This is a genomic window from Vreelandella zhanjiangensis DSM 21076, from assembly GCF_000377665.1.
In the GTDB taxonomy this organism is placed as follows: Bacteria; Pseudomonadota; Gammaproteobacteria; order Pseudomonadales; family Halomonadaceae; genus Vreelandella; species Vreelandella zhanjiangensis.
Genome location: NZ_KB898652.1, coordinates 227,826 through 268,529, shown reverse-complemented (window position 1 = coordinate 268,529; position 40,704 = coordinate 227,826). Strand labels below are relative to the sequence as shown.

Below are 40,704 nucleotides of genomic sequence, written 5' to 3'. Positions count from 1 at the left end.
ACATTGACAGTTACGCCTGACGACCATAGCGAGCGTGAACCACCTGATCCCTTGCCGAACTCAGTAGTGAAACCGCTTAGCGCCGATGGTAGTGTGGGGTCTCCCCATGCGAGAGTAGGTCATCGTCAGGCACTTATTGTAAAAAATCCCCCGGGGCTCGCGCCTCGGGGGATTTTTTTTTTGCCTGGAACTTACTATTTACGCTTTTCGTTTGCAAGCAGCTACCCTGATATGGGTGGTGATACCGTGCTGTTGTCTTTAAAATGGTTCGGTACATTGATGGAAGAGCACTTCACGCGCTATCTCAGGAGGAGAAACAAGATGAATGGACAATTGGTTAAGAAGTTATCAGCTGCGGTATTGATGGCACTGCTCGCGGGCGGTCTGGCTGCCTGTGATAACCAGGGGCCTGCTGAAGAAGCAGGTGAGAGCATTGATAACAGCATGGAAAGCGCTGGCGAAAGCATTGAGAATGCGGGCGAGAGTATCGAAGATGCTGCTGAAAATTAATCCAACGCGTTGATTGTAAAATATTTAGCTAGGGTATTGCCTAGCAAGCAAAACGGCCGCTAATAGCGGCCGTTTTGCTTGGTCTTTTGTATCGTCTTATGTTGATTTTAAGCGCCTGGGTTTTGTTCAATACCCTGTACATACCAGGGAGCCTGGTCACGCATTGTGCGGGTCAAGTGCCAGGATTCGTTAAACTCAGTCTGCTGTCCGTTCTCTTCGATAATGCCGTGGAAGATTACGCTGGCCTCTGCATGGCCATCGTACTCATTGATATCCCCCAGCTCGGCAAACAGCCGTACGATCTCTGTACGATTATTGGCCGGATGCTGAGCACGCTCTGTACGTAACAGGTTATAGAGCTCGGGAGTAACATATTCCTGGATCTGGCTAAAGTCGTTATTGTCCCAGGCGCGCTGAAGGATCATAAAATGCTCTTTCGCGCCGTTTAAAAACTGCTCTTTATCAAACCAGGCGGGCGTACTTTGCAGGCTGCTCGCTAAACTACCCGGGGAGGCCCCAGCTGAGCCAGCGGCAGGTGTTGATGGCACGTGCTGCGTACGCTGATAGTTGGATTCGGAAGCGTGCGCCGGGCGGCGCTGGCGAATAAAGGCGCGGAAGGCGATCATCGCCAGCACGGCAATGCCCACCACCATGAGCAGATCCATCATTCTTAGCTCATCAAAGGCGCCGCCAAAAAACAGCGCAGCAATTAATCCACCGGCCAATAGGCCCCCCATTATGCCGCCCATTCCACCTCTACGTGCTGCCGCAGCACCTGCTTGGCCCTGTTGACCACCTTGAGCCTGTTGTGTACTGGGTGTGCTAGCTGGGCGATCCGCAGAGCGGGACATACTGCCCACATTGCCGCCTCCGCCCATACGGCGCGCTTCAGCATGCTCTACCGCAACGCTAAACCCCATAACGCTGACCAGCAGCATGACAAACAGTTGTCGTAACATGGCAATCTCCAATGATTAAAAGCCATCAAGAACCTAAGCTCAACGTACTGAGCGTGTAGAAAGTATTGAACGGCTAGTTTAGCGCCTGGGCGGTTAGAATGGGCTATCTTAATAGCACTAATAAACACAAAGAATAAGGGGGAAGCGTGCGCCTACAACGAGATCGTAGCCTATTACTAATGGTCGATTTTCAAGCAGGCTTACTGCCCGTTATTGATGATGGCGTAAAAGTAATTGAAGAAGCCGCCTGGCTTGCAAAAGTAGCCGAAGCGTTAGACGTGCCTGTATGGCTTACCGAACAGTATCCTGAAAAGTTGGGGGGGACGGCGTCTGGCTTATTAAGCGAGTTGGGTGAGCACCAGGTTTGGCAAAAGCACCATTTCAGCGCGATGGAAGAGCCCGAATTCGCCCAGACGTTAAAGGCCCAGTCAGTGCAGCAAGTAGTGATCTGTGGGACGGAAGCCCACATCTGCGTGCTTCAGAGCGCACTTGGACTGCTTGAGGCAGGCTATAACGTATATTGGCTAAGCGAAGCAACGGCCAGCCGCCGCCGTGATGAAGCGCGCCTTGCCCGCGAGCGTGCCTGTGCCCACGGTGCAATCGCTGTGACGTCGGATATGGTGGCCTACGAGTGGCTTCACCGCTGTGATAACGCACTGTTTAAGGACGTGCATCAGCGCCTTCTAAAGCCCCGTTCCTCGCGCGTCGTCACATTTTTTTAGCTAAAGGTCAGCTTTCGTTTAGCGATCGGCTTCTTTGCGGGTAAAGACGAGCGTATCGCCTTCAGAAGAGGCAGCATCAAAGCGATAGCCTGCAACGTTAAAGCCTTTAAGCTCGTCAGGGTCATTAATTTTCTGGTTAATGATCCAGGCGCTCATCAACCCGCGTGCTTTTTTGGCGTAAAAGCTGATGATTTTAAACGTGCCGTTTTTCTCATCTTTAAACACCGGTGTAATAATGCGCGCATCAAGCTGCTTGGCATCTACCGCTTTAAAGTATTCGTTGGAGGCCAGGTTGACCAAGGCCTTAGAGCCGCTTTGTGTAATAGCGTCATCAAGCGCTTTAGTGAGGGTAGGCTTCCAGTAGGCGTATAAATCCTTGCCTGCCTGGTTAGGCAGTTTGGTACCCATCTCCAATCGGTAAGCCTGGATCAGATCCAGCGGTCTCAGCAAGCCATACAGGCCTGAGAGAATGCGCAGATGCTGCTGAGCAAAACGGTTATCCGCATCGCTGAACGTTTCAGCTTCCAGCCCGGTGTAAACATCGCCCTGAAACGCCTGGGCGGCGGGTTTCGCATTCTCAAGCGAAAATGGCGGCTCCCACTCAGCAAAGCGGGCCGCATTGAGGCCAGCCAGCTTATCGCTGATACCCATCAGCGCGCTGATCTGCTGGGGTGAGTAATCACGCAGAATATCAATCAGCGATTGGCTTTCGTTGAGAAAGTCGGGCTGCGTAACGCGCTTAGTCGTAGAGGGCGTTTCAAAATCCAGCGTCTTGGCTGGCGAAATAACGCTTAGCAAGGTGAGCTCCTTCAGCCGATGCAAAAATCTAATAACAAATGTATGGCCACTAGTATATCAAGCCTCGGCGTTGGCCGAGGCTATCGCCTTCATAGCGTCACTATACTTATCCAAGGTTCAAGGACTTATCCAAGGCTCAAGGGCAGGGGTTGGGCATCCGGCGGTGGATATCGTCGATGGCATCCAGCACTTCGTCGTCAAGCTTGAGGCTCTCACTGGCCAGATTGCTTTCCAGCTGGTCAAGGGTAGTTGCACCAATGATATTACTGGTCAGGAAGCTGCGTGAGTTGATGAATGACAGCGCCATCTGGGCCGGGTCGAGATCGTGCTCGCGGGCCAAATCAACGTACGCTTGTGTGGCTGCTTCTGCTTCGGGCGAGGTATAGCGCTTAAAGCGCTCATAAAGCGTCAGGCGACCTTTTTCAGGCCAAGCACCGTTCAGGTACTTGCCGGAGAGCACGCCAAAGCCCAGCGGCGAGTAGGCCAATAAGCCAACATCTTCGCGGTGGGCGATTTCCGCCAAGCCGACTTCAAACGAACGGTTAAGCAGGTTGTAGGGGTTTTGTACTGATGCCACGCGTGGCAAATTCATTTTCTCAGCCAGATAAAGCGAGCGCATCACGCCCCACGGCGTATCGTTGGACAGGCCAATCGATCGTACCTTGCCAGCGTCGACCAGCTCTTTAAGCGCAGAAAGCGTCTCTTCAAGCGGTGTGGCATCTTCTTGGTCCTGATGGGTGTAGCCCAGCTTGCCGAAAAAATTGGTGTTGCGATCCGGCCAGTGCAGCTGATAAAGGTCGACATAGTCTGTCTGTAAACGCTTAAGGCTATCGTCGATTGCCTGATGAATATGCTCGCGCGTCATGCGCGGGCCGCCCCGGATATGCTCAGGGCCCGGGCCCACTGCCTTGGTCGCAATGATGACGTCATCGCGTGCACCACGCTGTTTCAGCCAGCTGCCGATATACGTTTCGGTTAAGCCCTGGGTCTCCGCCTTGGGTGGCACAGGGTACATTTCAGCGGTATCGATAAAGTTGATACCGAAAGCGACAGCGCGATCCAGCTGTTCGTGAGCCTCTGCTTCGCTGTTTTGCTCGCCAAACGTCATCGTACCTAGGCAGAGGCGACTGACCTCAATTCCCGTTCTGCCAAGTGGGCGCGTTTGCATTTTTATCTCCTCGCTAAGGCGAAAATTGCCGCCAAATAGGCGTTTATTATCATGATGAATGGTGATGTGTGACAGGCATGTTAGCGAGGCAATTTAAAAGCAGCAAATCAATGGGGTTGAGTCGTCGCAAAGGCAGGCGTATGCTTGCCAGCCCATCGACCGGCTAAAGGCCGGTTTCTCGTTTGGTTGGCAGTCAAATGATGTAGTGATCGCTAATCAAGGTCTCAACAAATTGGCAGGGTGGTTTGCCATGCCGCAGGCATCATCTTTGTTTACTCGATTAGAATTTCGCTTAGCCGAACGGCTTTTTCAAAACCGTTGGTTGCTTCCGCGTTCCAAGCGTACACAGCGCCTTACCATGCGACTGTTCAAGCGCTGCGCTGATGCAGGACATCCGGATGCGCTATCCGTTTACGGCCATATGCTGTTTCATAGCAGCCTTTCGCCGCAGGATAAAGCGCGGGGCGCGCGTTATGTCGTAGAAGCCGCTCAGTCTGGCGACGTAAAGTCGCAGTTTCAGGTAGCGCAAATCTACGAGCATGGCTGTGCGCAGTATCCGCGTCGTGAAGACTATGCGGTAACCTGGTATGCCCGCGCCGCCCAGGCGGGACATTACCTGGCCGCTGAGCGGTTAGCCTGTGCCTACCGGTTGGGTGAGCTAGGCTTAGCCGTAGACGCCGGGCAGGCCGCTTATTGGCAGCGCCTGGCGGATCGTCAGCCGCTTAACGATGCCGCCGTCGCGTAAGGGGCCGTTGAGCGATCACTATGCGTAATGATTGAATGAGGAAGTCAGTGTCCGAGACGCTACCTACCGTACTAGATATTGAAGCGTCCGGATTCGGGCGTGGCAGTTATCCGATAGAAGTCGGTATCGCGCGTGCTGACGGAAGCTGCTGCGCGTTTCTTATTCAGCCGCTGGAAGAGTGGACCCACTGGGACCCAAAAGCTGAGCTTTTGCACGGGATCTCGCGTGATCGTCTGCTCGCAGAGGGGCATCCTGTACAGCAAGTCGCCCAATGGCTTAACGATGAGCTAAGCCGTTTGGGTAAGGCTTATAGCGACAGTTGGGGGTACGATAACACCTGGCTGTCGCTGCTTTTTCATCATGCCGGCATGCTGCCACGCTTTCGACTTGAAGCGCTGCGGATTTTGCTAAGCGAAGAGCAACAAGCCCTTTGGAGCCATACCAAAGAGAGCATGATTGCCGAGCGCGATATTAATCGCCATCGCGCCGGTGAAGACGCCCGCCTGTTACAGCTTACCTACCAGCGTACCCGCCTGCTGACAGAGCGCTAACGCTGTTTCAAGCAGGTTTATAAAAGCCTATAGGCGTATATCCAGTGCACTGAGTAGCGCTTGTGCGGTTTGCGCATCCTGCAGCATGTCACGCGTTGTCTGGGCTAAAAAGCCGTTGGCTACGGTGCTGTCCAAAAATGTTAAAAGCGGCCCATAAAAATCATCGATATTTAGCAGGCCCATGGGCTTTTCATGCAGGCCCAGATAGCCCCACGTCCAGATTTCAAACAGCTCTTCAAACGTTCCAATGCCGCCCGGCATGGCGATAAACGCATCGGCGTTAGCCGCCATGGTGGCTTTACGCTCATGCATATTGGCAACGCGGATAAGCTCGGTAAGCCCAAAGTGGGCCTGCTCACGCTCCACCAGATGATCCGGCATCACGCCGATAACGCTCCCCCCGGCTTCTAGCGCTGCATTGGCAAGCTCACCCATCAGGCCGATCCGCGCACCACCATAGACCAGCGTATGGCCTCGCTCGGCCAGTGCTGTCCCCAGTGCCTGGGCGGCTTGACGAAAAATCGGACGGCTGCCTTCACGCGAACCAAGATAAACGCAAATACGGGACATTAATCGGGTTCCTTAAACGAATATTGAATGGCGCTTTACAGGATAAAACGATCGATCTGATGGTGCTCGTCCATCCACTGGCCAATAACGTTGTCGCCACATAGATGATGGGCGTACTGGGTGTGCAGGCAGCGCACCTGCTGCCAGTTGCTGATACCGCCAATGCCGCGTTCGGTAAGCACGTCGGTGTAACCCAGCCGGGTAACCTCGGCACGCTGGGCGTCACTCATATAGTCCCAGCGGGCTTTGACGTAGTCGCGGTGGCTTTGCTGGTAGCTTTCCAGAAAGGCAGGCTCATCCTGCAAGCGCTGTTCGAGTGATTTGATAACCCCTACGGCTTCAATGCGGGAAATCTCCACTTTCAGCACGTCAGAACATAGCCAGTACAGCGTAGGAAAGGGCTTGTCATCCACGATAGGCGCCATACGCAGCACCAGCGGTGTTCCTTGGCTATCGGTCGCGGCGACGGCTTCGATACCGCGCGGTGCGCGGCCTAGCTGCTGGGTAATAATAGCTAGCTGGCGCTCATCGGGCGCTAGGTTGGTGCGAATCACCATCAGGTTGGTCTCTCAGGAACGGTCGTCTTGAACAAATTTATTGGAGCGGCCAACAGCACGGAAAAAGCAGCGATTCAGCTGCTCAGGGGACGCTACATAGCACCATGTCCGCTCGCAATACTCGGCGGCTCGTGCCATCAGCACGTCATAAAGGCGATTAAACGGGGCATCATAATCGTAAGGGTCAGCCCCGAACAAGCGGATATGCGGATAGTCCGCAAAGCGTTCCATGAAATAGTGTTCAAGATCCGCTTCGACAGCGCGATGCTGCGCGGTATTGTCCGGGTCTAGCCAGAGATTATAGCGAATGGCCATGCTGTGCTCCTGGTAGCCCCGTCCAGCGGGGCAGTGCGTCAGGCGGGCGCATCTTGTAAATGGGCTGACAAGGCGTCGCGCAGCTTGCCTTCAATAGGCACGGCGCACTTAGCCTGATGATCGTACTGTACCATCACGGTATGGCCGAGATTAGTCAACGTACCGTGCTGGCGAGCTTCCTGAGTTACCGTGAATGAGCTATTACCCAAACGCGTCAAGTAGGTGCGTAATTCGATGTCATGACCGTAAAACAGTTCAGCACGGTAGTCGATTTCCATGCGCGCCATAATCAAGCGCCACTGTTTAGGATCCAGATCCGGCGTAAAAAGCTTGAACAGATCATTGCGGGCCAGCTCAAACCAGGCGGGCAGGCGCGTATTATTAATATGGCCTAGCGCATCGGTATCATAAAAAGCAGGCTCAATCGTGCGGGTGAACATAGTGGTCGCCTTGTTATTGGTCAGCCTTCAGGATTGCCCCTAGCAAGCGCTTGGTCAAGTGGCTTGGCCCTGTGTCTCACGCCTAGATGCCCACCAGCGCTGCCCCTGCATCCAGCCAATAAGCCATAGCGTCGCTACGCTAAAGCCTGCCAGCGTACCCAGGGCAAGTCCCCAGCTTTCATAGGTGAAGGATACGCATAGGGCGTAGCACAGCAGCGAGCCGAGACCCATAGGGTAGTGCTTGATGACCGTGGCAGTCGGTGCAGGCCCTTGGCTCAAATGTAGAATCAGCAGGAAAGGCAGCATGGTGATCGGAAAGGCCGCCAGCGTTCCCGCCCAGGCGGACGGCACCCAGTGAGCAAGCGTGGTGATCGCGAACACGATAAGCGTGGCCAGCAGGGCACGTACACACAGCGCACCCCACGAGAAAGGCGCCCGCGTGGTGGCGACGCTGTCCGGTATACGTCGGAAGAGCCAACTGAACAGCACAATGGCGCAAAGCGTTACCAGCGTACCCGTCAGCCGTGTGAAATCGAACTGAGCCAGTACCAGGCTGACGCAAAACCAGGCGATAAAGCCACCAGTGGTGCCGGCCAAAAGCCCCCGTAACCCGGGCTTGCGCCCGCATAGCCAGTAGCCCGCCCCCAGCGCCATGGTGGCGGTAAAACCGGCCAGCGTATGCACAGCGCTTTCGGCGGCGAACAGCGGCGAGATCTCCAGGCCGATAAAGAAAAGCGCCAGTGCCGTGCCCAGCGGATAGCCCGCCAAAAGCCCCGCCACCCGTGGGCTTACCCGTACTGCCACTACTCCCAGGCCCAGCACCATAGCGACAGAAACCATGCCCTTGGCAAGCTGCCAGCTAATCGGAACTTCCAGCATAAATGACTATCCTTATAATTGATTAAATACTGTTTGAGTTATTTTGCAGCCACCCAACCCAGGAGAGCAGAGTCGTCGTGGATGTTGCTTCCCCACCAGGACATACGCTTTCGCCCCCGCCAAGGCCCGAGCGGTGCGAGCTTTGCACGCGCGCTGCATCGTTGACCAAGCACCACCTGATTCCACGAGCGCTGCACAACAAACCGCGCTACCGAAAGCGCTACTCGCGCGAAGAGCGGCTGACCGCCATTTTATGGCTCTGCCACGCCTGCCATCGGCATATTCACAGACTCTATAGCGAGCGCGAGCTGGCCGATCAGTTTGCCAGCCGCGAGGCGCTGCTGGCGAGTGAAGAGGTACGCCATTTCGTCGAATGGCTTTCCAACAAGCCAGCAGGCTTCAAGCCCAAATCCCGTCGGCCCAAGCGCTGATGTTTCCATTTTTATACTAGGCGCAGCCCCTGCTGGTCGCGCCAGGCAGCTTCCAAAGCGCTTTTTAGCGGCTCTTGAAGGTGAGCGGGAAGCGCAGTATGAGCGTCCTCTAAAGTGCTGAACGTACGGTTGCGCAGCCAGCAATACGCCCAGGCGCAGGCTTCTGCATCACTTTGAGGCATGGGTTTGGCAGGCATTTGATTGAGTAAAAATACCGCGGTACGCGGTGCCCAAAGCGGAATGTCGCCCTCCAGAGTCTGGCTCCAGTATTTAAGCATCGCCCCATCGGGCGTCGTGTCCGGCGTGCCCAGTTTGGCAACCCGAGCGGTTTCCGCCAGGATGAGCGCTAACTGATCAGCATCGGCTTGACCAAGCGCTTGCCACTGCCGCAATAGTGCCGGTAATCCTGCGCGCACCTTGGTATAAAAGTCATCTTGCGGCATGCTCGTTACCAATCCTTTATCAATGAGTGAGACCTGTATGGCCTTTGATTTTGCCACGCCAATCGAGCGACGCCACCCCGAAGGCGGCTTCTCGTCACAAAAATGGCACCGTTACAGTGGTGAGGTGCTGCCGCTGTGGGTCGCCGATATGGATTTTCGCTCGCCGCCGGCGGTTATTGAAGCACTCCAGAACCGGGTTGCCCACGGTGTTTATGGCTATGGTGAAGTGCCCGCTACGTTAACAGAAACGCTGTGTCAGTGGAGTGCTTCGCACTACGACTGGACTATCCAACCTGAGTGGCAGAAGTGGCTGCCGGGGGTGGTGCCGGCGCTACATTTCGCGACGCTCGCGTTAACCCAGCCAGGCGATGGCGTATTGACGATGACGCCTATTTACCCACCTTTCCTGGCGGTAGCCGAGCGCACTGGCCGGCTACCCCAGCAAGCAATGTTGACCGAACCTAAAGGCCCTGGCGAGTCGTGGCAGTTGGATATGGCCGCTATAGAAGCGGCCATTACGCCCAAGACGCGCCTGTTGCTCTGGTGCCATCCGCATAACCCGACAGGGCGTGTCTGGCGCCATGAAGAGCTGGCGCCGCTGGCAAAGCTGGTTGAACAGCACGATTTGTGGGTGGTCTCGGACGAGCTTCACTGTGACTTGCTGCTGGACAAAGATGCCCGGCATCGCCCGCTGGCGGCCATGTTTCCTGAGCTCGCCAAGCGTACGATTACCCTATGGGCGCCATCTAAAACCTTTAACTTGGCAGGTTTAACCAGCGCCTGTGCGGTGATCCCTGACCCTGAAGTGCGCAAGCGGTTTGCCGCTGCCTGCAAAGGGCTACTGCCTGATGTGAACGTTTTGGGACTGGTGGCGGCTGAGGCGGCTTATCGCGAAGGAGAGCCCTGGCGCCAAGCGCTGCTGGAAGTGCTGCGTCAGCATCGCGCGACGCTTGAAGCACACGTTGCAGGCTGGCCGGGGGTGACGTTAAGCAAACCGGAAGCCACCTATTTAGCCTGGTTGGATATGCGCGAGGCGGGGTTGGGCGACACGCCCTATCAAACGCTCAAGGAGCAGGCGGGGGTTGCGCTGTCTGACGGGGCAGCGTTTGGCTGCCCCGGCTTTTTGCGACTTAACTTTGGTACCACGGCGTCCCAGCTGGACGCCGCGTTAGTGCGGATGGATAAGCTGTTAAAGGCCTAGCGATTAATACAGCAGAGCAAACAGCTTGCGGCGGTAGGCGACGGTCAGCGGATGATCGGCGCCTAGCGCATCAAACACCTGCAGCAGCGTTTTACGCGCCGCGTCGTCGTTATACGCACGGTCACGCTTCATGAGCGTCAGCAGCGCTTCAAGGCCGGCGTCGTACTGGCCATCGGCCACCTGGCGCAGGGCGCGCTGAAATTGTGCTTCGCTATCGTCGCGCTCGCCTAAAGCGGCGATATCTTCTGCTGAAAGCGCTCGTTCGCTGAACTCAATGCTCGCACGGACGCCGCGGGCAGCAGGCGCATCACGCTCTTCGGGCGGCAGGTTATCCAGCACGCTGCGCGCTTCATCTCCACGCTTTTCAGCCACCAGGACGCGAGCAAAAGCTACCTGATAGGCATAGTGCTCGGGGTATTGGGTTACCAGGTTCTGGTAGATGTCGCGAGCAGTGGCCACATCGCCTTCCTGAAGCGCCGCTTCGGCTTCTTCTTCTGGACTAGGCGGGGCTTCCGCGGGGGCCGGGAAGTAGCGGCTGAGCCATGCACGAACTTCTTTCTCGGGCTGTGATCCCTGCAAGCTATCGACCAGCCCACCTTGGCTGATCAACTTAACATCGGGTACCGAGCGCACGCCCAGCTGGGCTGATATCTCTGGATTGGCCTGGGCATCCAGCTTCCCTAATAAAAAGGCCCCCGCGTATTCAATCGCCAGCTTTTCCAGAATCGTTGCAAGTTTGCTGCTGCTATCATCGGCGGGGGAATAGCAGCACATAAGTACCGGCACCTGCATGGAGGCTTCGAGTACCTGCTGAATATTGCCAGCGTTTAGCTCAATGATGACTTCTTCAGCGGTAACCGCTGGACGCTCAGCACTTGCCTGGGTATCGCCGGTGCTCGCGGGCTCCACAGTAAGCGGATTGCCGGTACGGGGATCAATAATCGACATGGGTAAGCTCTACATCGCGTAAAAAGAAGGTTATCTGATGATATGCAGGCAGAGGCGTGCATATTCAAGCCGCAATGCAGCTAATCGTTGATATCCAAGCAGTAGAGGAAGGCAAGGCAAAGTGGACAGGCGTTGCACGCTAGATCGCGTTTAGCATGCAACGCTTGAAAGGTTGGTACTTATTGACGTTCAGTAATCTCAGTTTCCATACGCTCATACATGGCGTACATGTCATCGCATAACGCTTGGGAAGGCTCGTGCTCAGAGCTGGGTTCCATCTGCTCAAGCTCGTCCACATGCTTGGCAAGGGTGGCTTCAACGTCAGCATTCACCATGACCTGCTGCATCTCGTACATTACTTCATCGACCGCGACGCCTTGCTGCTCTTGAGCATGGGCAAACGCTTCAACCTGGTTTTGAATATCCTGGCTTGCGGACATCAGGGCAGGCGTTGAACACTCTTGTTGCTGAGCCCAAACGGTCTGACTGCCCAGAATGCCAAACAGGGTGAGAGCGATGGCTGTTTTTTTCATCTTTCATATCCGTTGAATGATTGAGCCAACAGATTAGAACAATTTGTACTGCTAATAAACGACAGGCACAAAAAAGCCGTTACCTTTCGGTAACGGCTTCTCTGATAAATATTGGTAGCGGGGACCGCCGACGTTGAAACAAAAGCGAACCGATGACCTTCGGGTTATGGTTGGCTGAGTCCGCGTACTACGTGATTTTCTCAAATCATATAGACACAAAAAAGCCGCTACCTTTCGGTAACGGCTTCTCTGATAAATATTGGTAGCGGGGACCGGATTTGAACCGATGACCTTCGGGTTATGAGCCCGACGAGCTACCAGACTGCTCCACCCCGCATCAACGTGAGGCGTATTCTACGGATTTTTTTAGATAAGTCAACCCTAGCTAGAAAACTACTCACATAAGGCTGATATTCATAGTGCTGCAATATACAAAGAGTAAAGCTATGCTTTCAAAAGCCATAACAAAAAGCTTACTGTCAGTAGGTCGTCTGATAAGTAAAGCGACGTGCTGTTAGTGATACAAGCGCTTAGCGCTTATTCGAAATGGTTTGCGACACCATAACAGTACTTACAGTCCAAGCCATTTGTCATATCAGGGAGGTAGTCAATGGCCAATCAAGCCCCCGTCGCCTGGGTAACTGGTGGAACTGGTGGAATCGGTACGGCAATTTGCCATTCGTTGGCGGATGCAGGTTATCTGGTGGTAGCGGGGTATAACAATCCCGAGAAAGCCAAAACCTGGCTGGAAACCCAGCAAGCTGCCGGTTATCAAAATATTACAACGTTAGGGGTTGATCTATCGGACCATAATGCATGTTTGGAAGCCGCTCGTGAGATCCACGAAAAACACGGCCCCATCAGCGTGTTGGTTAACTGTGCTGGCATTACCCGCGATGGCACAATGAAGAAGATGGCCTACGATCAGTGGTACCAGGTCATCGATACCAATCTTAACAGCGTCTTTAATACCTGCCGCAGCGTGATCGAGATGATGCTTGAAAACGGCTATGGTCGAATTATCAATATCTCGTCTATTAACGGTCGGAAAGGTCAGTTTGGTCAGGTTAACTACGCAGCCGCTAAGGCGGGCATGCACGGTTTAACCATGTCGCTGGCGCAGGAAACCGCGACCAAAGGCATTACGGTAAACACCATATCGCCGGGCTATATTGCGACCGATATGATCATGCAAATTCCAGAGACGGTCCGCGAAGCCATTCGCGAAACGATTCCGGTAAAACGCTATGGTAAGCCTGAGGAAATTGGCCGGTTAGTGTGCTTCTTGGCCGATAAAGAGTCTGGATTCATCACTGGCGCCAATATCGATATCAACGGCGGCCAGTTTATGGGATAGGCCATCACGCCTATGGATTTACTGGATAAGTGCTTTCTCATAAGGAGAGCATGAAAACGGGAGGCCAATGGCCTCCCGTTGCGTTGTTGCTAAACCTTACTTTGCGTCAGGGAAGTGGAACTCTCGCCAAGTCACTGAGTAAATTATTTAATTCCTTTACTTCGCTTTCCCACTGCTCTGCGGATATCGGCCCAAGCGCAAGTAGTGCCGCTAGCACGTCGATAATTTCTTCTGGGCGACTGCGCTCTTGCCGAATCCCTTCATTTAAACGCTCTACCTGGATCGCCAGGCGCAACGGTTCATCGGTCTGACGGACACTGCCGCTGGTTAATAAGGCAAGGTGTACCCGCAGGCGGGAAACCGAGTCCGCCAGCGCCGCTTTATCTTCTGCCGATAACGGTAGGGGTGTTGTATGGCGCTGACGATTGCGGGTGTGGTGTGCCTCGATAAATGCAGCGGGGAGCGGCGTACTGATCACCTCAGTTGCGTTGACGGTTTCTGCGGCTTCCCCGGCCAGGTAGCGCTGGTCGGCTGCCAGGTGCGCATTGACAAGCGGCAGGATCAGATGCCACTGCTCAACCGTGTCGGCAATTTCCAGGCGGCTTAAGCGCTCGCGTTTAGCCCGCACGATGCCACTCAAACGCCGCTGCATACCTTCACTGCGACGGTTTCTGGGCAGCGGTTCAAGCTCGTTGACCTGGCTTAAGAAGTCTTCCAGCACGCTAGCTTCCCGGGCAGTGGTGGGTTGCCAGCTATCCATTTGGTCAATCAGCGTTTGCATCGCATCAAGCTGCTGTTGCTGGCGGGCAGCCTGCTCGCTTTTATGCGCATCGCGCTGAGCAAAAAGCTGATCGCATTCATGTCTAAAGGCTTTCCAGAGCGCCTGCTCTGCGCCTTTGGGCGCCCGCCCCAGCTGGCGCCAGCGCTGCTGTAGCTGTTTGGTTTGGGAAATGCGCTGAGCCAAGGGTTGCTGCTCATCGCCGCGCAAAGCCTTCACTTCTTCAATCAACGCGTGTTTTTGTGAGGCAATTTGCTCTGCCCGCTGGTCAATCAGCGTCTGAAGTTGGTGGCGAATCTTGCCAAACCGTTGGCCGACCGCCTCAGAGCGCTCGCGGGGGACCGGTGAATAGTGACGCCATTGGTGACGCGCTTTATCACGAATTTCACGCAGCACGTCAGGGTCGGCATTCTCGGCCGGTTGAGCAAGCAGGGTTTCAAGCTGTTCGCATAGCTGCTCGCGGGCAATCAGGTTTGCTTCACGCTCCTGGCTGAGCTGGTCGCGCCACGGACCCAGGCGCTCATGAATACGCTCTGACGCCGCGCGAAAGCGCGTTGACTGTTCGCGGTTAGCCGCAGCATCGCCCAGCGACTTCCACTCTTTTACCAGCTGGCGGTGGTGGCGATCCAGTGCGGCTTCAGCCATATGCTGGTCATCAGCCAGTGCTTCGATGCTGACGCATAGCTGCTCACGCTTTGGCCCAGCAACAAAACCGCGCCAATCGCGTAGTTCGGCCAGGCGCGCACCCAGCTGTTTCAGGCGTGCTTTCAGCGGCTTGGTATCGGCTGTTTTCAAACCGTCAATTTGCGGCTTTAAGCGCTGATGAAGCTGGCTGGCGCTTTTAAAGGCTCCTCGCTCAAGCAAGTGCTCAAAGCTATCGAGTTCCGCTTCATACGTGCTTAACGAAGCGGGCGCTTGATGGCTGTCATCAGTCTCTTGGGGCTCGGTGGCAAGCGTTGCCTGCGCGCGCTGTATGAGTGCCGGCGGCGTAAGCGTTTTGGGCCAGGCGCACGCTTTTAACAAGCGCTTCATGGCGCTGTAGTCGTTATCCGTCAGGGCCTGTTCAAGCGTGACGCTGATATCCTGCCAACGCTGCCAGGCGTCCAGACACTGCTCGTATTGAACAATCGCCTGGGTATAGCGCTGCCGGGCCGACTCGCTGGAAGTATGCAAATCGGAAAGTGCTTGCCAGCGCTGGCTAAACAGCTGCCGCTGGGCGCGCAGGCTGTCGATATCCTGCTCGGTGATTTCCGTTGCATGGTGTAAGCCTTCAAGCGTCTCCTCCAGCCCATCCAGAAGCTGATTGCGGGTCCGTTCCGCTTCGTCTCGGCGGGCAAGGCTTTGCTGGCGGGCTTGCTCTTGGGTTTCATGATCATGCAGCGTTCTACGACAGCCCAGCATGGCGTGATGAAAACGCTGCTCCTGCTCGGCGCTGGGTGGTTGCGTGAGGGCTTTCCATTCGCGTTCCAAATGGCGCAGGCGGCCACCGTAAAGCGGCTCCCACGGGGCACGCGACTGCTGCTCAAGCTGTTGAAGTAGCTGTTCACGCTGCTGTTGCTGTTGGGCAAGCCACTCGGCATCGGTACGCTTCTGACCGAGCTTTTCACGGGCAAGGCGCACGACGTGCCGGTCACGGCGAGCTTCTTTGAGCAGGCGCTTTAAGCTCTCTTCGTCTTCAATGCGCTCGGCCGCGCGATGGCGTACCGTGGCCACGCCGTTGTGGCACGCCTGGGTAATAAGGTCGTTGTCATCGGTGAGCCGGGCAAGCGCTGTCAGGCGGAGATTGAGGTTATCCCCTTGCAGGGCAATCGCATTCAGCAGCCGCGGTTCATCCAACTGCTCGACAAGCGCCTGGCGCTGGTGAAGGTCGGTATTGCCTTCAAGGCCACTGAGCCGTTGGTACATCGCATTGAACCACGCCTCTTGCTGGCAGTGATCGGGGTAAGCTTCGGCCAACCCTTTTACGTCATCCAGTGCCAGCAGAGCTGCCAGGCGAATGTCGCTTTCGCTATCGTAAGCGAGTGCTTGCAGCGCTTCTCGCTGCTCTGTCTGGTTCGGGTCCAGGCGTGCGAGGGCCTGTCGACGTACCTCGGGGTCGGGGTGTTGCCACCGAGGAGCAAACAGGCGTCTTAACAGTCCGTACATGGATCATCCTGCGTAGAGGTGCGTGGCATAAAAAATCAGCCATTGTTGAACAGGCGGTTGCAGTCACCGGCGCTGTCGCTTAGCTTTGCCTTACCAGGGTGTAATAGAAATTGATTCTTCACACCGAAAGGCGCCAAATTGCGCTACCTTTATCTTACCTGAACATGACATGGAGTTCGGCTATGAGCCTCAACGCCGATAGTGCCAACGTGGCGTTTACCTTTAAAGGCGGCATGCTACCGATGACCGTCATGGAGCTAAGTAGCGCCGATCCTGAGCATATCCGGCGGCAGCTGGCCGGTAAACTCTCTCAATCTCCGGCATTCTTTCAGCATACACCGGTTGTGCTTAGCGTGGAAAAGCTTGATGAACCACACTTGGCTCTGGAGCGGATATGCGCCGTTTGTCGGGACCACAAGCTTTTGCCGGTCGCCGTACGCGGCGGTTCAGAGCCGGTACGTCAATCAGCCTGGGCCTTGGGGCTTGGCTGGTTTGCGCCGGTAGAAGAGGGGCGGGCTAGATCGCTTGAGAGCGTTAGCCGTACGCCGGAAGTGGCGCCTGTCGCTTCTAGTACGCAGCCTGACGTTGAAAGCCTGGAAGCGCCGAACGCTGCCACACGCCTGTTTCGCGGTACCGTTCGCTCAGGTCAACAGGTTAGCGCGTCAGACGGGGATTTAATCGTCATTGGTGCGGTAAACGCGGGCGCTGAGGTATTGGCCGCAGGGAGTATTCATGTTTACGGCGCTTTGCGCGGGCGAGCTTTGGCAGGTATACACGGTAATACTCAGGCGGGCATTTACTGTCGTGAACTTGAAGCCGAGCTGATTTCTGTGGCAGGAAACTATAAACGTCTTGAAGATATTGATTCACAGCTTTTAGGCTGCGCTACAGAAGTTCATTTTATAAAAGAACAACTTGAAATTAAGCCTCTCAGCTAACGGCATGAGTGTGGGGTGTATCCATGCTTAATGCTTAGCGACGCTGCCTTGCCTATCCGTTACAGTATGGCATCCTACATAACATTGACGTTTCCGTTATTCGTTCTGCGTCATGCGCTCGCGATGAACGACTTCAAGAAGGAAGTAAATCTTGGCTAAAATTATTGTTGTGACCTCAGGTAAAGGGGGGGTCGGCAAAACTACCAGCGCTGCGGCAATCTCCACAGGACTCGCCCTACGCGGTAAAAAAACCGTGGTCATCGATTTTGATGTGGGGCTGCGTAACCTTGATCTGATCATGGGCTGCGAGCGCCGGGTGGTATATGATCTGGTGAACGTTATTCAGGGAGAAGCTGGCCTCAATCAGGCGCTGATCCGCGATAAGCGCGTTGAAAATCTACATATTCTGCCCGCCTCGCAAACCCGTGACAAAGATGCGCTGACCCAGGAAGGGGTGGCGGAAATTCTGGAAAAACTCAAAGAAGAGTTTGATTTTATTATCTGTGATTCGCCTGCCGGTATTGAGCGTGGTGCGCAGCTTGCCATGTATTTTGCCGACGAAGCGATCGTGGTAACCAACCCGGAAGTCTCGTCGGTGCGTGACTCTGACCGTATTCTGGGGCTTTTGGCATCAAAAACCCGGCGTGCTGAGCAGGGCGGCGACCCGATTAAAGAGCACCTGCTCGTTACCCGCTACAACCCCGAGCGCGTGACCACGGGCGATATGCTTACCCTTGAAGATATTCGTGAAATTTTATCGGTTCATCTGCTGGGCCTTATTCCTGAGTCTGAAGCCGTGCTTCGTGCCTCTAACCAAGGGGTGCCGGTCACCCATGATGCATCAAGCGATGCAGGCCAGGCGTATAGCGATACGGTATCGCGTCTGCTGGGTGAAGAGATTCCGTTACGTTTTCATGAAGTTCAGCGTAAGAGCCTGCTCAGCCGTATGTTTGGAGGTAACCGTCGATGAAACTACTGGAGTTCTTGAAGCGTGAGCGCAAGAAATCCGCCTCGGTGGCCAAAGAACGGTTACAAATCATCGTGGCGCATCAGCGGAGCCAGCGTGGTCAGCCTGACTACATGCCGTTGCTTGAGCGCGAACTGCTGGAAGTTATCCGTCGCTATGTGCATGTAGACGATAACGCTATTCAGATTTCTCTGGATAGCGAAGATAACTGCTCGGTGCTTGAACTGAACGTAACGCTGCCTAAAAGCTGAGAGTAAGTAAGGCTGGGCGTGGCAGGTTCGTGTGAGTGCAGTTAGGGCGAAATAGGCAAAGGGTGTGCTAGGCTTGGTGTTTTTGCTGCCCTGCGGAGTGCTTGTTCATGGCGCCATCCAATGCCGCCCCTGCCAGTTTTTTGTGGCATGACTATGAAACGTTCGGGGCCGATCCACGCCGAGATCGCCCTGCCCAATTTGCTGCGCTGCGTACCGACGCGGACTTAAACGAGATTGGCGAGCCGGTCGAGCTTTACTGTAAACCGGCAGACGACTATCTGCCGCATCCGGCTGCCTGCCTGATTACCGGTATTACCCCGCAAAAAGCTCAGCGCCACGGCCTGCCTGAAGCGCAGTTCGCCAGTGAAGTGCAGCGCCATATGAGCGAGCCTGGCACCTGTGTAGCGGGCTATAACAGCCTGCGCTTTGATGACGAAGTCTCCCGCCATCTGTTCTATCGTAACCTGATCGATCCTTACGCTCGCGAGTGGCAAAACGGCAATTCCCGCTGGGACTTGATTGATGTCGTGCGGGCGTTTTACGCACTGCGCCCAGACGGCATCGAGTGGCCCCTGCGCGAAGATGGCGCGCCAAGCTTTAAGCTTGAGCACTTGACCAAAGCCAATGGTATTGACCACGAAGGCGCCCACGACGCGGTAGCCGACGTGCGGGCCACCATTGCCCTGGCTCGACTGCTCAAGGAGCGTAATCCCAAGCTGTTTGATTACCTGCTTGGCCTGCGTGGCAAGCGCGCGGTTGCCCAACAGCTAGATTTGCCTAACGCCAAGCCGCTCCTGCATATCTCGCGCCGCTATCCGGCCAGTCGTGGCTGCAGTGCCCTGGTGATGCCGTTGGCTGAACATCCCACCAACCCCAATGGGATGATCGTTTACGATTTAAGCGTTGACCCTGGTGAGCTTCTTACACTCAGCGCCGAAGAGATCCGCGAGCGCGTTTTTGTCAGCCAGCAGGATCTGTCGGAAGGCGAGGCGCGTATTCCGCTGAAAGTCATCCATATCAATCGTTGCCCGGTTATCTTCCCTGCCAGCGTGCTTAAAGATATTGATGGACCGCAAAAGGGGGCTTACGGCGCGATTGTTGAGCGCCTGGGCTTGGATATTGTTACCTGTCGCCAGCACTGGAAAACCCTGCGCAGCGCCCAGGGCGTGACGCAGAAAGTCGCCGATGTATTTAAAGCAGGTTTTGATGAGCCGGTTCAAGACCCTGACTTGATGCTCTATTCAGGCAGCTTCTTTTCCGCCGCTGACCGTCAGCAGATGGAGCGGGTGCGCGAAATGGATCCCTGGGATTTAGTCGGGCAGCGGTTTGCCTTTCAGGATCCGCGCCTGGAAGAAATGCTGTTCCGCTATCGGGCGCGTAGCTACCCCGATACGTTGGAAGGTGAGGAGCGCGAGCAGTGGGAAGCGTTTCGCTGGATGCGTATCAACGACCCGGCAATTTCAGGATTTACGCTTAAAGCGTTTGCCCGGGAAATTGAGCGCTATAACCAGCAAACGCTCAGCGACCGTGAGCGGCAGGTGCTGGAGGAGCTGGTAATGTTCGTCGAGGCGATGATGCCCGCTCAGGCCTTTGATGCCTGAGCGGGTCATGTGGTTTACGGCTGGCTTTGTTTGTTAAACGGCGTTAACGCTTCACGATAGGGTGTCACGTCGCTGGGTGTATCGCCTGGGTTGAAGCGTACATCAAGCTGGCGGCTAAGCAGCTCAGGCCATGCAGCCTGTATATCGGCAGGGCTTACCTCAAGTGCCAGATTGGCCAGCTCCTCGCGGCGATCAAAGCGGATTTCATCCAGCGCGGTGGCCTGCCAGTATCGGCTGGCCATGCCGCTCAGGCTGGTATCGCGCTGTTTGAGCCGGTCATGAACCGCCTGACGGTAAGGGGCGAGTGTCTCATCGTCTAGCTGTTCAAGCTGTTGGCTGGCGTTATCCAAAAACGTATCCATATGCTCAGCCACGGTTTCGCTGTCCACATCGGGCGATTGAACGAGCAGCGCAATACCCGGCGCCTCAAGCAGCGGCGAATAACCGGCATTGACGATATAGCCTAGCTGCTCCTCGGTACGCAGCTTCTGGTAAAAGGGCGTTTCCAGCCATTGCGCAATCACGCTGGTCACTGCCTGCTCCTTGGCGGTTTGGTTGCGGGCCTGTAAATAGCGCAACACCAACGACTCTTCACGCGTGCTGTGGGGACGAAGCACGCTGGGCGTCTCGCTGACAGCCTGTGGCGTTAGCTTAGGAATATCGTCACGGGTTAAGCGCGGGCGTAGCTTGTTACGCATTATGTCGGCCTGCTCGCGGGCCAGATCTGCATCCAGGTTGCCGACTGCCATGGCGTCAACATAAAGCCCGCCCAAAAAGCGCTTGCGGAAGTTTTCCAGGTGGCTGCGTTCCAGGCGCTGGCTGGCGGCAAGAAGCTCGGTAGTCGACCATTGAGGGGCTAGCAGCGCCTCACCCAGCGTGCGGCTGGCCTGGCCTGGAAGTGATGACTGGGGCGCATTGCGCCATTCCCGCTGCAGCTGATAGCGCACGCGCTCAAAGGTGCTGTCGCTGATCTCGGCCGTTTTAAGCTGATCAATGGCTTGCTCAATGAGCGGCGTCTGGCCATCACGCCAGCCTGAGAACGAAAGCGTCATGCCGCGCGCATGCGGGTAGGCGCTAAACGCTTGGCCCGCCAGCCACGCCGGGTACAGTGACTCATTGAGGCTGTCGTTTAACCACCCCGCCAGCAGTTGAGTCAGCACCACTTCTTCAGGTGAGTAGCTGGCGTCCGGGTATTGCAGGCTCAGGCGCCACTCAACGCTTGGCGTATTGAACCGGGCATCCTGCATATGCCATGCGTGAAACGAGGGCGTATCGATTAGTATGCTGGGGCGCTCATCCTGACCTTCTAGGAGCGTCAGGTCGCTGGCAATAAACGGATTCGGCTCAGGGAGTGTCAGTTCACCCAGTACCTGGCCTGCCTGGGAAGGCTGCTGCTCCCGCCACTGGGTATTGAACCAAGGCGACACGGTGTCGCTTTCAATGTCAGGTGCGGAATAAAAGCGCAGCATGTTGTCAGGCGTTAAGGCGTCTAGATACACCTCTTGGCGTTCAGCGTCCGGCGCATCCATTCGGTAGGCGGCGTACTGTACGTCTTCCACCGGATAGCGGGACAGGCTCATTGAAAGACGAGTGGCTTCCTGTTGCGGCGCACCGTGCTGCTGAAAACGAAAGGCCTGCTCGCTAAGATCGCGCTGCTCTGCGTAGCGCCAGTCGGCAAGTCCCTCGGTACGGATCTTCTCAATGGCGGCAAACAGCGTTGCCTGAATATCATCCAGCCGCTCAGCCCCCGCAGGCGTTAAGCTGATGGATACGGTAAATAAAGCATTCTCGCCATCGCCCCGGCCAACGCCTGCCGACAGGCCGTCGGCCAAGCCTGCATCACGCAGCACGGCTAAAAGACTGCCATCACCCTCATCACCCAGCAGGTGGGAAATCACCTGGGTGGGTTTGGTGCGATACTCATCGGTAGGGTCGGGGATCGGAAAGTAAAAACGCAGCTGGCGACGATCCTGCAGCGATTGTCGTTCGATATAGCGCGGCAGAGTGGAGGCATCTACCAGTGGCGCATCAATTGCCGGAACGCTGAGATCGTTGTCGGGGATGTCAGCAAAACGCTCTGCCACCCAATCCTCCAGAGTATCCAACGGCTGTGGGGCGACCACGGCCAGATTCATGACGTTGGCATCGTAGTGCTGATGGTAAAAATCCATCACCCGCTCGCGCAGCGTCGCCTCGCCTTCTGGCGGGTTGGCGAGGGTTTCACGGCTGCCTACTGCAAAGCTGGTGGTGGCGTTGTCAGGGTTTAATAACTGATTGAGCACGTCGTTTTCACGGCGTGACTCATCGCGAATACGCGCCATGTATTCCGAGTGGACAATATTGCGCTCGCTCGCCAGATGGTCGGCATTAAACAGTGGCGATAAGAAAAACTCGCTAAACCGGTCAAGTGCTTCCGGGAGGGCTGACGGCTCGATATCAAAAAAGTAGTTGGTGTCCTGCTGGGCGGTAAAGGCGTTGTGCGAACCCGCGTGGTCTGAAATAAACCGCTGATAGGCATCCGAGGCGGGGTAGGGCTCAGTGCCCAAGAACAACATATGCTCAAGAAAGTGGGCAAGCCCCAACAGGTCATCCGGGTCCTGAGCGCTGCCCACCCGGACGTTCATCGAGGCCGCGGCCTTGTCGGCTTCCGGGTCGCTTACCAGCAGTATGTTTAGGCCATTCTCGAGGGTTAATACGCGGTAGTCGCGGCTATCAAAAGGGCTGGTGGTGGGTGTTACCACCTCATCGACCGGATTATCGCTTGCCGCTAGTAGATGAGGGGAGAACCATAAAGCGCCTAGCATCACAATCAAGCTAATACGCGGATAGGACACGCGTTCGGGGACTATACTCGTCGGCTGTAACATTATGGCTCCTGTGCGGTGGCCCACTGCAGCATTGGCCCTATGGGGTGGGCGCAGACCGCAGATTGATAGGCAGGATTATTAACATGCTTTGATACCGGAAAAGCGCCCAACAGTTCCAAAGGCGCTGGCATTAATAATTCTTTGACGGTGTCGAGGGGGCTGTCCGGGTCAAGCCATGTGTCGAGAGCATGAGGCGGAATAACCACCGGCAGGCGGTCGCTCAATGGTGCAAGACACGCATTGGCGGGCACGCTAATCAGCGCGGTTGAGTCGGTAAACGCGGTAAGCGTTGTATGATAACGACACCATAATGCCCCCAGCAGCAGGGGCGCGCGGGTTACGTGAGTGACCAAATAGGGCTGCTTGCTTCGCGGCAGCGCTTTCCAGATATAAAAACCGCTTACCGGAATAACGCAGCGCCTGGCCTGAAAAGCCTCATGAAACATGGCCTTTGAGCTAAGGGTCTCGGCCCTGGCGCAGTGGGGAGCGTGATCCAGCACCGTCAGCCACGGTGGCGTAAGCCCCCAAAAAAGCGACTCAAGCTGATACTCACCTTGCGCTAAACGAATAGCCGAAACCGGCTGGCGCGGCGCCAGATTGGGTGATTCCACAAGCGCTGAAGGTGCCTTAAGCGAGGGCAAAAGGCGCTTAAGCGCTAAGTTTTGCACGTGTAGGCGTCCCGTCATGCCTTTCTCCTTAAGCAAAATCGGCACAATCATGTCATGGGAGAACTAAAGACGCATAAGAATGCACTAAATGTAACGTTTTAGTGTCGAAAACAGTGTTCGATATAAGGTATCCTATATTACCCCTTGCTCACGCTAAAGCGCGGTGAGGCATTCTTATTTGTTTGCCGTTGACCTGAAGAGATCGCCATGGCCCGTCCTAGACAGCATGCGCCCGATGCCCTCCATGCGCAGGTCATGAACGTTTGTGATGAGTGGTTGGCTGAAAAGCCAGTCCATGGTTTGTCACTGCGTGCCCTGGCTAGAGAGGTTGGCTGCGCACCCAGTACGCTGCTCAAGCTGTATGGCAGCTTTAACAACTTGCTGCAGAACGTCAACGTCGAAACGTTGGCAGGCCTGCAGCATACCATTACGTCATTAGCCGAGGACGCCCCCGAGCCTTGGCTGCGTTCGCTTGCTCATGCGTACTGGCATTTCGCCGAGCAGGACTGTTACCGCTGGCAGCTTTTGTTTGATTACCCCCTGGCCCAGGAGGGTGAGCTTGATCAACGCCAAGGCGCTTTGATTGAAGCGCTGTTTACCCAGGTTGAGTCCGCCCTTAAAAAGTATCAGCCTACGCTTGATGATTTAGAGGCGCGTCGTTTAGGACGCACGCTGTGGGGTAGTGTGCACGGACTTGTACAGCTAGGCTTGAATGAGCGACTAGGTTATTGGCAAGGGCAGCAGCTTAAAGTGGATGAATTACTTGATCAGTTGGTAAGTACCGTACTGGCAGGGCTCCGGCATCAGGGATCAGCAGCGTGAGATGGTGGATGAACGGTGTTCGCCAGGTATTACGTAGCCTGATATATCTGGCTATGCGCCTGTGCTACCGTTTACATGTTCACGGACGCTATCACCTGCCCAGACAGGGCGGTGCGCTCGTCGTGTGTAATCACGTCAGCTTTATGGACGCTTTGGTGTTGGGCGGCGGCAGCCCTCGGCCACTGCGGTTCGTCATGGACCAGCCAATTTTCGATTCGCCCTGGCTCAAGTGGTGGTTTCAGCTGGTTGGCGCCATTCCCATCGAATCTGAACGGCGTAGCCCCGGCGCCTTGCGGCGTACACTGGATGAAATCAGCCAGGCGCTGCATCGTGGCGAAGTGGTCATGGTGTTTCCGGAAGGGCGGTTAACCCCCGACGGTGAAATCCATACCTTTCGACGTGGTCTGGAAACCATTCTGGCGCGCGATAACGTACCGGTGATTCCAGCGGGGCTTGCCGGGCTTTGGGGGTCGTGGACATCTCACTACAATGGTAAGGCGCTTAAGAAGTGGCCCAGCCGTTTTCGGGCGCCGGTCAGCCTGCATTTCGGGCCGCCAATTAATGCCCAGGAAGCCAATGAGGTAGCGCTACGCAGCTATCTGGAAGCGCGAGTAAGGGCGCTTAAAGCAGCCGCTGACAAAGATATTGCGCATCGCTAACCGGCCATTTCAAACGCTATCGTTTTTAGAACAACCGTTTTCAGGACTATACGCCGCGCCGAGGTAGGCGAATTTTTTGCCAGCAGCGGGCCGACGTAATCAGGTTGTCGCGAATCTCCAGGATTTCCATGCGGGTATTGCCAATCTGTAGGCTGGCAGGGCCTTCTGGAAACGCCTCCAAGTGTTCCAAAATCAGTCCGTTCAGCGTCTTGGGGCCATCGGTTGGCAAGTGCCAGCCAAGCATCTTGTTGATTTCACGAATATTGGCCGTGCCTTCAATCACGTGGCTGCCATCATCCTGTTGATGAATCTCTTCATCCTCCGACACATCCGTGGTGAACTCGCCCACAATCTCTTCCAGAATATCTTCAAGGGTGACTAGCCCTTCGACGTCGCCATACTCGTCTACCACCACGCCAATACGGCGTTTCTGCTTTTGAAAATTAAGCAGCTGGGTATGGAGCGGAGTGGATTCGGGAATAAAGTAGGGTTCACGGGCTTCTTGCACAATCGCCGCTTTGGTGACTTCGCTGCGCGATAAAAAGCGTGCGGCATTGCGTAAATGCAGCATGCCGATGATATTGTTTATATCGCCTTTATAGACCGGCAGGCGGGTATGCTGGCTGGTGCGAATCTGAGTCAGAATATCTTCCAGTGAGTCGTCTAGATCGATCCCCAACACTTCGTGGCGCGGCACCATGATGTCGTTTACCGTCACGTTCTCCAGATCCAGAATCGACAACAGCATGGCGCGGTGGCGGTAGGGAATCAGCGTGCCTGCCTCGTGCACCACCGTACGCAGCTCGTCGCGGGTTAAGTTGTCGCCGCCATTCTCCACACTTTTCACGCCAAGTACCCGGAGTAGGCCGTTGGAGATGATATTGACCAGCCACACCAATGGATAAAGCAGCTTTAACAGCGGCTCCAAGGCCATTGAGGTGGGGTAGGCAATGCGCTCAGGCTTGATCGCCGCGTAGGTCTTGGGCGTGACTTCGGCAAAAATCAAAATGGTAATGGTTAAAAGCGCGGTCGAAATCGCCGGGCCCGAGACGTCGCCAAAAAAATGGATGGCAATGATAGTGGCAATGGACGCCGCCAGGTTATTGACGAAGTTGTTGCCAATCAGAATAACGCCGATAAGGCGGTCAGGCCGGGTAAGCAGGCGCATGACCCGTTTGGCGCGCCGGTCACCGCTGTTGGCCTGATGGCTCAGGCGGTAGCGGTTGATCGACATCATGCCGGTTTCAGAGCTGGAGAAGAAGGCAGACAGTACTATCAGTAAGCCTAGTAGGCCGAACAGTAACCCCAGAGGGAAGTCGTCGCTCAAGTCGAAAGTTCCTTTATGACGTATTAGGCTCGATTTGTAGAAGGTAGGGGATGGTGTGTCAAGACAACCATGGCCGCCTGGGTCTGCCTAGCGATTAAGCAGTATTTCAAGTACAAACTTGCTGCCAAAGTAGGCCAGTACCAACAGCGTGCAGCCACCCAGCGTCCAGCGTACCGCACGCATGCCTCGCCAGCCAAAACGATAGCGGCCAATAAGCAGCGTGGTAAAAATTATCCACGCCCCCAACGATAATACGGTTTTATGTAATAAGTGCTGGGCAAAAATATTATCCAGGAAAATAAAGCCGCTAATGATTGATAGGGTAAGCAGCAAAATACCTGCCCACACCAGCTCAAACAGCACGCGTTCCATGGTGGTTAATGGTGGAAGTGACTGCACGATACCGCGAATATGATGATGGCGCAGCGCCTGATTCTGCAGGCCTACGAGTATCGCCTGCACTGCCGCAATGGCCAGCATGGCAAAGGCCAGTGCCGAGCTAATGGCATGTAGCAGGATGCCCGGTGTGAGTCCCGCATGGCTGCCGTGGCTGGGGAGCCAGGTAGCGGTAATCAGCGCGACACCGGCGAGCGGAAATAAAACAATGCTGACGTTAAGGACCGGCTTGAAAAGGCTGGCTATCAGCAGCACGTTAACAGCGACGGCCATGAACAGCGTCGCGCTGGTGGTGAACCCCGGCAGTAAACCGGGCGCCTGATTCACAAGCTGCACGACCACCGGAATGTGCAGCAGTAGCCCCAAGGCACCGAGAAGGCGCACCATACCCTGGCGGGGCGGTACGCGGCGAAAAAGAGTCATGCCCTGCCAGATAGCAGCGGCGACATAAAATACAAAAGCGATCGTGGCGAGAGGCAGCGCCTGCATGATGCTATCCGTGCGCGCGTTTCGCGCGTTGCAGTGAAAAACAGTCGAACTAAAGTGTACTGACTACTATAACCAATCGAAACCGTATCGCACAGCCATCGTTAGTCAGCGCGGACAGCCATGGAGACTCAAGGCATGAGCGCGTATAATCCATGCACATCAGTCCAGGGCCGTAGGCGCCCGGCGACAGCGACGGAGGCAGAGAGGCCCCATGTTCCAGAATCTCAGTGAGCGTCTTTCCCAGACGTTGAAGTCGATCAAAGGTCAGGCACGCCTGACCGACGACAATATTAAAGACACCCTGCGCGAAGTACGCAAAGCGCTGCTCGAAGCTGACGTGGCGCTGCCGGTCGTCAAAGCCTTTATCGAGCGTGTGCGCGAGCGGGCGGTTGGCCAGGAAGTGTCCAAAAGCCTGTCACCGGGCCAGCAGTTCGTCAAAATCGTTCAGCAGGAGCTGGAAGCTATTATGGGCGAGGCCAATGAAGGCCTGACCCTGAAAGGCTCTCCGGCGGTCGTGCTGATGGCCGGTTTGCAGGGGGCGGGTAAAACCACCTCCGTTGCCAAGCTGGCCCGCTACCTGCGCGAGCGCGAGAAGAAAAAGGTTCTCGTGGTCTCGGCCGACGTCTATCGTCCGGCGGCCATTGATCAGTTGGAGACGCTGGCCAAAGAGGTTGAAGTCGACTTCTTCCCCTCGCGCTCGGACCAGAAGCCGGTTGATATTGCCGAAGCGGCGATCAAACACGCCAAAATCCAGTTCCACGATGTGGTGCTGGTAGATACCGCCGGTCGCTTGGCGATCGATGAAGCCATGATGGCGGAGATCCAGGCGCTGCATAAGGCGATCTCACCGCAAGAGACGCTGTTTGTCGTCGATGCGATGACCGGCCAGGATGCGGTTAATACTGCAAAAGCGTTCCACGATGCGCTGCCGCTGACCGGGGTTATCTTGACCAAGGCCGACGGTGATGCGCGTGGTGGTGCGGCGCTGTCCGTGCGCCATATTACCGGCAAACCCATCAAGTTTATGGGTGTGGGCGAGAAAGTCGACGCCCTGGAGCCTTTCCACCCGGATCGTGTTGCATCACGCATCCTTGGTATGGGCGACATGCTGTCGCTGATCGAGGAAGCCGAGCGCACGGTCGATAAAGACAAAGCCGCCAAGCTTGCCAGCAAGGTCAAAAAAGGCGATGGCTTTGATCTGGAAGACTTCCGTGACCAGCTCCAGCAGCTCAAAAAGATGGGTGGTATGGGTGGCCTTCTGGGCAAACTGCCCGGCATGGGGCAAATGGCGGAAATGGCCCAAGGCCCTGGCCCTGAAAAGGAGCTTGGCAAGCTTGAAGCGCTGATCAACTCCATGACCCCCAAAGAGCGTCGCACGCCGGATCTGATCAACGGGTCGCGCAAGCGCCGGATCGCGGCGGGTGCCGGCCTGCAAGTGCCGGATCTGAACCGTCTGCTCAAGCAGCATAAGCAGATGCAGAAGATGATGAAGAAAGCGGGCAAGAAAGGCGGCATGCAGAAAATGATGCGCGGCATGTCCGGCATGATGGGCGGCGGTGGTCCCGGCGGCCCTGGTGGAATGGGCGGCATGGGTGGCGGCGGTATGGGTGGCCCCGGTGGCCTGCCCTGGCGCTAAGCGCACGCTTAAACCCTGATGGCGGGCCAATCAAAGGCCCGCACGCTTTGAAAGCCAGCACCCTTCGGTGCTGGCTTTTAAGTTATATGGCGCAGGTGAACCAGAACGCTGCCATCTGGTTGGCAGTCATGTAGCGGATAGCTGTAAGGCACATTGCCGAGTGTCGGCTTCGCCTGACTGCCTGGCACCAGGTTGTATTGAAACGCAGGGCTGCCCGCAATGGCGCTGTAGTGTTGCCCCCACAGAGTGTGGAAAGGCTGATGAATATGTCCGCATAGAATGCGTTTGGGAGACGCGCTGATAATAGCTTCAAAGCGCTCTCGGCCCTCAATCAGGCTGTAGTCATCCCAGTGAGGATTGCCCGTCATAAAGGGTGGGTGATGCATCACCAGAAACGTTAGAGGCTGGGTGTAGCCAAGCTGATTTTCCAGCCAATCCAAGCGTTCGCTGCATAGCGCGCCCTGGGGTTTGCCAACAATAATTGAATCCAGGCCCAGTAACGTGACACCGTCTGCCTCCACACGGGAGTGCAGAAATTTCCCTGGCTGCAAGCCCGAAAGTCGGTCACCCAGTACTGCATGCATGGCTTCACGCCGGTCGTGGTTGCCCGGCACAGCCAGAATGGGCATTGCCAGTGGCGCCAGTAAGCGGCGAATCAGCTGGTAGTCGTCTTCGGTCCCGCCGTCGGCCAGGTCACCACTGATCACAACAAGATCGGGCAGTGGGCTAAGCGATACCAGGTCGCTCACGATACGCTCAACCGCGTGGGCGATATCCGCACGGGACTCGCCGGTTTCAGACTGCGTAGTAAACACATGAAGGTCAGATAAATGGGCAATCAGCATGTAAAGAACTCGATAACGTGACGCGGGCCGTTAACGGCCCACGCGTGACAGGACATCGGCTTTTAGAAAACGCTCGATGACCAGCATGAAGCCGACCGACGGGATCAGCAGAATCAGCGCAGTAATGGCCGCCACCTGATAGTTGCCGCCCATGGAGGCGTTAAACATCAAAAGCGGCAGCGTGGTGATTTCCGGCGCGCCGACAAAAAACGTGCCGGTGAACTCATCAATACTGTCGAGAAACACGAAGATGGACGCGGCAAGCAGGCCAGGCAGGGCCTGGGGCATGGTGATGCCGATAAACGTACGCAGCGGAGAGGCGCCCAGATTACGGGCGGCTTCTTCCAGCGAACGGTCCACGGTAGAAAACGCGGCGGTTGCGATCCACACGGCATACACCAGGCCCGGCAGTGAGTGCACCAGCACCACGCCGATTAACGTGCCGTTAAGCCCCCACTGATAAAAAATGGCGGCGATATTGACGAAAATCGGCAGATTGGGAAATGCCTGAGGCAGTAAAAACAGCAGCATAATTACGTTGCGCGCGGGTAATGCCTGACGCGCTAGGGCGTAACCTGCAGGAATGGCCAGCGCCATTGAAAGTATGACGGCGGAAAAGGCAACCAGTACGGTATTAAAAAGCGATGTCCAGGCCCCTGCACGCGGGCGAAACACGCGCTCCCAAAAGGAAAAGCCCCAGCCGGTTGGCAGTCGATTTGGGTAGAACCACTGCTCGGCAAAGGCCCAAAGAGCAAGATTCAACAGCGGCCCGAAAACAATAAAGGCGACCACGCCCAGTAAAAGGCCAAGCCCTATCGGCGAAAGTACGCGGGTGATATTCATGAGGCCACCTCACGGCGCAGTGTCAAACGCAAATAGATCCAAGCAGTTACCGCCGTCAGGGCGTAAGAGAACAGCCCCAGTGCATTGGCGACGCCGTAGTCACCGTAGTAAGTGATTCGATGGGCCATCATTGACGTCATCATGGTGGGGTTGCCGGCAATCAGCATCATCGGTACCGAGAGGACCGAAAGCATGGCCACCAGCGAAAGAATCAGCCCGACCCAGAGTGTGGGCGCTGCCTGAGGCAGGATAATACCGAAAAGGCAGCGCAGGCGGCTGGCGCCCATATTGCGGGCAGCCTCGATATGGCTGCGGTCAATCGCGGCCATGGCACCGGCCAGCAGAAGCGTCACAAACGGAATCTGTTTCCAGGCAAAGGTCAGCACTAATCCTCGCCAATCCAGAAAGCTCTGCGCACTCTCGGACATCATCAGGCCTGTTTCGATCAGGACGCCGTTCATCATGCCGTTGGTCGATAAAAACGAGCGGGCAATCTGACCGCTCACTACAAACGGAATAAACAGCGGCCAGCGGTAGAGCCAGCGCAAAAAGCGAACGGCCCAGGGCGTGGTGCCCAGTACCAGATAACCTGCAATCGCAATGGAGATAACGGCAATAAGCACAAGTGCTGCCGATACGACGCCGATAGAGAACAACACGTCGCGGCCATACAGCGAAAACGCGCGAACGAGGTGGTCGGTGGTCCAGCCGCCATCGTTGTCACGAAAAGCCGTCACCAGCGAGCGTAACAAGGGTAGCGCATAGAGCAGTGTAATCGCGGTTAGCGCAGGCAGAACCAGCAAGATACCCAGACTTATTCGCGGGAACCGCTTGCCAGGCATCGCCATGGAATAGGTGGGGGAGGGCGAAGTCGTCATAAACGCTTTCCACAGTGAAGGGGGCGTGAAGGCCCCCAGGTAGTGATCATAAAAGCGTCATCATCGAGCGCCTGATCATCCAGCGTTTAGCGGCTGACGTGGCTTTCATAAGCTTCGAGAATGGCGCGGAAGTAGTCGGCTTGCGGCATGGAGCGGCCGCGCTCGGCAAGCGTCTCTGGCGATACGTCGGCATAGAGCTGCGCCCACTGTTCATCACTTAGTTCACTGCGAACGTGTTCAGCGTCAATGCCGGGGAACCAGTTAAACGTGCCGACAATACCTTCAGCCTGTACCTCAGGGCTCGTTGCCAGGGCAATGAACTCAGCCGCCAGTTCAGCATGCTCTGCGCGCTCAGGGATCGCGTAGTACATCGGCTGGCCGGGCATGCCGGGGTCGAGCAGCAGCAGGCGGAAGTCGGGGTTGAGGCGACCATCGGCCATCCAGGTGTAGTACATGTCCATCCACACCGGCCCCATGGCGATTTCGCCGCGGTTCATGGCATCCATGGTGCCTGCATTGCCGGGTGTCAGAGTGACGTGCTGGTTAAAGGTGCGCAGTTGGTCAAGCGCCGTTGGCCACCGCTCAGGGGCGTCCTCTTCCCAAGGGCCGTTTTGCAGCGTGTCGGCCATGTCGGTAAAGGCGTACATCCAGCCGAAGACAAAGCCTACGCCTGCCATACCGCCGGTAATGCCGTTATAGCCAAACTGGCCGGGGTTCTCCTCAACCCAGTCGGCAAGCGCTGCGTAGCTTTCCGGTGGCTGTTCTAAAAGTGCCGGGTTGTAGGCGATGGCAATCTGGCTCTGAAACATCGGCATCACGTAGCCTTCGACATCGACGCCCAGCGCACTGCGCGCGCTAGCCGCGCTGACCAAATCGCCGGTTTCAAGCGTATCGGTATAGGTGCTTAGCAGGCCTTCTTCTACCATCTGCCCGGCCATGCGCTGGTGGATAACGGCAACGTCCACTCCCCACGTCTCTTTATCACGCTGAGCGCTTAGGGTTTCGTAAATAGCCTGACTACCCGCATCACCGGGGCCGGTGCCCATGGCACGGACGCTGACATCCGGATGCATGGCTTCAAAGCGTGGGGCGAGAAACTCATTGATGTACTCGACCATGTTGTCATCGCCTGCCGTAAACACGTTAAGCGTTGTGGCGGCCATGGTAGGTGCCGACATGGCGCTGGCAATCAGGCTAAGCGTAAGGGCGAAGGGTTTCATGCAATATCCTCTTGTCGATCAAGTGGCGGCAGATGCCGATCATCCGGCCCAAAGGGGATCAGGGCCGATTGCGGTACCTGAACAACGGCAAAGGTACCCGGAGCAATAGGAGTGGCCGACGTGGCACAAAGCTCAGCCCGCTCGGTGGAAAGCGATACCTGATAGCCATCGCCGGTATAAACGCACTCAGTGACCCGCCCTTTGCGCGTCAGCATTGCAGGATGCTGGGGGGCGTTGATCAAGGCGTCGCGCGTACGAAAGCCAAATGTGGTGGCAGCAGAGGCCATCGCGGGGTCTGACGTTTGCCGAGTAACGGTGTTATCCACACCCAAAAAGCGAGCGGCGGCCAAGTCAGCCGGCTGGTGGTAAAGCGTTTGGGGCGGCGCTACCTGAACGATATGGCCCCCGCGCATCAGGACGATCTGGTCGGCCATTTGGAGCGCTTCTTCCTGGTCGTGAGTCACCATGATGGTGGTGATGCCTAGTGACTTCTGCAGACGACGCAGTTCGCTGCGCAGGCTGCGCCGAATCGCGGCGTCCAGGTTGGAAAGTGGCTCATCAAGCAGTAATAAAGGTGGGTCGATAATTAGCGCACGCCCCAGAGCAATACGCTGGCGCTGCCCGCCGGAGAGTTGAGTGACCGTACGGCTTTCAAAACCGCCAAGCTCCATGCGCTCCAGCATGGCGGCTACTTTTCGGACGCGCTCCTCACGAGGGACGCCGCGCAGTTTCAGCGGGTAGCCAAGGTTTTCACCCACGCTCATATGCGGCCATAGCGCGTAGGACTGAAACACCATCGCGGTCTGGCGCTTTTCAGGCGGCAGATGGGTGATGGATCGCCTGCCCAAACGAATATCGCCACGGCTCAGGGGCGTAAAACCGGCAATGGCGCGCAGCAGCGTCGTTTTTCCGCAGCCGGAAGGGCCCAGCAGGCAGGTAAAGCTCCCGGGCGCGACATCAAGGTGGATGTTTTCCAGGATGCGTTTCTGCCTGAGATCAATCGTCACGTCATTGAGGGTTAACGCCTCGGTACTCATTCTCGGGCTCCGTAAAAGAGAGAAAACTGCATGCGGGCGTACTTTTTGAAAGCGCGTGCAAAATTTCAATACGATGATCTTAAGAGGTGTTCATGACGCTTTGATGTACTTTTTAAAACGCTTCAAAGGCGGCTGGGGGGTGCTAGGATGGCGGGGTTATCTTGCTGATTGAGCGGTCATCATGTTGAAAAACACCAGGGGCGCTGACGCATGTCGGTACGTGTAACCGCCGATGATGTTGCCCGGGCGGCAGGCGTCTCGCGCGCCATGGTCTCTCGTGCGTTTACACCTGGGGCGTCGGTGTCGGCAAAAAAGCGCGAACACGTTCTGGCTGTGGCCCAAGCGCTGGGTTATCGACCCAATCTCATTGCCCGGGGATTGACGGGGCGTAGCACCGGCTTGATTGCGGTGGTGGCCGGAGAGATATCGCGTCCTTATGAGGCCTGGCTACTTGAGCATTTGGTGTTTGAACTCAGCTCCCGTGGCTATCAGCCGCTACTATTGCCAGCGCTGCGCGGCGGTAACGTCACCGAGATGATCGACCATGCGCTGGCCTATCAGGTAGAGGGCGCTATTGTGGCGGCAGGCTCGGTCAGCCGCGAGATCGCTGACCGCTGCCGGGCCTCAGGCGCACCGCTGGTATTGATTGGGCGCGTGCTGGAAAGCAGTGGGGTGGATGCCGTGTGCTGCGACAATATAAAAGGTATGCAGTTGCTGGTGAATCGGCTGGTTCAGCAGGGGCGCCGGCGGATTGCCTGGCTGGGCGGCACTGAGGACACATTTTCTGATCAGGAGCGCCGGCGGGGCGTCGAGCAGGCGCTGAGCCATCACGGCCTGGCGTTACTTGCTGTGCACCGGGGAGATTTTTCGCTACACAGTGGGTTGAATGAGGGGCTGGCGCTGCTGGATGCCGGGCAGGCGTTGGATGCGATTATCTGCGCCAACGATGCCATGGCGCTGGGCGTTATCGAAGCCGCCGCGCAGCGCGGTATTCAGGTGCCGGATGAGATAGCGGTCACCGGATTTGATGATGTTCCGAGTGCCGCCTGGGGGCGCTGCCCTTTAACGACGGTGCGTAATCCGGTACAGGAAACGGCCCTTGAAGCACTACGCCTGCTTGAAGCAAGAGTGCAGATGCCCACGCGCGCCACGCAGATCGTAAGAGTTGGCGTCACGCTTGTTGAGCGTGTTAGCGCTTAGCCGCCAATGCAGTGGTTGACGTATTGTGAGTTTTCTGGCTGTCAGGCTTTCCAATCCGGGCGCATTTGCGTAGAATGCGGCCTCTTCATGCGTGGGTGTTGGCAAAATATGCGCAAGCATTGCCGTCATATCCGGTCGTGAAGGCCTTAAAATGATACAAAGCAGGCACTTATCTTTGAGTGAGCGGCGTATCAAGAAAACAGTATGATGAGTGTTCTGGTGGCGGTTTGCGCTATTTTCCACTCTCGTAACCTCAACCGAAGGATAGTTATCGTATGGTTACCATTCGTTTGGCACGTGGTGGCGCCAAGAAGCGTCCCTTTTACCACCTGACTGTTACCGACTCGCGTAACGCCCGTGACGGCCGTTTCATCGAGCGTATTGGCTTTTTCAACCCGGTTGCCCGTGGTCAGGAAGAGCGTCTGCGCGTTGATCTAGAGCGTGTTACTCACTGGCAGAGCCAAGGCGCCCAGCTGTCTGGTCGTGTTGCTGAGCTGGTTAAAGAAGCGCGTAAACAGGCATAAGTCTGTTCACGGTAGAATCTGGACTGCTGTACGTTGAGGTCGTCGATGACGCGTTTTGAAACAAGCCATACTGACGACACGCATGTGGTGTTAGGCAAGCTGACCAGCCCTCACGGGGTGCAAGGCTGGCTCAAGGTGTATTCATACACCAGCCCCATGGACAGCATTTTGGATTACCCCGAATGGTGGGTGCGCAAAGGGGAAACCCTGACGCGAATGGCCATTGTTCAGGGACGTCGGCAAGGTAAAGGTCTTGTTGTACAGCTTAAGGGCGTGGATGACCGCAATGCCGCTGAAGCACTGGCGCAGACGGATATTTTACTGCCTAAAGATGCACTGCCTGAGCTTTCCGCCGATGAGTATTACTGGCATGAGCTTGAAGGCCTGGCTGTTTTCACTCAAGCCGGCGAGCGGTTGGGACGGATAAGCTATCTGTTTGAAACCGGCGCCAACGATGTCATGGTGGTTCGCGGCGATGACGACGCGATCGACAAACGCGAGCGGTTGATACCGTTTCTGCCTGATGATGTGATTGTCGAAATCAGCCTGGAAGATGACCGTATGGTCGTTAACTGGGATGCTGACTTTTGAGCAGTGACATGACCTGTGATGCGCAAGCACCGGGCTCTGGCAGTAACCTGGATACGCCCGCAATGTGGATCGGTGTGGTGTCGTTGTTTCCCGAAATGTTCGATGCACTCACCCAGCAGGGCGTAGTAGGTCGAGCGATTGAGAAGCAACGTATTGCCCTGGAGTTCTGGAACCCGCGGGATTACGCCACCGATCGCCATCGCAGTGTGGATGACCGTCCTTATGGCGGTGGCCCGGGTATGTTGATGAAAGTCGATACACTCCGTGGCGCTATCCACGATGCCCGCGAGCGGGCACATCAAGCCACTGGCCTGGAGCCTACCGTGATTTATCTTTCGCCCCAGGGGCGCAAGCTGGATCAAAAAGGTGCTCAGGCGTTAGCCGCTGCAGGCCCCCTCGTGGTGGTGGCAGGGCGCTATGAAGGCATTGATGAGCGTGTGGTAGAAAGTGACATTGATGAAGAATGGTCGATTGGCGACTATGTGTTGAGCGGCGGTGAGCTGCCCGCCATGGTGCTGATTGACGCAGCGGCAAGGCTGATTCCCGGTGTTTTGGGGCATCAGGATTCCGCTGTCGAAGACTCGTTTAATGACGGTCTGTTAGACTGCCCGCACTATACCCGTCCAGAAATCATCGACGGGAAGACCGTGCCGGATGTGCTGCTAAGCGGTAATCATGCAGCCATCAAGCGCTGGCGCTTAAAGCAGTCTTTAGGCCGCACATGGCAGCGTCGTCCCGATTTATTAAAGGGGCGCGAGCTTAATGCCGAGCAGCAGAAGTTGCTGAACGAGTTTATCGAGGAACACGCTCTGCCCGCCAGGTAGGTTGTTTTCAACTACATAGTGCAGAGCGGCGGTGCAGGACGGCAAGGGCGCGTCGTTTATCTATTGACTGCAAGCCTACGTACCTGCGTCACCCATAACGACTCCCGCGAAGCTCGTTTCGAGCGCCGGGATCACGGTTTGCCCCTTCCACAACTGCGTGGCAAACCATTCCGTTATTTAGGAGCATGAAGATGAGCAGCAAGAACAAGGTGATCCAGGCGATCGAAAACGAGCAGATGGGCAAAGAGCTTCCTTCTTTTGCACCGGGCGACACCATTGTCGTTCAGGTAAAAGTAAAGGAAGGCACCCGCGAGCGTCTGCAGGCGTTTGAAGGTGTGGTTATCGCTAAGCGTAACCGTGGCCTGAACTCCGCTTTCACCGTACGTAAAATTTCTCACGGTGTTGGCGTTGAGCGTACCTTCCAGACCTACAGCCCGCTGGTTGACTCTCTTGAAGTCAAGCGTCGTGGTGACGTGCGTCAAGCCAAGCTGTACTACCTGCGTGAGCGTAGCGGTAAGTCAGCACGTATCAAAGAAAAGCTGTCGTAAACGGCGCTTTCTCGGGCGTGCCTCGTTCTTGACGTACGTCTTGAACATGCGTTGCGCCCAGATACCAGGACCCCGTCACCGCTTTGCGGGGCGGGGTTTTGTTTATGTACCTGTATAACTTAGGGGCCGTTAACGTATGAGCGTCATTGATGCCTTTCTGGATGCCCTCTGGTTGGAGCAGGGTGCCAGCGATCATACGTTAGCCGCTTATCGGCGCGACTTAACCGCGTGGCAGAATTATCTGGTGGCGCAAGGCGACGATATATTATCCCCCGGCCTTCAACAGCTTCCCGTATGGCTCGACGCCCGCCGGGAGCAGGGTTATCAGCTGCGCAGTAACGCCCGGCTGTTATCGAGTCTTAGAAGTTTTTATCGCTGGGCGCGCCTGCACGGCCATGTGGCGAGCGACCCGCTGGCTGAGGTGAAGTTGCCGCGCGTTCTTCCCGGGTTGCCCAATACGCTGGACGAGGCGGAGGTCGAGCGCCTGTTGATGGCGCCGGATATCGAAACCCCGCTTGGCGTGCGTGATCGCACCATGCTGGAACTGCTGTATGCCTGCGGGTTGCGTGTATCGGAGCTTGTCTCGTTAACCGGAGACGCGGTGAACCTACGCCAGGGCGTGGTACGTGTGCGGGGTAAAGGGGACAAGGACCGCTTAGTGCCTATGGGCGAAGAAGCCGCCGACTGGCTTGCGCACTATATGAAAACGGCCAGGCCAGCGCTAATGAGCGACCCGACAAAGCCTGCGCTGTTTCCGGGGCGAAGCGATAAGGCCATGACCCGGCAGACCTTTTGGCATCGTATAAAAGCCCATTCGATCACAGCCGGAATTACCCGCCCGCTGTCGCCACACACATTGCGCCATGCTTTTGCGACACATCTATTGAATCATGGGGCCAATTTAAGGGTCGTACAGCTGCTGTTAGGCCACAGCGATTTATCCACGACTCAAATTTATACGCATGTCGCCCAAGCCCGCTTGGAGAATCTGCATGCTGAACATCATCCGCGAGGTTGAAGAAAGAATGCGCCAACGTACGGTTACTCCCTCATTACGCACTGCATTATTCACGCTCGCCATGGCAAGTGTTTTACCTATCGCAGCCCACGCTGATGCCGCCGCCGACCATTTGCGCGAATCGCTCAGCGTTAATGGCCAGCAGATGCCGGTTGAACAGGTAACCGCAACACCGATGGACGGCATTTATCATGTGCTTCTGGAAAGCGGCGAGTCGTTTTACTCCAACGCCGAGGGTAGCCACTTTTTTGTCGGCGATCTTTTCGAAAATGCAGAAACGGGTCTGGTCAATTTAACCGAGCAGGCCAAAAATCAGGATCGCGTAGCCGCACTGGCATCTGTGCCTGAGTCCGAGCGCATCGTGTATCGCGGGGTAGATGAGCCCAAAGCAACGGTGGTGGTATTTACCGACCCGACCTGCCCGTATTGCGAGCGCCTGCACGAAACCGTACCCGAGCTTAATGAGCGCGGTATTGCGGTACACTATATGGCCTTCCCACGTGCGGGGATGGGTAGCGCGGCGGCTACCTCGCTACAGCAGGCTTGGTGTTCAAGTAATTCAAGCGAAGCCATGACCCGTGCCCAGCAGCGTCAAGCGCTAACTGGCCCGTCTGACTGTGATAATCCGGTCGCCGAGCAGTATGAGTTGGGCATGTCGCTTGGAATACAGGGCACGCCAGCGATTATTCTGCCTAATGGTCAGTTGGTACCTGGTTTTGTACCGCCAGAAAGACTGGCTGCCATGTTAGGCTTGGGCGACGCGTAAGCCCTGTTTAAGTAAGTTCTATCCAGGTAAGTTCTATCCAAGTAAGTTTTATCTAAATAGAATCGTCGTTTATATCACGATGACGCTGAGACACTGATTTAAGACCGGGCGCTTTATGCGCCCTATACGAAAGGGGATGTATTTTGAAACCGGTAAGAGTAGGCATTTGTGGGCTAGGCACGGTTGGTGGCGGCACGTTCAATGTGTTGACGCGCAACGCTGATGATATTGCACGCCGTGCAGGCCGCCCTATTGTTATTGAGCAGGTGGCTCATCGCAGTATCCATCCTGACTGCGATATTACCGGTATTAACACAACCACCGATGTTTTCGAGGTGGCTAATAACCCTAACGTCGATGTGCTGGTCGAGCTGATCGGCGGCTACGACATGGCCCGCGAGCTGGTGTTGACCGCGATTGCCAACGGCAAGCACGTGGTAACGGCCAACAAGGCGCTGATTGCCGTTCACGGTAACGAAATCTTCAAGGCCGCCCATGAAAAGGGCGTTATCGTTGCCTTTGAAGCTGCCGTTGCGGGCGGTATTCCGGTTATCAAATCGCTGCGTGAAGGCCTGGGTGCCAACCGTATCGAGTGGGTGGCAGGTATCATTAACGGTACCGGCAACTTTATTTTGACCCATATGCGCGACGAAGGCCGGCCCTTTGAAGACGTGCTTGCCGAAGCGCAGGCACTGGGTTACGCCGAAGCCGACCCCACGTTTGACGTGGAAGGTATCGATGCGGCGCACAAGCTGACCATTCTGGCCTCGATTGCCTATGGCGTGCCGCTCCAGTTCGAGAAAGCCTTCACTGAAGGCATTTCACGGATTACTGCTGAAGATGTTGAGCAGGCCGATAACCTGGGCTACGTCATCAAGCACCTGGGTATTTCCAAACGCACCGATCAGGGGCTTGAGCTGCGCGTTCACCCCACGCTGATCCCCAAAGAGCGTTTGCTGGCCAACGTGCACGGCGTCAAAAACGCCATCGCCATCATGGGCGATGCGGTTGGCCCCACGCTTTACTATGGTGCCGGTGCGGGTGCTGAGCCGACGGCTTCTGCCGTGGTTGCCGACCTGCTGGACGTGGCTCGCGATATCTCTACTGACCATCACTACCGCGTGCCGTATCTGGCGTTCAGCGGTATTGATGAAGACGTCAGCCAGCTGCCGATTATGCCCATGGAAGATATCATCACGGCGTATTACCTGCGCCTGCTGGCGGTGGATCGTCCTGGCGTATTGGCGCGTGTGGCCACTATTCTTGCCGAGCAGGGCATCTCGATCGAGGCGCTGATCCAGAAAGAGGCGACCGAAGGTGAACTGGTGCCGATTATTCTGCTGACGCATCGCACCAAAGAGAAGCAGATGAACGAAGCGATCCGCGAAATCGAAGCGATGGCCGATATCGCCGGGCCAGTGACACGCATCCGCGTGGAAAGCCTGAGCGAAGGGGAGTAACCCACTATGCGCTATATCAGTACGCGTGGGCAGGCGCCCGCGCTCTCGTTTGAAGAAGTCGTACTAACCGGTATGGCCAGCGACGGCGGCCTTTACGTGCCGGAAGAGCTGCCCACTCTCTCGAAAGAAGCGCTGGCCGATATGGCCGGGCTCTCTTACGCCGAGATTGCCTTTCGAGTTATGAAGCCGTTTGTGAACGGCGAGATCGACGACGGCACTTTCCGCACCATCGTGACCGAAGCGTACGCCACTTTCACCCACGATGCGGTAGTGCCGCTT

At 56.1% G+C, this 40,704-nt stretch carries 43 protein-coding genes, 1 tRNA gene and 1 rRNA gene (1 of these 45 cut by a window edge); 23 read left to right on the top strand and 22 right to left on the bottom strand.

Going from position 1 to position 40,704, the window contains the following annotated elements; genetic code table 11:
* Positions 1-15 precede the first annotated feature (15 nt).
* Positions 16-131 (top strand): 5S ribosomal RNA (rrf, locus tag D467_RS0115030).
* Positions 132-617: 486 nt separating this feature from the next.
* On the opposite strand, the gene D467_RS0115020 is transcribed toward rrf, so the two are convergent.
* Complete coding sequence (locus tag D467_RS0115020; protein ID WP_018918354.1) at positions 618-1,469, bottom strand: Tim44 domain-containing protein; 852 nt, start codon at positions 1,467-1,469, stop codon at positions 618-620.
* 179 nt (positions 1,470-1,648) lie between these two features.
* On the opposite strand from D467_RS0115020, the gene D467_RS0115015 reads away from it, so the two are divergent.
* Positions 1,649-2,191, top strand: coding sequence for an isochorismatase family protein (locus tag D467_RS0115015; protein WP_018918353.1), 543 nt, complete (start codon positions 1,649-1,651; stop codon positions 2,189-2,191).
* 18 nt (positions 2,192-2,209) lie between these two features.
* On the opposite strand, the gene yaaA is transcribed toward D467_RS0115015, so the two are convergent.
* Both yaaA and D467_RS0115005 read right to left on the bottom strand, forming a co-directional pair.
* Positions 2,210-2,989, bottom strand: a complete 780-nt coding sequence (yaaA, locus tag D467_RS0115010) for a peroxide stress protein YaaA (protein WP_018918352.1) — start codon at positions 2,987-2,989, stop codon at positions 2,210-2,212.
* Between the two features lie 136 nt (positions 2,990-3,125).
* Positions 3,126-4,157 (bottom strand): NADP(H)-dependent aldo-keto reductase, encoded by a 1,032-nt coding sequence (locus D467_RS0115005; RefSeq protein WP_018918351.1) that lies wholly within the window; start codon positions 4,155-4,157, stop codon positions 3,126-3,128.
* A 250-nt stretch (positions 4,158-4,407) separates the two neighbouring features.
* On the opposite strand from D467_RS0115005, the gene D467_RS0115000 reads away from it, so the two are divergent.
* Both D467_RS0115000 and D467_RS0114995 read left to right on the top strand, forming a co-directional pair.
* Positions 4,408-4,902, top strand: a complete 495-nt coding sequence (locus D467_RS0115000; protein ID WP_018918350.1) for a tetratricopeptide repeat protein — start codon at positions 4,408-4,410, stop codon at positions 4,900-4,902.
* Between the two features lie 47 nt (positions 4,903-4,949).
* Positions 4,950-5,453, top strand: a complete 504-nt coding sequence (locus D467_RS0114995; protein ID WP_018918349.1) for a hypothetical protein — start codon at positions 4,950-4,952, stop codon at positions 5,451-5,453.
* A 27-nt stretch (positions 5,454-5,480) separates the two neighbouring features.
* Here D467_RS0114995 and D467_RS0114990 read toward each other — a convergent pair whose 3' ends face one another.
* Genes D467_RS0114990 through D467_RS0114970 form a run of 5 tightly spaced genes read right to left on the bottom strand, consistent with a single transcriptional unit; the run spans position 5,481 to position 8,214 of the window.
* Complete coding sequence (locus D467_RS0114990; RefSeq protein ID WP_018918348.1) at positions 5,481-6,023, bottom strand: LOG family protein; 543 nt, start codon at positions 6,021-6,023, stop codon at positions 5,481-5,483.
* Between the two features lie 35 nt (positions 6,024-6,058).
* Positions 6,059-6,580 carry a DUF501 domain-containing protein gene (locus D467_RS0114985; RefSeq protein WP_018918347.1) on the bottom strand — a complete coding sequence of 174 codons (522 nt, stop codon included), beginning with the start codon at positions 6,578-6,580 and terminating at the stop codon, positions 6,059-6,061.
* 12 nt (positions 6,581-6,592) lie between these two features.
* Complete coding sequence (locus D467_RS0114980; RefSeq protein ID WP_018918346.1) at positions 6,593-6,895, bottom strand: hypothetical protein; 303 nt, start codon at positions 6,893-6,895, stop codon at positions 6,593-6,595.
* A gap of 38 nt (positions 6,896-6,933) precedes the next feature.
* The gene (locus D467_RS0114975; protein ID WP_018918345.1) at positions 6,934-7,335 is read right to left on the bottom strand and encodes an acyl-CoA thioesterase; all 402 of its coding nucleotides are present in this window, start codon (positions 7,333-7,335) and stop codon (positions 6,934-6,936) included.
* 54 nt (positions 7,336-7,389) lie between these two features.
* Entirely contained in the window at positions 7,390-8,214 is an 825-nt protein-coding gene (locus tag D467_RS0114970) for a hypothetical protein (protein ID WP_018918344.1), read from the bottom strand.
* 77 nt (positions 8,215-8,291) lie between these two features.
* On the opposite strand from D467_RS0114970, the gene D467_RS0114965 reads away from it, so the two are divergent.
* Complete coding sequence (locus D467_RS0114965) at positions 8,292-8,645, top strand: hypothetical protein (protein ID WP_026285787.1); 354 nt, start codon at positions 8,292-8,294, stop codon at positions 8,643-8,645.
* A gap of 11 nt (positions 8,646-8,656) precedes the next feature.
* On the opposite strand, the gene D467_RS0114960 is transcribed toward D467_RS0114965, so the two are convergent.
* Positions 8,657-9,088, bottom strand: coding sequence for a hypothetical protein (locus D467_RS0114960; protein ID WP_018918342.1), 432 nt, complete (start codon positions 9,086-9,088; stop codon positions 8,657-8,659).
* A gap of 37 nt (positions 9,089-9,125) precedes the next feature.
* On the opposite strand from D467_RS0114960, the gene D467_RS0114955 reads away from it, so the two are divergent.
* Positions 9,126-10,289, top strand: coding sequence for a MalY/PatB family protein (locus D467_RS0114955; RefSeq protein ID WP_018918341.1), 1,164 nt, complete (start codon positions 9,126-9,128; stop codon positions 10,287-10,289).
* A 3-nt stretch (positions 10,290-10,292) separates the two neighbouring features.
* Here D467_RS0114955 and D467_RS0114950 read toward each other — a convergent pair whose 3' ends face one another.
* From D467_RS0114950 to D467_RS0114940, 3 genes are all read right to left on the bottom strand, one after another.
* Positions 10,293-11,237 carry a co-chaperone YbbN gene (locus D467_RS0114950; protein WP_018918340.1) on the bottom strand — a complete coding sequence of 315 codons (945 nt, stop codon included), beginning with the start codon at positions 11,235-11,237 and terminating at the stop codon, positions 10,293-10,295.
* 179 nt (positions 11,238-11,416) lie between these two features.
* Positions 11,417-11,770: a hypothetical protein gene (locus D467_RS0114945; protein ID WP_018918339.1), complete on the bottom strand. Its 354-nt coding sequence runs from the start codon at positions 11,768-11,770 to the stop codon at positions 11,417-11,419.
* Positions 11,771-12,030: 260 nt separating this feature from the next.
* A tRNA-Met gene (locus D467_RS0114940) sits at positions 12,031-12,107 on the bottom strand.
* A 273-nt stretch (positions 12,108-12,380) separates the two neighbouring features.
* On the opposite strand from D467_RS0114940, the gene phbB reads away from it, so the two are divergent.
* On the top strand, positions 12,381-13,127 hold the full coding sequence (gene phbB / locus D467_RS0114935; protein WP_018918338.1) for an acetoacetyl-CoA reductase: 747 nt from the start codon (positions 12,381-12,383) through the stop codon (positions 13,125-13,127).
* Positions 13,128-13,233: 106 nt separating this feature from the next.
* Here phbB and D467_RS0114930 read toward each other — a convergent pair whose 3' ends face one another.
* A complete protein-coding gene (locus D467_RS0114930; protein WP_018918337.1) occupies positions 13,234-16,050 on the bottom strand; it encodes a DUF349 domain-containing protein in 2,817 nt (938 codons plus the stop codon).
* A 182-nt stretch (positions 16,051-16,232) separates the two neighbouring features.
* On the opposite strand from D467_RS0114930, the gene minC reads away from it, so the two are divergent.
* From minC to sbcB, 4 genes are all read left to right on the top strand, one after another.
* Positions 16,233-16,988, top strand: a complete 756-nt coding sequence (gene minC / locus D467_RS0114925) for a septum site-determining protein MinC (RefSeq protein WP_018918336.1) — start codon at positions 16,233-16,235, stop codon at positions 16,986-16,988.
* Between the two features lie 151 nt (positions 16,989-17,139).
* Complete coding sequence (minD, locus tag D467_RS0114920; protein ID WP_018918335.1) at positions 17,140-17,958, top strand: septum site-determining protein MinD; 819 nt, start codon at positions 17,140-17,142, stop codon at positions 17,956-17,958.
* The gene (minE, locus tag D467_RS0114915; protein WP_018918334.1) at positions 17,955-18,206 is read left to right on the top strand and encodes a cell division topological specificity factor MinE; all 252 of its coding nucleotides are present in this window, start codon (positions 17,955-17,957) and stop codon (positions 18,204-18,206) included. Before minD ends, minE begins: the two co-directional genes overlap by 4 nt.
* A 107-nt stretch (positions 18,207-18,313) precedes the next feature.
* The gene (sbcB, locus tag D467_RS0114910; protein ID WP_018918333.1) at positions 18,314-19,807 is read left to right on the top strand and encodes an exodeoxyribonuclease I; all 1,494 of its coding nucleotides are present in this window, start codon (positions 18,314-18,316) and stop codon (positions 19,805-19,807) included.
* 14 nt (positions 19,808-19,821) lie between these two features.
* On the opposite strand, the gene D467_RS0114905 is transcribed toward sbcB, so the two are convergent.
* Together D467_RS0114905 and D467_RS0114900 are read right to left on the bottom strand one after the other, a co-directional pair.
* Positions 19,822-22,674, bottom strand: coding sequence for an insulinase family protein (locus tag D467_RS0114905; RefSeq protein WP_018918332.1), 2,853 nt, complete (start codon positions 22,672-22,674; stop codon positions 19,822-19,824).
* A complete protein-coding gene (locus tag D467_RS0114900) occupies positions 22,674-23,360 on the bottom strand; it encodes an SOS response-associated peptidase (protein ID WP_018918331.1) in 687 nt (228 codons plus the stop codon). Before D467_RS0114900 ends, D467_RS0114905 begins: the two co-directional genes overlap by 1 nt.
* A gap of 189 nt (positions 23,361-23,549) precedes the next feature.
* Here D467_RS0114900 and D467_RS0114895 point away from each other — a divergent pair, with 189 nt between their 5' ends.
* Entirely contained in the window at positions 23,550-24,164 is a 615-nt protein-coding gene (locus D467_RS0114895) for a TetR/AcrR family transcriptional regulator (protein WP_018918330.1), read from the top strand.
* Between the two features lie 8 nt (positions 24,165-24,172).
* A complete protein-coding gene (locus tag D467_RS0114890; RefSeq protein WP_018918329.1) occupies positions 24,173-24,823 on the top strand; it encodes a 1-acyl-sn-glycerol-3-phosphate acyltransferase in 651 nt (216 codons plus the stop codon).
* A 46-nt stretch (positions 24,824-24,869) separates the two neighbouring features.
* Here the strand turns inward: D467_RS0114890 and D467_RS0114885 are convergent, their stop codons facing one another.
* Complete coding sequence (locus D467_RS0114885; protein WP_018918328.1) at positions 24,870-26,150, bottom strand: HlyC/CorC family transporter; 1,281 nt, start codon at positions 26,148-26,150, stop codon at positions 24,870-24,872.
* An 87-nt stretch (positions 26,151-26,237) separates the two neighbouring features.
* Positions 26,238-27,035 (bottom strand): cytochrome C assembly family protein, encoded by a 798-nt coding sequence (locus tag D467_RS0114880; RefSeq protein WP_018918327.1) that lies wholly within the window; start codon positions 27,033-27,035, stop codon positions 26,238-26,240.
* Positions 27,036-27,246: 211 nt separating this feature from the next.
* Here D467_RS0114880 and ffh point away from each other — a divergent pair, with 211 nt between their 5' ends.
* Positions 27,247-28,671, top strand: coding sequence for a signal recognition particle protein (gene ffh, locus D467_RS0114875; RefSeq protein ID WP_018918326.1), 1,425 nt, complete (start codon positions 27,247-27,249; stop codon positions 28,669-28,671).
* 77 nt (positions 28,672-28,748) lie between these two features.
* Here the strand turns inward: ffh and D467_RS0114870 are convergent, their stop codons facing one another.
* The 5 genes from D467_RS0114870 to D467_RS19315 form a co-directional block, all read right to left on the bottom strand.
* Positions 28,749-29,516: a metallophosphoesterase gene (locus D467_RS0114870; protein WP_018918325.1), complete on the bottom strand. Its 768-nt coding sequence runs from the start codon at positions 29,514-29,516 to the stop codon at positions 28,749-28,751.
* 30 nt (positions 29,517-29,546) lie between these two features.
* On the bottom strand, positions 29,547-30,359 hold the full coding sequence (locus D467_RS0114865; RefSeq protein WP_018918324.1) for an ABC transporter permease: 813 nt from the start codon (positions 30,357-30,359) through the stop codon (positions 29,547-29,549).
* Positions 30,356-31,237 (bottom strand): ABC transporter permease, encoded by an 882-nt coding sequence (locus D467_RS0114860; protein WP_208596487.1) that lies wholly within the window; start codon positions 31,235-31,237, stop codon positions 30,356-30,358. The genes D467_RS0114865 and D467_RS0114860 overlap by 4 nt, the downstream gene beginning before the upstream one ends.
* Before the next feature lie 86 nt (positions 31,238-31,323).
* Positions 31,324-32,457 (bottom strand): extracellular solute-binding protein, encoded by a 1,134-nt coding sequence (locus tag D467_RS0114855; RefSeq protein ID WP_018918322.1) that lies wholly within the window; start codon positions 32,455-32,457, stop codon positions 31,324-31,326.
* Positions 32,454-33,494 (bottom strand): ABC transporter ATP-binding protein, encoded by a 1,041-nt coding sequence (locus D467_RS19315; RefSeq protein WP_018918321.1) that lies wholly within the window; start codon positions 33,492-33,494, stop codon positions 32,454-32,456. The genes D467_RS0114855 and D467_RS19315 overlap by 4 nt, the downstream gene beginning before the upstream one ends.
* A gap of 210 nt (positions 33,495-33,704) precedes the next feature.
* On the opposite strand from D467_RS19315, the gene D467_RS0114845 reads away from it, so the two are divergent.
* The 9 genes from D467_RS0114845 to thrC all read left to right on the top strand — a co-directional run.
* Entirely contained in the window at positions 33,705-34,694 is a 990-nt protein-coding gene (locus D467_RS0114845) for a LacI family DNA-binding transcriptional regulator (protein ID WP_018918320.1), read from the top strand.
* 275 nt (positions 34,695-34,969) lie between these two features.
* Positions 34,970-35,218, top strand: a complete 249-nt coding sequence (gene rpsP, locus D467_RS0114840; RefSeq protein WP_009724081.1) for a 30S ribosomal protein S16 — start codon at positions 34,970-34,972, stop codon at positions 35,216-35,218.
* 45 nt (positions 35,219-35,263) lie between these two features.
* A complete protein-coding gene (rimM, locus tag D467_RS0114835) occupies positions 35,264-35,809 on the top strand; it encodes a ribosome maturation factor RimM (protein WP_018918319.1) in 546 nt (181 codons plus the stop codon).
* Between the two features lie 62 nt (positions 35,810-35,871).
* Entirely contained in the window at positions 35,872-36,633 is a 762-nt protein-coding gene (gene trmD / locus D467_RS0114830) for a tRNA (guanosine(37)-N1)-methyltransferase TrmD (RefSeq protein WP_026285784.1), read from the top strand.
* A gap of 191 nt (positions 36,634-36,824) precedes the next feature.
* Positions 36,825-37,181 (top strand): 50S ribosomal protein L19, encoded by a 357-nt coding sequence (gene rplS, locus D467_RS0114825; RefSeq protein ID WP_018918317.1) that lies wholly within the window; start codon positions 36,825-36,827, stop codon positions 37,179-37,181.
* A gap of 136 nt (positions 37,182-37,317) precedes the next feature.
* Positions 37,318-38,199, top strand: a complete 882-nt coding sequence (xerD, locus tag D467_RS0114820; protein WP_018918316.1) for a site-specific tyrosine recombinase XerD — start codon at positions 37,318-37,320, stop codon at positions 38,197-38,199.
* Entirely contained in the window at positions 38,174-38,965 is a 792-nt protein-coding gene (locus tag D467_RS0114815) for a DsbC family protein (RefSeq protein ID WP_018918315.1), read from the top strand. The genes xerD and D467_RS0114815 overlap by 26 nt, the downstream gene beginning before the upstream one ends.
* A gap of 143 nt (positions 38,966-39,108) precedes the next feature.
* Complete coding sequence (locus D467_RS0114810; protein WP_018918314.1) at positions 39,109-40,425, top strand: homoserine dehydrogenase; 1,317 nt, start codon at positions 39,109-39,111, stop codon at positions 40,423-40,425.
* A 6-nt stretch (positions 40,426-40,431) separates the two neighbouring features.
* Positions 40,432-40,704: the 5' end (the start) of a threonine synthase gene (thrC, locus tag D467_RS0114805; RefSeq protein ID WP_018918313.1), read on the top strand. Its footprint extends 1,116 nt past the window's final position; the window shows 273 of its 1,389 coding nt (coding positions 1-273); the start codon lies at positions 40,432-40,434; the stop codon falls past the right edge of the window.

What these genes read in the sequence shown, in the direction of transcription:
- D467_RS0115005 (WP_018918351.1), bottom strand. Translation starts at nt 4,157, where the DNA reads ATGCAAACGCGCCCACTTGGCAGAACGGGAATTGAGGTCAGTCGCCTC.
- D467_RS19315 (WP_018918321.1), bottom strand. Translation starts at nt 33,494, where the DNA reads ATGAGTACCGAGGCGTTAACCCTCAATGACGTGACGATTGATCTCAGG.
- D467_RS0114930 (WP_018918337.1), bottom strand. Translation starts at nt 16,050, where the DNA reads ATGTACGGACTGTTAAGACGCCTGTTTGCTCCTCGGTGGCAACACCCC.
- D467_RS0114980 (WP_018918346.1), bottom strand. Translation starts at nt 6,895, where the DNA reads ATGGCCATTCGCTATAATCTCTGGCTAGACCCGGACAATACCGCGCAG.
- D467_RS0114860 (WP_208596487.1), bottom strand. Translation starts at nt 31,237, where the DNA reads ATGACGACTTCGCCCTCCCCCACCTATTCCATGGCGATGCCTGGCAAG.
- phbB (WP_018918338.1), top strand. Translation starts at nt 12,381, where the DNA reads ATGGCCAATCAAGCCCCCGTCGCCTGGGTAACTGGTGGAACTGGTGGA.
- D467_RS0114870 (WP_018918325.1), bottom strand. Translation starts at nt 29,516, where the DNA reads ATGCTGATTGCCCATTTATCTGACCTTCATGTGTTTACTACGCAGTCT.
- D467_RS0114960 (WP_018918342.1), bottom strand. Translation starts at nt 9,088, where the DNA reads ATGCCGCAAGATGACTTTTATACCAAGGTGCGCGCAGGATTACCGGCA.
- D467_RS0114955 (WP_018918341.1), top strand. Translation starts at nt 9,126, where the DNA reads ATGGCCTTTGATTTTGCCACGCCAATCGAGCGACGCCACCCCGAAGGC.
- D467_RS0114855 (WP_018918322.1), bottom strand. Translation starts at nt 32,457, where the DNA reads ATGAAACCCTTCGCCCTTACGCTTAGCCTGATTGCCAGCGCCATGTCG.
- trmD (WP_026285784.1), top strand. Translation starts at nt 35,872, where the DNA reads ATGTGGATCGGTGTGGTGTCGTTGTTTCCCGAAATGTTCGATGCACTC.
- D467_RS0114845 (WP_018918320.1), top strand. Translation starts at nt 33,705, where the DNA reads ATGTCGGTACGTGTAACCGCCGATGATGTTGCCCGGGCGGCAGGCGTC.
- D467_RS0114900 (WP_018918331.1), bottom strand. Translation starts at nt 23,360, where the DNA reads ATGACGGGACGCCTACACGTGCAAAACTTAGCGCTTAAGCGCCTTTTG.
- D467_RS0114865 (WP_018918324.1), bottom strand. Translation starts at nt 30,359, where the DNA reads ATGAATATCACCCGCGTACTTTCGCCGATAGGGCTTGGCCTTTTACTG.
- D467_RS0114970 (WP_018918344.1), bottom strand. Translation starts at nt 8,214, where the DNA reads ATGCTGGAAGTTCCGATTAGCTGGCAGCTTGCCAAGGGCATGGTTTCT.
- rimM (WP_018918319.1), top strand. Translation starts at nt 35,264, where the DNA reads ATGACGCGTTTTGAAACAAGCCATACTGACGACACGCATGTGGTGTTA.
- minC (WP_018918336.1), top strand. Translation starts at nt 16,233, where the DNA reads ATGAGCCTCAACGCCGATAGTGCCAACGTGGCGTTTACCTTTAAAGGC.
- D467_RS0115020 (WP_018918354.1), bottom strand. Translation starts at nt 1,469, where the DNA reads ATGTTACGACAACTGTTTGTCATGCTGCTGGTCAGCGTTATGGGGTTT.
- D467_RS0114895 (WP_018918330.1), top strand. Translation starts at nt 23,550, where the DNA reads ATGGCCCGTCCTAGACAGCATGCGCCCGATGCCCTCCATGCGCAGGTC.
- D467_RS0115000 (WP_018918350.1), top strand. Translation starts at nt 4,408, where the DNA reads ATGCCGCAGGCATCATCTTTGTTTACTCGATTAGAATTTCGCTTAGCC.
- ffh (WP_018918326.1), top strand. Translation starts at nt 27,247, where the DNA reads ATGTTCCAGAATCTCAGTGAGCGTCTTTCCCAGACGTTGAAGTCGATC.
- D467_RS0114890 (WP_018918329.1), top strand. Translation starts at nt 24,173, where the DNA reads ATGAACGGTGTTCGCCAGGTATTACGTAGCCTGATATATCTGGCTATG.
- D467_RS0114880 (WP_018918327.1), bottom strand. Translation starts at nt 27,035, where the DNA reads ATGCAGGCGCTGCCTCTCGCCACGATCGCTTTTGTATTTTATGTCGCC.
- D467_RS0114990 (WP_018918348.1), bottom strand. Translation starts at nt 6,023, where the DNA reads ATGTCCCGTATTTGCGTTTATCTTGGTTCGCGTGAAGGCAGCCGTCCG.
- rplS (WP_018918317.1), top strand. Translation starts at nt 36,825, where the DNA reads ATGAGCAGCAAGAACAAGGTGATCCAGGCGATCGAAAACGAGCAGATG.
- D467_RS0114945 (WP_018918339.1), bottom strand. Translation starts at nt 11,770, where the DNA reads ATGAAAAAAACAGCCATCGCTCTCACCCTGTTTGGCATTCTGGGCAGT.
- rpsP (WP_009724081.1), top strand. Translation starts at nt 34,970, where the DNA reads ATGGTTACCATTCGTTTGGCACGTGGTGGCGCCAAGAAGCGTCCCTTT.
- D467_RS0115015 (WP_018918353.1), top strand. Translation starts at nt 1,649, where the DNA reads ATGGTCGATTTTCAAGCAGGCTTACTGCCCGTTATTGATGATGGCGTA.
- D467_RS0114815 (WP_018918315.1), top strand. Translation starts at nt 38,174, where the DNA reads ATGCTGAACATCATCCGCGAGGTTGAAGAAAGAATGCGCCAACGTACG.
- xerD (WP_018918316.1), top strand. Translation starts at nt 37,318, where the DNA reads ATGAGCGTCATTGATGCCTTTCTGGATGCCCTCTGGTTGGAGCAGGGT.
- D467_RS0114950 (WP_018918340.1), bottom strand. Translation starts at nt 11,237, where the DNA reads ATGTCGATTATTGATCCCCGTACCGGCAATCCGCTTACTGTGGAGCCC.
- minE (WP_018918334.1), top strand. Translation starts at nt 17,955, where the DNA reads ATGAAACTACTGGAGTTCTTGAAGCGTGAGCGCAAGAAATCCGCCTCG.
- D467_RS0114975 (WP_018918345.1), bottom strand. Translation starts at nt 7,335, where the DNA reads ATGTTCACCCGCACGATTGAGCCTGCTTTTTATGATACCGATGCGCTA.
- D467_RS0114985 (WP_018918347.1), bottom strand. Translation starts at nt 6,580, where the DNA reads ATGGTGATTCGCACCAACCTAGCGCCCGATGAGCGCCAGCTAGCTATT.
- D467_RS0114905 (WP_018918332.1), bottom strand. Translation starts at nt 22,674, where the DNA reads ATGTTACAGCCGACGAGTATAGTCCCCGAACGCGTGTCCTATCCGCGT.
- sbcB (WP_018918333.1), top strand. Translation starts at nt 18,314, where the DNA reads ATGGCGCCATCCAATGCCGCCCCTGCCAGTTTTTTGTGGCATGACTAT.